Annotated in this window: 54 protein-coding genes; 26 read left to right on the top strand and 28 right to left on the bottom strand. The window is 39.6% G+C overall.

All coding sequences use genetic code 11. The features are described 5' to 3' along the window. Positions 1-939: 939 nt before the first annotated feature. The 4 genes from ACK2WI_RS06630 to ACK2WI_RS06615 all read left to right on the top strand — a co-directional run bounded on the left by ACK2WI_RS06630 (position 940) and on the right by ACK2WI_RS06615 (position 5,218). Positions 940-2,175: an ROK family protein gene (locus ACK2WI_RS06630; protein ID WP_093097948.1), complete on the top strand. Its 1,236-nt coding sequence runs from the start codon at positions 940-942 to the stop codon at positions 2,173-2,175. Positions 2,176-2,280: 105 nt separating this feature from the next. Then, complete coding sequence (locus ACK2WI_RS06625) at positions 2,281-3,045, top strand: 5'-nucleotidase C-terminal domain-containing protein (RefSeq protein WP_312698476.1); 765 nt, start codon at positions 2,281-2,283, stop codon at positions 3,043-3,045. Then, the gene (locus tag ACK2WI_RS06620; protein ID WP_313368461.1) at positions 3,020-3,985 is read left to right on the top strand and encodes a metallophosphatase; all 966 of its coding nucleotides are present in this window, start codon (positions 3,020-3,022) and stop codon (positions 3,983-3,985) included. The genes ACK2WI_RS06625 and ACK2WI_RS06620 overlap by 26 nt, the downstream gene beginning before the upstream one ends. Before the next feature lie 12 nt (positions 3,986-3,997). Then, positions 3,998-5,218 (top strand): MFS transporter, encoded by a 1,221-nt coding sequence (locus ACK2WI_RS06615; protein ID WP_312698478.1) that lies wholly within the window; start codon positions 3,998-4,000, stop codon positions 5,216-5,218. Here ACK2WI_RS06615 and recR read toward each other — a convergent pair. Both recR and ACK2WI_RS06605 read right to left on the bottom strand, forming a co-directional pair. Beyond that, a complete protein-coding gene (gene recR, locus ACK2WI_RS06610) occupies positions 5,215-5,829 on the bottom strand; it encodes a recombination mediator RecR (RefSeq protein WP_093097954.1) in 615 nt (204 codons plus the stop codon). The genes ACK2WI_RS06615 and recR overlap by 4 nt on opposite strands. Positions 5,830-5,927: 98 nt before the next feature. Then, on the bottom strand, positions 5,928-7,205 hold the full coding sequence (locus ACK2WI_RS06605) for a Gfo/Idh/MocA family protein (RefSeq protein WP_409150147.1): 1,278 nt from the start codon (positions 7,203-7,205) through the stop codon (positions 5,928-5,930). Positions 7,206-7,415: 210 nt separating this feature from the next. On the opposite strand from ACK2WI_RS06605, the gene ACK2WI_RS06600 reads away from it, so the two are divergent. Together ACK2WI_RS06600 and ACK2WI_RS06595 are read left to right on the top strand one after the other, a co-directional pair. Further along, a complete protein-coding gene (locus ACK2WI_RS06600) occupies positions 7,416-8,120 on the top strand; it encodes a TIGR00730 family Rossman fold protein (protein WP_093097958.1) in 705 nt (234 codons plus the stop codon). A 287-nt stretch (positions 8,121-8,407) separates the two neighbouring features. Further along, positions 8,408-8,623 carry a hypothetical protein gene (locus tag ACK2WI_RS06595; protein ID WP_409150146.1) on the top strand — a complete coding sequence of 72 codons (216 nt, stop codon included), beginning with the start codon at positions 8,408-8,410 and terminating at the stop codon, positions 8,621-8,623. An 89-nt stretch (positions 8,624-8,712) separates the two neighbouring features. Here the strand turns inward: ACK2WI_RS06595 and ACK2WI_RS06590 are convergent, their stop codons facing one another. From ACK2WI_RS06590 to ACK2WI_RS06580, 3 genes are all read right to left on the bottom strand, one after another. After that, positions 8,713-11,376 carry a TonB-dependent receptor domain-containing protein gene (locus ACK2WI_RS06590; protein ID WP_409150145.1) on the bottom strand — a complete coding sequence of 888 codons (2,664 nt, stop codon included), beginning with the start codon at positions 11,374-11,376 and terminating at the stop codon, positions 8,713-8,715. 462 nt (positions 11,377-11,838) lie between these two features. Further along, positions 11,839-14,217: an endonuclease MutS2 gene (locus ACK2WI_RS06585; protein WP_409150144.1), complete on the bottom strand. Its 2,379-nt coding sequence runs from the start codon at positions 14,215-14,217 to the stop codon at positions 11,839-11,841. 3 nt (positions 14,218-14,220) lie between these two features. Then, on the bottom strand, positions 14,221-14,946 hold the full coding sequence (locus tag ACK2WI_RS06580; protein WP_093097964.1) for a DUF4296 domain-containing protein: 726 nt from the start codon (positions 14,944-14,946) through the stop codon (positions 14,221-14,223). A 77-nt stretch (positions 14,947-15,023) separates the two neighbouring features. Between ACK2WI_RS06580 and ACK2WI_RS06575 the strand changes: the two genes are divergently transcribed. From ACK2WI_RS06575 to ACK2WI_RS06555, 5 genes are read left to right on the top strand one after another with little or no spacing between them, the layout of a single operon-like run. Continuing rightward, on the top strand, positions 15,024-15,713 hold the full coding sequence (locus tag ACK2WI_RS06575; RefSeq protein ID WP_409150143.1) for a YggS family pyridoxal phosphate-dependent enzyme: 690 nt from the start codon (positions 15,024-15,026) through the stop codon (positions 15,711-15,713). Beyond that, positions 15,713-16,162 carry a GNAT family N-acetyltransferase gene (locus ACK2WI_RS06570; protein WP_409150142.1) on the top strand — a complete coding sequence of 150 codons (450 nt, stop codon included), beginning with the start codon at positions 15,713-15,715 and terminating at the stop codon, positions 16,160-16,162. Before ACK2WI_RS06575 ends, ACK2WI_RS06570 begins: the two co-directional genes overlap by 1 nt. Then, a complete protein-coding gene (locus ACK2WI_RS06565; RefSeq protein ID WP_409150141.1) occupies positions 16,143-16,994 on the top strand; it encodes a DUF3298 domain-containing protein in 852 nt (283 codons plus the stop codon). Before ACK2WI_RS06570 ends, ACK2WI_RS06565 begins: the two co-directional genes overlap by 20 nt. Before the next feature lie 5 nt (positions 16,995-16,999). Further along, complete coding sequence (locus tag ACK2WI_RS06560; protein WP_409150140.1) at positions 17,000-18,268, top strand: aspartate kinase; 1,269 nt, start codon at positions 17,000-17,002, stop codon at positions 18,266-18,268. Further along, positions 18,261-19,445: a class I SAM-dependent methyltransferase gene (locus ACK2WI_RS06555; RefSeq protein ID WP_409150139.1), complete on the top strand. Its 1,185-nt coding sequence runs from the start codon at positions 18,261-18,263 to the stop codon at positions 19,443-19,445. Before ACK2WI_RS06560 ends, ACK2WI_RS06555 begins: the two co-directional genes overlap by 8 nt. Before the next feature lie 11 nt (positions 19,446-19,456). Here the strand turns inward: ACK2WI_RS06555 and ACK2WI_RS06550 are convergent, their stop codons facing one another. After that, complete coding sequence (locus ACK2WI_RS06550; RefSeq protein WP_409150138.1) at positions 19,457-19,744, bottom strand: hypothetical protein; 288 nt, start codon at positions 19,742-19,744, stop codon at positions 19,457-19,459. A 22-nt stretch (positions 19,745-19,766) separates the two neighbouring features. Then, entirely contained in the window at positions 19,767-20,294 is a 528-nt protein-coding gene (locus tag ACK2WI_RS06545; protein ID WP_093097975.1) for a DinB family protein, read from the bottom strand. Positions 20,295-20,460: 166 nt separating this feature from the next. On the opposite strand from ACK2WI_RS06545, the gene ACK2WI_RS06540 reads away from it, so the two are divergent. After that, positions 20,461-21,609: a calcium:proton antiporter gene (locus tag ACK2WI_RS06540; RefSeq protein WP_409150137.1), complete on the top strand. Its 1,149-nt coding sequence runs from the start codon at positions 20,461-20,463 to the stop codon at positions 21,607-21,609. A gap of 181 nt (positions 21,610-21,790) precedes the next feature. On the opposite strand, the gene ACK2WI_RS06535 is transcribed toward ACK2WI_RS06540, so the two are convergent. After that, entirely contained in the window at positions 21,791-22,057 is a 267-nt protein-coding gene (locus ACK2WI_RS06535) for a hypothetical protein (protein ID WP_093097978.1), read from the bottom strand. A gap of 125 nt (positions 22,058-22,182) precedes the next feature. Here ACK2WI_RS06535 and ACK2WI_RS06530 point away from each other — a divergent pair, with 125 nt between their 5' ends. After that, positions 22,183-22,890 carry an acyl-[acyl-carrier-protein] thioesterase gene (locus tag ACK2WI_RS06530; protein ID WP_093097979.1) on the top strand — a complete coding sequence of 236 codons (708 nt, stop codon included), beginning with the start codon at positions 22,183-22,185 and terminating at the stop codon, positions 22,888-22,890. Between the two features lie 61 nt (positions 22,891-22,951). Here ACK2WI_RS06530 and ACK2WI_RS06525 read toward each other — a convergent pair whose 3' ends face one another. From ACK2WI_RS06525 to ACK2WI_RS06485, 9 genes are all read right to left on the bottom strand, one after another. Continuing rightward, entirely contained in the window at positions 22,952-23,521 is a 570-nt protein-coding gene (locus ACK2WI_RS06525) for a gluconate 2-dehydrogenase subunit 3 family protein (RefSeq protein ID WP_093097981.1), read from the bottom strand. 10 nt (positions 23,522-23,531) lie between these two features. Further along, positions 23,532-24,956 (bottom strand): Gfo/Idh/MocA family protein, encoded by a 1,425-nt coding sequence (locus tag ACK2WI_RS06520; RefSeq protein WP_409150136.1) that lies wholly within the window; start codon positions 24,954-24,956, stop codon positions 23,532-23,534. A gap of 18 nt (positions 24,957-24,974) precedes the next feature. Then, positions 24,975-26,657 carry a GMC oxidoreductase gene (locus ACK2WI_RS06515; RefSeq protein WP_093098489.1) on the bottom strand — a complete coding sequence of 561 codons (1,683 nt, stop codon included), beginning with the start codon at positions 26,655-26,657 and terminating at the stop codon, positions 24,975-24,977. Between the two features lie 20 nt (positions 26,658-26,677). Further along, on the bottom strand, positions 26,678-27,928 hold the full coding sequence (locus tag ACK2WI_RS06510) for a nucleoside permease (RefSeq protein ID WP_093097984.1): 1,251 nt from the start codon (positions 27,926-27,928) through the stop codon (positions 26,678-26,680). Positions 27,929-28,027: 99 nt separating this feature from the next. Continuing rightward, entirely contained in the window at positions 28,028-28,954 is a 927-nt protein-coding gene (locus tag ACK2WI_RS06505; RefSeq protein WP_093097986.1) for a hydroxypyruvate isomerase family protein, read from the bottom strand. Between the two features lie 27 nt (positions 28,955-28,981). Beyond that, positions 28,982-29,962 (bottom strand): FAD:protein FMN transferase, encoded by a 981-nt coding sequence (locus ACK2WI_RS06500; protein WP_409150135.1) that lies wholly within the window; start codon positions 29,960-29,962, stop codon positions 28,982-28,984. 29 nt (positions 29,963-29,991) lie between these two features. Beyond that, positions 29,992-31,305, bottom strand: a complete 1,314-nt coding sequence (locus ACK2WI_RS06495; protein ID WP_312698363.1) for a Gfo/Idh/MocA family oxidoreductase — start codon at positions 31,303-31,305, stop codon at positions 29,992-29,994. A gap of 40 nt (positions 31,306-31,345) precedes the next feature. Then, complete coding sequence (locus ACK2WI_RS06490; protein ID WP_312698364.1) at positions 31,346-32,311, bottom strand: SUMF1/EgtB/PvdO family nonheme iron enzyme; 966 nt, start codon at positions 32,309-32,311, stop codon at positions 31,346-31,348. Positions 32,312-32,411: 100 nt separating this feature from the next. After that, positions 32,412-33,326 (bottom strand): AEC family transporter, encoded by a 915-nt coding sequence (locus tag ACK2WI_RS06485; protein ID WP_409150134.1) that lies wholly within the window; start codon positions 33,324-33,326, stop codon positions 32,412-32,414. 115 nt (positions 33,327-33,441) lie between these two features. Here ACK2WI_RS06485 and ACK2WI_RS06480 point away from each other — a divergent pair, with 115 nt between their 5' ends. The 5 genes from ACK2WI_RS06480 to ACK2WI_RS06460 all read left to right on the top strand — a co-directional run bounded on the left by ACK2WI_RS06480 (position 33,442) and on the right by ACK2WI_RS06460 (position 37,487). After that, complete coding sequence (locus ACK2WI_RS06480) at positions 33,442-34,581, top strand: acyloxyacyl hydrolase (RefSeq protein WP_409150133.1); 1,140 nt, start codon at positions 33,442-33,444, stop codon at positions 34,579-34,581. Between the two features lie 54 nt (positions 34,582-34,635). Continuing rightward, a complete protein-coding gene (locus ACK2WI_RS06475) occupies positions 34,636-35,334 on the top strand; it encodes an SMUG2 DNA glycosylase family protein (protein ID WP_409150132.1) in 699 nt (232 codons plus the stop codon). Then, on the top strand, positions 35,321-35,845 hold the full coding sequence (locus tag ACK2WI_RS06470; RefSeq protein WP_312698368.1) for a DUF488 domain-containing protein: 525 nt from the start codon (positions 35,321-35,323) through the stop codon (positions 35,843-35,845). Before ACK2WI_RS06475 ends, ACK2WI_RS06470 begins: the two co-directional genes overlap by 14 nt. 16 nt (positions 35,846-35,861) lie before the next feature. Beyond that, on the top strand, positions 35,862-36,074 hold the full coding sequence (locus tag ACK2WI_RS06465) for a DUF2945 domain-containing protein (RefSeq protein ID WP_093097998.1): 213 nt from the start codon (positions 35,862-35,864) through the stop codon (positions 36,072-36,074). Positions 36,075-36,215: 141 nt separating this feature from the next. Next, positions 36,216-37,487, top strand: a complete 1,272-nt coding sequence (locus ACK2WI_RS06460) for a chloride channel protein (RefSeq protein WP_093097999.1) — start codon at positions 36,216-36,218, stop codon at positions 37,485-37,487. A gap of 480 nt (positions 37,488-37,967) precedes the next feature. Here the strand turns inward: ACK2WI_RS06460 and ACK2WI_RS06455 are convergent, their stop codons facing one another. The 5 genes from ACK2WI_RS06455 to ACK2WI_RS06435 all read right to left on the bottom strand — a co-directional run bounded on the left by ACK2WI_RS06455 (position 37,968) and on the right by ACK2WI_RS06435 (position 41,657). Beyond that, positions 37,968-38,567, bottom strand: coding sequence for a hypothetical protein (locus ACK2WI_RS06455; RefSeq protein ID WP_312698287.1), 600 nt, complete (start codon positions 38,565-38,567; stop codon positions 37,968-37,970). Positions 38,568-38,573: 6 nt separating this feature from the next. Continuing rightward, positions 38,574-39,317 (bottom strand): hypothetical protein, encoded by a 744-nt coding sequence (locus tag ACK2WI_RS06450; RefSeq protein WP_312698286.1) that lies wholly within the window; start codon positions 39,315-39,317, stop codon positions 38,574-38,576. A 161-nt stretch (positions 39,318-39,478) separates the two neighbouring features. After that, positions 39,479-40,312, bottom strand: a complete 834-nt coding sequence (gene pyrF / locus ACK2WI_RS06445; RefSeq protein WP_409150131.1) for an orotidine-5'-phosphate decarboxylase — start codon at positions 40,310-40,312, stop codon at positions 39,479-39,481. A gap of 2 nt (positions 40,313-40,314) precedes the next feature. Continuing rightward, the gene (locus ACK2WI_RS06440; RefSeq protein ID WP_236736490.1) at positions 40,315-40,800 is read right to left on the bottom strand and encodes a TlpA disulfide reductase family protein; all 486 of its coding nucleotides are present in this window, start codon (positions 40,798-40,800) and stop codon (positions 40,315-40,317) included. Between the two features lie 113 nt (positions 40,801-40,913). Next, on the bottom strand, positions 40,914-41,657 hold the full coding sequence (locus ACK2WI_RS06435) for an RluA family pseudouridine synthase (protein WP_093098007.1): 744 nt from the start codon (positions 41,655-41,657) through the stop codon (positions 40,914-40,916). A gap of 120 nt (positions 41,658-41,777) precedes the next feature. On the opposite strand from ACK2WI_RS06435, the gene panB reads away from it, so the two are divergent. Both panB and ACK2WI_RS06425 read left to right on the top strand, forming a co-directional pair. Next, complete coding sequence (gene panB, locus ACK2WI_RS06430) at positions 41,778-42,593, top strand: 3-methyl-2-oxobutanoate hydroxymethyltransferase (RefSeq protein ID WP_313368864.1); 816 nt, start codon at positions 41,778-41,780, stop codon at positions 42,591-42,593. A gap of 2 nt (positions 42,594-42,595) precedes the next feature. Next, positions 42,596-43,198: a hypothetical protein gene (locus ACK2WI_RS06425; protein WP_139185469.1), complete on the top strand. Its 603-nt coding sequence runs from the start codon at positions 42,596-42,598 to the stop codon at positions 43,196-43,198. Here ACK2WI_RS06425 and ACK2WI_RS06420 read toward each other — a convergent pair. Beyond that, entirely contained in the window at positions 43,195-44,484 is a 1,290-nt protein-coding gene (locus ACK2WI_RS06420) for a Gfo/Idh/MocA family protein (RefSeq protein ID WP_409150130.1), read from the bottom strand. The two genes, ACK2WI_RS06425 and ACK2WI_RS06420, sit on opposite strands and share 4 nt — an antisense overlap. Before the next feature lie 136 nt (positions 44,485-44,620). On the opposite strand from ACK2WI_RS06420, the gene ACK2WI_RS06415 reads away from it, so the two are divergent. Beyond that, positions 44,621-47,503 (top strand): heavy metal translocating P-type ATPase, encoded by a 2,883-nt coding sequence (locus ACK2WI_RS06415; protein ID WP_409150129.1) that lies wholly within the window; start codon positions 44,621-44,623, stop codon positions 47,501-47,503. 377 nt (positions 47,504-47,880) lie between these two features. Here ACK2WI_RS06415 and ACK2WI_RS06410 read toward each other — a convergent pair whose 3' ends face one another. Further along, on the bottom strand, positions 47,881-49,029 hold the full coding sequence (locus ACK2WI_RS06410; protein WP_409150128.1) for an MFS transporter: 1,149 nt from the start codon (positions 49,027-49,029) through the stop codon (positions 47,881-47,883). A 482-nt stretch (positions 49,030-49,511) separates the two neighbouring features. Between ACK2WI_RS06410 and ACK2WI_RS06405 the strand changes: the two genes are divergently transcribed. Continuing rightward, the gene (locus ACK2WI_RS06405; protein ID WP_093098016.1) at positions 49,512-50,105 is read left to right on the top strand and encodes an outer membrane beta-barrel protein; all 594 of its coding nucleotides are present in this window, start codon (positions 49,512-49,514) and stop codon (positions 50,103-50,105) included. Between the two features lie 91 nt (positions 50,106-50,196). Here ACK2WI_RS06405 and ACK2WI_RS06400 read toward each other — a convergent pair whose 3' ends face one another. Next, on the bottom strand, positions 50,197-50,598 hold the full coding sequence (locus tag ACK2WI_RS06400) for an NUDIX hydrolase (protein WP_409150127.1): 402 nt from the start codon (positions 50,596-50,598) through the stop codon (positions 50,197-50,199). 138 nt (positions 50,599-50,736) lie between these two features. On the opposite strand from ACK2WI_RS06400, the gene ACK2WI_RS06395 reads away from it, so the two are divergent. Both ACK2WI_RS06395 and ACK2WI_RS06390 read left to right on the top strand, forming a co-directional pair. Then, positions 50,737-51,777: a L,D-transpeptidase gene (locus ACK2WI_RS06395; protein ID WP_093098019.1), complete on the top strand. Its 1,041-nt coding sequence runs from the start codon at positions 50,737-50,739 to the stop codon at positions 51,775-51,777. A 69-nt stretch (positions 51,778-51,846) separates the two neighbouring features. Continuing rightward, on the top strand, positions 51,847-52,632 hold the full coding sequence (locus tag ACK2WI_RS06390; protein WP_236736492.1) for a murein L,D-transpeptidase catalytic domain family protein: 786 nt from the start codon (positions 51,847-51,849) through the stop codon (positions 52,630-52,632). 477 nt (positions 52,633-53,109) lie between these two features. On the opposite strand, the gene ACK2WI_RS06385 is transcribed toward ACK2WI_RS06390, so the two are convergent. Both ACK2WI_RS06385 and ACK2WI_RS06380 read right to left on the bottom strand, forming a co-directional pair. Beyond that, complete coding sequence (locus ACK2WI_RS06385) at positions 53,110-55,020, bottom strand: class II glutamine amidotransferase (RefSeq protein WP_093098021.1); 1,911 nt, start codon at positions 55,018-55,020, stop codon at positions 53,110-53,112. Between the two features lie 251 nt (positions 55,021-55,271). Further along, positions 55,272-55,784, bottom strand: coding sequence for a lipocalin-like domain-containing protein (locus ACK2WI_RS06380; protein WP_093098022.1), 513 nt, complete (start codon positions 55,782-55,784; stop codon positions 55,272-55,274). Positions 55,785-55,947: 163 nt separating this feature from the next. Here ACK2WI_RS06380 and ACK2WI_RS06375 point away from each other — a divergent pair, with 163 nt between their 5' ends. Continuing rightward, entirely contained in the window at positions 55,948-56,328 is a 381-nt protein-coding gene (locus ACK2WI_RS06375; protein ID WP_409150126.1) for a YchJ family protein, read from the top strand. A gap of 74 nt (positions 56,329-56,402) precedes the next feature. Next, on the top strand, positions 56,403-56,735 hold the full coding sequence (locus tag ACK2WI_RS06370; RefSeq protein ID WP_093098024.1) for a YegP family protein: 333 nt from the start codon (positions 56,403-56,405) through the stop codon (positions 56,733-56,735). A 261-nt stretch (positions 56,736-56,996) separates the two neighbouring features. Here ACK2WI_RS06370 and ACK2WI_RS06365 read toward each other — a convergent pair whose 3' ends face one another. Continuing rightward, positions 56,997-57,167: a hypothetical protein gene (locus tag ACK2WI_RS06365; protein WP_409150125.1), complete on the bottom strand. Its 171-nt coding sequence runs from the start codon at positions 57,165-57,167 to the stop codon at positions 56,997-56,999. Between the last annotated feature and the right edge of the window lie 504 nt (positions 57,168-57,671).

Here is a 57,671-nt window from a genome sequence, read left to right as displayed (position 1 = left end):
GAAGTTTCTCGGAACAATACAAACAATGATTGAAATAACGAACAGGTCATCCATCTTCGATGGATGATGACAAGGACGTTGGGGACATTTACGTACAGATTCTTCACTGATCGTTCAGAATTGGAAATGTACAAAGGTCTCCTTCATTAAACAGCTTATCGAAATAACTATCGACTTTATCCTAAAGGATCATCGAGCGACATCTCGGCTTCGCTATATCCATCGAGACCCGGCACAGGAATTTCTTGAAAGGAATTCCTACGGAAGAATGGTGTTGGCTTAGGTAGGCAATCCCCAGCGGGGATGAATTATTTTAGCATGGATGGTAAACAATAAAGGAGTAATGCAAAAACGATGTTCGATTAATCGAACATCGTTTTTGCGCGACTTCCAGGCTAACGTACCATGCCAGCTAAAATAATGGAACCCCAAAAGGGGTTATATATTTAAAAAACAAAAGAGCTAATAGATTTTCATTGCCAACATGCTGTCATCACCTTCCGATAAATTTAGCCCAAATTTTTACTTCTCAAAGTGACTCTAAAAACCCTAACTTAATGACATAGCCCATAGTGGCGATATTATTTTAGAAATGGTTTTGCACAAAACAGGGCTAATGCAAAAACGATGTCCATGCGTTTTTTCCTCCTGCATACGCCTTATTATCTCTTCTTCTAATTTTAGTTAAACGAATGCTAGGTTAAAATTATTAACAATTGTTTTGTAAATTTTTACATTAAAACATAAATCTTATGAATAAAATTAACATATTAGGTCTTTGGTAAGCATTTTTTAATTTGAATATTAATTTTTTTATTTATTTTAGATTAAAATTTAAATATTTATTCATTAGTTTAATTTAATTGAGTTAATTCTTTTGATTGAACTTTGATTTAAGCCTCAAAAATTAACGATGAGATTTTATTAACTCAAACAAACATGAAATTTATTGAAAAGCTATTAGTGAGTCCTTCGGGCTTATCTAAAAAAACCGCCAAATCTGCAAAGAAAAAACTTAGGTTATTGAAAGCCGTTTATGAACTTGACAATGCTTCGGTAAATGATTTGATGAAGAGTTTGACCTTAAGTTTTCCGACCTTGAACACCTTGATGGTTGAGTTAGTGGAGAAAAAATACCTGAATCAGCACGAACGTGGTGAATCCCTAGGGGGAAGAAAACCTAATTTATACCAATTAAGCGATAGTCTGTTTCGTGTCTTAACCATTGAAATCAACCGTAGGTCAGTTCGTATTGCTTTAGTAGACAACAACTGCAATATCCTCAATACAGCGCAGCTATTTCAATTTGAGATCTCAACGGACCTCAGGGAACTCCCTGCCTTTTTGATCATTGTTAAAAAATATATAAAGGACCAAAAACTAGATATGGAGCAGGTATCTGGGATTTCCATCTCCATGCCCGGTTTAATTGATCGATATACTGGTGAGAACTTCACCTATTTCTATGAACCTGGTTTTAATCTTGAGAACCATTTAGAACATGAGTTCAATAAAAGGACAAAGGTCATCAATGACGCAAAAGTCGCTACGCTGGCAGAGAAGTTCTATGGTAAGCTGAAGCGAAAAAAAGACGCCTTGGTAATTCGATTGGATTGGGGAATATCATTGGGAATAGTCTCCAATGGTGAAATCTATTTAGGCAAAGATGGTTTTTCAGGCGAGATGGGCCATATCAGCTTTGCTAATGAAGGCGAGCTATGCTACTGTGGCAAACGAGGCTGTTTGGAGACATTAGTCTCTGGAACCGCCTTGGTAAATAAGGCGACTCGAGATATAGAAGAGGGCATCCCTACCCTAATCGTATCCAAATACGAGAACATGCCCTTAACTCCCGAACATATCATCCAAGCTGCAATGGATGGCGATCAATATGCCATTCAATTGATCTCGGAATTAGGCAGCAAATTAGGAAGGGCAATCTCCTTGTTCATGCAGGTATTCAACCCGGAAACCATTGTGCTTTCTGGTAGTTTTGCAAGGACCTCCATGCTGATGATCACACCCATACAACAACAGATACAAACCTATTCCATGAGCAAGATTGCAACAGGATGCAGTCTACAGGTTTCTACCCTGGGCGACAATGGCCTGTCTTATGCCTTGGCGAGACATTTTGTGAATTGCTATTTTGAGGAGCGCATTAACAAGAATTAAGGAAAAGTTAGCTGAAGATTAATCTTTAGCATCTGCCCATTCTTTTATATCCAAAACCTTTTGGATTCAGGGCAATCTTAATACCTTTGCGTATAATTTCAAAATATGAGTACACAGCTATCCAAGTACAGCATCCTATTCTGGGTTTCTGTACTTCTGGTCTTCAGCTCCTGTAAGACCACATTTTACCAAGCAGCTGTATCAAACAAACAAATGTTGGCAATCAACAATCAGATTGCAGAAGATACAGCGATTACAAATTACATTTTACCCTATAAGAGCCAACTTGAGGATAAGATGAACGAGGTATTGGGATATGCTCCAGAGGCACTGATAAAAAACCGCAACCTTCCAGAATCAGAATTGAGCAATTTCTTCTCCGATGCGCTATTGTCCATCGGCAAGAAAGTTGACCCCGAGGTGGTATTTTCGATGGCCACCAAAGATGGTATCCGCTCAGGAATCAAACAGGGCAATGTTACGGTAGGATCTATCTTTGAGGTCATGCCATTTGAAAATTACATTACCATTTTAGAGCTCAAAGGAACTGATGTCCAAGTTTTGGCAGATTTTATTGCAGAAACCAACGGACAGCCTTTAGGGAATGTGGAATTGATTATTAAAGATAAGAAAATCCAAAGTTTCAAGATCGCAGGTGAAGAAATCAACCCGAATAAAACATATAAGTTGGTTACCTATGACTTTATTGCCAATGGTGGTGATCTAGTCCGAGGTCTAAGCAATCCGATCAGTAAGAATGTCACAAGCGAAAGAGTTCGTGAAGGCTTGATCAGCTTTGTGCAGGAGTTAACAAAAGAAGGTAAAAAAGTAGAAGCAAAGTTAGATGGAAGAGTTAAAATCATTGAATAGAAGGAGCTTTATTAAAAGCGTGATGGCTTTAGGAGCAACTGCATCCTTGAGTTCCATTCCATTTGCAGGATATAGCAAATCCAAAGAAGTTAAGATCACCTTTTTGCATACCAATGATGTACATAGCCGAATTGAACCCTACCCTATGGATGGTTCAAGACTGCAAGGTCTAGGTGGTGTGGCTCGAAGAAGCACCCTGATCCAAAAGATCCGTTCTGAAGAAAAGAACGTCCTTTTGTTCGATGCTGGGGATATGTTCCAAGGCACACCCTATTTCAATGTTTTTGATGGCAAGGTGGAACTTGAACTGATGTCAAAGCTCGGTTATGATGCCGGAACTTTTGGAAACCATGAGTTTGACAATGGATTACCGGGATTACTTAAGCATTTTGACAAAGCAAACTTCCCTTTCGTCACTTCCAATTATGATTTTACAGGAACCATTATGGAAGGCAAAACCAAGGATTACCTTGTTTTTGAAAGAGAAGGTGTAAAAATCGGTGTTTTTGGAGTGGGTGTTGACCTGAAAGGCATGGTTGATCCACGCAGTTATGCCGGTGTAAAGATTTCTGACCCTATTGAAGTCGCTGCGAAGTATACTCATAAGTTAAAGAATGAGCTGAAATGCGATCTGATCATCTGTCTATCCCATATTGGCTACAATTATGATACGGATAAAGTTTCGGATTTACTATTGGCGAAGAATTCAAGGCATATAGACCTGATTATCGGCGGCCATACCCATACCTTCTTGGATAAACCTACGGAGGTAAAAAACTTGGACAATCAAATTACTTTGGTAAACCAAACTGGCTTTTCTGGGGTTAACCTAGGAAGGATAGATTTTATCCTGGACAAAAAGAAGGGAACTAAAAGAAGTATAGCGACCACCTATAGCATAGACAAAAGATTAGACAACCTAGCAAGCAGGATTGCTTAGAAAACATTCATATTGAGAGCATTAATTCGACTTTATATCAACTCTTATAAAGGCCTATCGCCTGCTGCATGGCTATTGGCTCTGGTTATGTTAATCAACCGTGCGGGATCCATGGTAATTCCATTCTTGGGGATCTATATGTCTTCGGAGTTGGGATTCAGCAAAACGCAGATTGGTTTGGTATTGGGTTGTTTTGGATTGGGCTCGGTCTGTGGTTCTTGGTTAGGAGGATGGCTAACTGATAAATTCGGGAACTTTAAGGTACAGACCTGGAGTTTGATCTCCGTAATACCGCTATTCCTGTTGTTACCGATGTTCAGAACCTTTGAAGGTCTGGCCATCATGATCTTTATCCTGACCTTGGTTGCTGATATTTTCCGACCTGCTAACTCGGTTTCGGTAGCTAGGTATGCTAAACCCGAAAACATTACCCGCGCCTATTCCTTAAACCGGATGGCGGTGAACCTAGGGTTTTCCATTGGCCCTGCATTGGGTGGTTTCTTAGCTAAGTTTTCTTACAACTGGATTTTTTATGGAAACGCCATTGCCGCTGCTTGTGCTGCCATCGTGTTTATATATTTCTTCAGGAACAGAAAGGCAAGGACTGAGGTTGGGCAAAGTATTGGTCAAAAAGAAATAGAGGAAGATAAACCTGTTCGGAACGCTTATAAGGACAGCTTATTTATTGTGTTCAATATCCTATGCTGTCTGTTTTCGATGGCATTCTTCCAATTATTAAGTACCCTACCCCTTTTCTATAAAGAAGCTCATAATCTGCATTCCGATGAAATCGGATTATTATTAGGCTTTAGTGGCTTTGTCATCGTGTTATTTGAGATGGTGCTGGTACATATCGTCGAACATCGTTTTTCGGTCCGGCAAATTATGCTCTGGGGAACGGCTATTTCTGGGATGTCCTATTTGATGTTGACAGCTGATTTCGGGATTTCCTGGTTATATTTGGCGATGTTTTTCTTGTCTACTGGTGAGATGTTAACATTACCATTTACGGCAACCGTGGCCATCAACAGAGCCAGTCGGAGCAATCAAGGTGCATATATGGGATTTAACTCGCTGGCCTTTGCGGCCGCCAATATCTTCTCCCCTTTCTTGGGGACCTATACGGCAGAACATTTTGGCTATTCTACGTTGTGGACTTCGGCAGGATTGATATTGATATTCTGTGGGATTGGATTTTATTGGATCATCAGCAAGATGAAAACCGAACATTAACCAACATTCCGTTCATAAGGGACCCTGGTCGCGATGGACCTTCCTAAAGTAATTTCATCCACATATTCCAGTTCACCACCAAAGGCAATACCTCTGGCAATGGTACTGATCTGCACATTGAATTCCTTTAACTTACGATACAGATAGAATATGGTGGTGTCGCCTTCCATGGTTGCACTCAAAGCAAGGATAACTTCTTGGACATGACCGGAACGTACACGCTCAATTAATCCTTCAATCTTCAGGTCAGCAGGCCCTATCCCCTCCATGGGTGAGATCAAGCCGCCAAGTACATGGTAAACGCCACTGTATTGGTTGGTGTTTTCAATAGCCATCACATCCCGGGTATCTTCAACAACACAGATCAGGCCCTTATCACGTTTTAGTGAAGCACAGATCTCACATTGTTCAGAATCGGAGATGTTAAAGCAGGTACGGCAATATTTAATATCTTGTTTCAGTCGGTCCAAGGATTCGGTAAAACGGCTCACCTCGGCATCCGATTGCTTCAGGAGATGCAACACCAATCGTAAGGCTGTTTTTTTACCGACGCCAGGAAGTTTTCCAAATTCTTCCACAGCCTGCTCCAATAGTTTTGACGAAAAGTTCATTTTTCAAAATTACGAAAATAAAGAGCAAAAAAACACGCCAGAATTCTTTCGAATATCTGGCGCGTCGGTTTATGAAACAAATCTATGTGTGCTCTAATTTAAAAATCTAAATAATCCCACTTCCCTCTGTAAGCTCTACCCTTTAGATTGTTGGCAAATGGACTATCGAATACCTCTTTATTCGGATTCCATTTGATCGGTTTTTGTATTTGATAAGCAATGTTTACCGCATTACATACGGTGGCTGTTCGATGTCCAATTTCTACATCACAGATCGGTTTTGAACGCTTTTTGATCGCGTCGACGAAATCCTGATAATGATTCTCAGAATAGTATACCTTACGATCTTTTTCAGCGATCTGTAATTTTGGGAGCTCAGCTTTATCGGACCTCAGGAATTCCCTGGAGACCTCAATCTTACCTTCGGTACCCAAAAACTGAATGGCATTGAAGCTGCCCCAAGATTTATGATGGACATTAATACCGTTTTTGTAGGTGAAATAAAGTCCTTCCTTAGCCATTGGAATATCTGGAGGGGTAAAAGATACTGGGCCAGTATGGTCCATTCCTAAAGCCCACTGCACAATATCAAACATATGGGCACCCCAATCGGTCACATATCCACCACCGAATCCATGATACAGACGCCACAGCGACCATTCAGGTGCACCTAGAGCGGGGCTTAAGATTGGATTAAAACCACGGTAAAGTGATGGTCCAATCCAAGAATCCCAATCAAGGTGGGCTGGAGCTGGCAATGAAGGTAAATCACATTCCTTAACAGGCTCGCCTACCGATACATTGACCTCTTTGATATCTCCGATATAGCCATTGCGGATCAAATCCGCTGCTTGTCTAAAATTATATTGCGAACGCTGCATACTTCCCGTCTGCAATACTCTCTTATATTTTCTGACTGCATTCACCATTGCACGCCCTTCATCGATGGTCAGTGCCAAAGGCTTTTCGCAATAGATATCTTTTCCTGCTTTAGCAGCATCTACCACATGCATGGCATGCCAATGGTCTGGAGACGCAATAATTACGGCATCTATATCTTTAATGGCCAGCAAATCTCTGTACTGTCCAAAACCTTGTACCTGATGAGCTGCCTTACTGGCATTCAACTTATTCGCTTCACCAATAAAATTATTGAGTTTACTGCTATCTACATCAGCAGCGGCGATGACCATGGTCTCCGGCAATTTCATGAACTGGTTCAAAAGACCGTACATCTGCTTGCCTACCCCGATAAATCCTAGATTGAGACGATCGCTAGGTGCCAAGAAGCCATTACCACCCAAGACATGTCTAGGTAATATGGTAATTGCAGCTGCGCCCAAAGCAGTTTTACTAATAAAGTCCCGTCTATTCATTATAGGTTTAAGATTTTTTCAGTCGTGAATAGGTTTACGTTTGATAAATGTATTAAATCAGTTTATTAATTCAAAATTTAATTGATTTTTTTGTGATTTTTTATGATAATAATAACAATTACCAAGCTTTAGAAAAATATGATATAAAATCTTATATTACATCGAAAAGGGCAAAAAAAGGCCTTTCGTGCACAAAAACTAAAAGACCAAATGGTTAAAGACGACAAAATCAGGAATTCGTTTGCCAACAAAACTTGGCAAGAAATAAAAGTAAAAGACTCATGGCAAATCTTTAAGATCATGTCGGAGTTTGTGGATGGGTTTGAAAAATTAGCGAAGATTGGACCATGTGTTTCGATCTTCGGATCGGCAAGAACACCGGATGAGCATAAATACTATCAAATGACCGTAGAGATCGCGAGGCTGTTGGCTGACCGCGGGTACGGTGTTATTTCAGGTGGAGGTCCAGGTATTATGGAAGCTGCCAATAAAGGTGCCTATACGGCCGGAGGAAAGTCTGTGGGACTGAACATTGAGCTTCCCCATGAGCAATTCCACAATAAATATATTGACCGCGATAAATTATTGGAGTTTAATTACTTCTTCGTCCGCAAGGTCATGTTCATGAAATACTCCCAAGGTTATATTGTATTGCCTGGAGGATTTGGAACCATGGATGAATTGTTTGAAGCTGTTACATTGATTCAGACTGGTAAGATTGCAAGATTCCCGATTGTATTGGTCGGTACCGAATACTGGAATGGTTTGTTTGACTGGATCAAGAATACCATGCTAGGTAATAAATATATCAGCGAGGAGGATCTGAATCTATATAGAATGGTGGATACTGCTGAAGAAGCTACAGAACATATCTTTAGGTTCTATGATAAGTATCTATTGAAACCGAATTTTTAGGGGTTGATTTAGGATTTGGCTATGGATTTGGCTTCGACTCCGCTCAGCCTGCATCTAATCATGATATGTTCGACGGTAGGGGCTTATTGCATAAGCCCGCTGAATTTGAACCAGGATGAAAGGGATAAGAGGATGGACCAAGATCGGGGAATGAACCAGGATGTGGCTTCGACTCCGCTAGCCGACATCTAAACCCGCTCAGCCGGCATCAAATCATGATATGTTCGACGGTAGGGGCTTATTGCATAAGCCCGTAGAATTTGAACCAGGATTAAAGGGATGAGAGGATGGACCAAGATCGGGGAATGAACCAGGATGTGGCTTCAACTCCGCTCAGCCGACATCTAAATCCGCTCAGCCGGCATCTAATCATGATATGTTCGACGGTAGGGGCTTATTGCATAAGCCCGCTGAATTTGAACCAGGATGAATGGGATAAGAGGATGGACCAAGATCGGGGAATGAACCAGGATGTGGCTTCGACTCCGCTAGCCGACATCTAAATCCGCTCAGTCTGGATCTAAAAAAGATATAAAAAGAAGTCCCTCGAAATATCGAGGGACTTCTTTTATTATTGGAATTAATCTTTTGCTTAGAAGTTGTAAGTCAAACCTGTGTTCCAAGTTGTACCTAAACCGTAGAAATAACCGAAAGCATCTTTTCTAGAGAAGTAGTTCTCGTTGAAAAGGTTTTTCACATTACCTCTGAATTTTACGTTCTTACCGTTTTTCAAGTTGAAAGTATAGCTTAAACCAGCATCAACTACGTTGTAAGCTTTTAATTCTTCAGGTTGGTAAACTTGGTTGTTCAATGATGATTTGATTACGTCATCTACATTCACGTTTCCATACAATCTTGCATAGTGGTTGTAATCAGCATCGATTGAGAATTGAGGAAGGATATAGTATTTCACACCTAAACCGAAAGTGGTTTGTGCAGCATTACCTACTTTAACACCTGTTAAATCCTGACCTTCTTTATCTTCGAAAACGATATCGAAAGAGTTGTTATCTCTTACACGGTAAGGAGAAGTACCATCATATTTCCAGTCACCGATTGATCCGTAACCTCTTAATTTAAGGTTAGAAAGAACATTTACGTCAAATTCTAATTCTAAACCTTTGTGAAGCTGACCAACACCAGTGAACAAATAAGTTACATCAGGGTAAGTTGTTCCACCTACTGTATAATCTCTAGCTGTATAATCAGTGAATCTGTTATCCCATTTGGTGTAGTAAGCGTTGAAGCTAACAGCAACGATCGGGTTTGAATATTTATATCCAGCTTCAACACCGAAGATTTTTTCATTATCCACTGAAGGATCTACAAAATTTACTGTATTAGAAACAAATACGTTATCTAAGAAAGGTTGACGAGAGTATTGTCCAATATTAGCGAAGATTGTGTGTGCATCTTCGAAAGTATATGATGCACCTCCTTTAATATTGTAACCGAATTTCTTGTCGAATTTAGATTTCTTTTCGCCTTCAGCATAGTTCCAACGGTCGATTTTTTGGTAAGATTGGTTAGAAAGGGAACCCTGAACGAAAGCAGTGAATCCATCTAAACTATATTCTACTTGACCAAAAACACCTTGGTAATTGATTTTCTCCGAGTTGTCATAACCTACTCTTTGATCTACATCAGCACTATTGAATAATGAAGACCATGGGTTAGTAGAGAAAGTTTCAGAAACTACATATCCTTTTTCACGAGTTTTATTTTCTGCGATACGACCTTCAGAACCTAAAAGGTTAATCAGTTGTTGGAAGTGATCACCTTTGTAGAAACGTAAATCAGCACCTAAGTTGAAAGAGAAGTTTTCGTTAGCTTCGAAGTTATAGTTAGAAACCAAACCGTACCAGAAGTGGTTGTTTACAGAAGCTCTTAAAGCAGAACCATTGTTTCCGTTAGAGATTTTGTTAGGCTGAGCAGCATTAATAGCAGCTAAAGCATCCCAGTTTGTAGTACCATTAGAGTTAAAACCATTAACGGTATAACCTGGACCATTACCTAAGATACCAGTACCACCACCTTTACCCATTGATGCGTAAAGAACGGTAGAAAGAGATGATCTATCATCGATTTTCAAGTCCCAGTTTAAGTTGGTAACTGGTTTGTGGTAGAAGTTTGTTCTTTGAGAAAGACCTTCACCATTATACCAACCGTAGTTAGAGTTACCTCTTTCACCTGTAATATCATATCCTGGAGTTCCAATAACTTTAGTTTTGTTTCCAGTAGGACCTACTTCTCTGTAGCTAGTTTCTAAAGGTTTAGAGAAGTTTTGATCGTGCCATTGAGGAGCACCAAAGATCAAAAAGTTGAAGGTGTTGTTATCGTTTGGTTTGTAACCCACAGAAACAAAATAGTTTTGTCCAGCACCTGCAGTTCCTAATGCATATTTTTTATCAGCTCTCCATCCATTCAACATAAATGACACGCCCCATTTTCCTTGCATACCAGTACTGTAAGAAATCATAGCTTTAGCTAATCCATCATTACCAGTTGACATACCTACGGAACCTCTTCTCACCATGTCAGTAGCTTTGGTTACAATGTTCACTGTACCACCTACTGAAGAGATAGCCAATTTAGAAGAACCAAGACCTCTTTGAATCTGGATCAAGTTCGCAACATCAGACATTGCTGACCAGTTAGACCAGTACATGTTACCATCTTCCATACCATTGATAGGCTGACCATTTAATAAGAATGCGGTGTTGGATTGGTCGAAACCACGAACGAACATTTTAGAATCACCGAAACCACTTGCTTGGTCAGCAACGTAGATTGAAGGTGTGTTCTTCATTAATTCAGGGAATTCAACGTTAGCACCACTTTTCTCTTGAATTTCTAAAGGTGAGATAGTTGATACAGCGATAGGAGTCTTTCTATCGGCGATATCAATAATACCTTTACCAATTACCACTACTTCACCAATTGCTTCACCATCTTCTTGAGCTTGTAAAACAATTGTTCCTAAGTCAGATTGTCCTTCTGCGAATTTGATTTCGCTTGTGTTGAATCCTAGAACGCGGAAAATTAAAACACCTGATGATTTTGGAGAGTTTAATGTAAAAGCTCCATTTGCATCAGTCGATGTACCAGCCGATGTGCCCTGTACTAATACAGATGCCCCCGCAACCGGGTTGGTGCCATCAGTTACAACACCTCTCAGGACTGTCTGTGCCCAAGCGACGTTGCAAAGCAACAACATTGAAAATAATGTTACTAATTGAGTAGAGATTTTTTTCATACTTCTATTTTATTAAAATAAGTAGTGCAAAAGTATAAAGACATATTGATTTTCAGACTGGATTAACATAAACTTAATATACTCACAACCACGTTTTTGCATTTATTTGACTTATTCGAGTAAGCAAAAATTTAAAACTTAATTAGTTTTTTAAACAACTGTTCATTTTGGTTGAAATTTTGGCAATGAAACCGATTGGAATTTGATATTTTAACAAATTTTAACATTCTTGAAATTGTTGAAAAGTTTTTTCCTATTTCTAATGATTTAGCAGTTATAGCAACAACTATTTTTATAAACGGACAAAAATCAGGAGTTTAACATTGCGGATAAGAAGGAAAATAAAGGGTCTAATTTTCTGTGATTCGATAACCATATAGACCTTCAAAAGGTTTTGTTAATCTTTTGGAACAAAAAAAAGGGAACCAAAATCTTAGTTCCCTTTCAAATGCTATAATTTTCTTAGTCCAAATAGGCGTAGGTAATTCCATCTCCGCCTCGATCAGCATGTTCATCTTCAAAACGGCTGACTTGGTTATATTTCCTTAGATAATCACGGATAAACCTGCGCAAGATACCATCTCCTTTTCCATGCACTATCTTCAAGGAAGGATAGCCGATCATGACTGCGCGGTCCAAGACTTGTTCAATCTTGCCTAAAGCATCTTCGGTTCGCATTCCACGGACATCAACCTCAGGGCTAAAGTCTGCCACGCTTTCTGAAGCAACAGATCTAAACCGCTTGGCGGCTTTAGCTTTTTCCTTGCCTCTCAGTCTTTCCACTTTATTCTTTTTTACTACCGTGCGCAAATCTCCAAGCGCTAAGATCAGGTTATTCTTCGCTATCTCAATCACTTGCGCCTCATTACCTGTATCAATGATCCTCACCCAATCCCCTACTTCAACCGCTTCCGCAGATTCATTGACAAGCTCTGGCTTTTTGCTTTCCTTGACCTGTTTTTCTTTCAGGTTATCAGAAGCATGTTGCAAGCCAGCCCTCAGCTTTTTGGTTTCTTCCTTATCAGCTTGTTTGGTTTTGATCTCTGCAATGGTATTTTCAACCAGTTTATTGGCATTCTTGATGATCTGCCTAGCTTCCTCTTTGGCATCTTTAAGCAGTTGTCGCTTGTTTTCTTCCAAATAGCTTTTTAGCTCATTCAATTCTGCTTGTTGACCAACGATTTCTTTTTCACGAAGATTGATGGCCACCTTGGTATCATAGACCTCCTTCTTCTCGCGTTCTAGGTCGACCAATAGAGTATCGACTTTCTTTTGCTGAACACCGATTTTCTGTTTAGCTAGATGAAGGACTTCTTTAGGCAAGCCGATATTCTGTGCGATTTCAAAAGCGTAAGAACTTCCTGGTTTACCAGTTTGCAATATATATAGAGGTTTCATTGCCTCATTATCAAAAAGCATGGAAGCATTTTCTATACCTTCAGAATTGCTTGCAAAGACCTTCAGATTCGAATAGTGGGTCGTGATGACACCGCGGATCTGCTTTTTGTTCAACACTTCCAGAACGGCTTCTGCGATAGGACCTCCAAATAGAGGATCTGTACCTGTCCCAAATTCATCGATCAGGACCATTGTCCTCGCATTGGAGAATTGGGTAAAGTGCTTCATCTTTGAAAGATGTGCGGAATATGTACTTAAATCACTGTCTATGGATTGATCGTCTCCGATATCTGCGAAGAACTGCTTGAACACCCCTAGCTTGGAATTGGTGTCACAAGGAATCAGTAATCCGGATTGGAACATCAATTGCAAGAGACCAACGGTCTTCATACAGACTGATTTACCACCAGCATTAGGTCCTGAGACCAATAAAACTCGATCAGTTTCATCGATCCTAAGGTTCAGGGGCACAACAGAATGGTGACCTTCTTGCTTTGATGCCAAATAAAGGAGTGGGTGTTTGGCATTCACCAAAAACACTTCTGCCTCCTTGGATAGTTCAGGCATCTGCGCATCAATATCCAATGCAAACAGAGCTTTTGCCCTTACAAAATCCAATTTGGTCAACAAGCCATGGTAGGCGAACAACAGCGGAACATGTGGTCTCAGTTCAGTGGTTAAGCTGGTCAAGATCCTAACGATTTCCCTTCTTCTTTCAAATTCAAGATCTCTAACCTTATTATTGAGGTGGAAAACCTCTTCAGGTTCTATGTAAGCAGTTTGTCCAGTAGCTGATTCATCATGGATCAGACCTTTCAGTTTTCGTTTATTTTCTGCGAGTATAGGGATACAAAGTCTACCATCTCGAATGGTCAGATTACCATCGGCGGTCCAACCATTCTGCTGGGCCTGTTTATAGACCGTATCCAGACGCTTTCTGGCTTCCTGTTCAGCTTTGCTGATCTGGGAGGTGATTTCCAGTAATAATTTGGAGGCATTATCCTTGATCTTTCCCCTATCATCAATGATCTGTTCGATCTGACGAAGGATATTTTTTTCGATCGGCAGATGCTCGAAAAGCAATTCTAGGTTTGGGTATTGCTGAGCGCGATCATTGAAATAACGTATGACGGCATAAACCGTCCGGAGAGAAAGCAAAACACGGTGGAACTCATCTTCCAATAGGAAAGAGCCTTCTACTTTTGCTTTTTCTATAATAGCTTTTATCGGGTAAAAGTGGTCTACAGGTAGGGGTGCATCATGGACAAGAAGCTCTTTGAACTCGTTTGCCTGTCGCAAGAAACGATCGATTAAATCCAGTTTCACTTGAGGTTGGATCTTATCTACCAATTCTTTCCCTGCTTCACTAAGGCATTTTGCCTTAATGAGTCCCTTTATTTCCGTAAATCCTAACTTTTCTACTGCGTTCTGTGGATATATCATTTTCTATTGTACAATAGGTCTTTCTCGCGGCCTAGTGACCGGTTTGAGTCTTTCGTTTCGAGGTCTAAAAGGAATTGTATCTACATTTTCCTGGGGTTTCAATTCCGTTGGTTTTTGCTCTTCAGGTGTAGTTTCAGGCGTTGTATTTTCCGGCACAGGCAATGTAGATATATCTGGTACTTCAGTCCCCAAAGGAGCTTTCTTTTCAAAAATGTTTCTTTCCCAAAAGCGCATCAATCCTACAGGTTCGTAAAACCTTCTGGTTCTATCGGCGATACTAAGTTCTGCAGAATCAGCTTTGGCATTGAGGATCATATTATTGAGCGTCTGTAATTTGACCTGCATGCGGGTCACTCTGCTCATGCTATCTTGCATAATAAGATTCTTCAGGGAATCTTGGCTGTAATAACTGCGTTCTCTTTTCTCCAAGGTTTTAACGACCTGATCGTAGGTCTTCATGGTTAATGCCGGATTCCCGAAATAATAATTCACGTTCTTGTTGAAAGCTGTAGAATCTATTCCAAATTTGGCAAAAAGCTGCTCATAAAGTGGGTCAATGACCTTTTTGGCACTATCCACAGGGATATTTGAAATATATCCGTCCAGGATATGTACCTCGGTCATGAGCTCAACCATGTCCTCTTGAGGCAAAATACCTTCAGGAACCTGCTTTTTGCAGGCAATAACGATAAAAAACAAAGGAAGTAAACTCAGTATTAAGCGATGCATTTTGTAAATTTGTACAAATTTACGGAAAAGCTTGCAATAAGCTTTCCAAATTTCATCAATGCGAACCCTTTTTCATCATGAGTATAGCAAAGAATATTACAGAATTACAAAAAGAATTGTCCCCTATCGGTGTTACATTAGTTGCGATTTCGAAAACGAAACCTAATGAAGATATTATGGAGGCCTATGAGGCTGGTCAGCGGATTTTTGGTGAGAACCAAGTCCAAGACTTGGTTGCCAAGTATGAAAGTTTGCCTAAGGATATTGAATGGCACTTGGTTGGCCATCTACAGACCAATAAAGTAAAATACATTGCTCCTTTTGTAAGTTTGATCCATTCTGTTGATTCTTTGAAGGTTTTAGCTGAGATCAATAAACATGCTCTCAAGAATGTCCGCATCATTGATTGCTTACTGCAGATCTATATTGCTGATGAGGATACCAAGTTTGGCTTGGACCATGCAGAGGCCATTGAATTATTGCGTTCTGAGGAATTTGGAGGCTTCAAAAACATCCGTATCCGTGGATTGATGGGGATCGCCAGCAACACTGAAAACGAAAAAATCGTCAAAGAAGAATTCTATGAGCTTAAAATGCTTTTTGATGGAATCAAGACCACTTATTTCCGCAAGGAAGAAAGTTTTGATATCTTGTCCATGGGTATGAGTTCTGACTATAAGGTTGCTATCGAGCAAGGTAGCAATATGGTGAGGTTAGGAAGTACCATATTTGGAAAGAGAATTATCAAACACTATAAAGCACAATAATGAGTTTAACCATTCGCAATGCAGTAAAAGCAGATTGCCCCCGATTATTGGAACTGATCAAGGAATTGGCCTTGTTTGAAAATGCACCTGAGGAAGTGACAGTCAGCATGCAGGAATTTGAGGATTCAGGATTTGGCGAAAATCCGGTCTGGTGGGCATTTGTGGGTGAATATGAAGGTAAAATCATAGGGATGTCCTTATATTATATAAGGTATTCGACCTGGAAAGGCAGAAGATTGTACCTGGAGGACATCATCATTACGGAAAGCATGCGTGGAAAAGGATTTGGTAAGGATCTTTTAGATCATACCATTGCTTATGCCAAAGAACTGGGATATTCTGGAATGATGTGGCAGGTATTGGATTGGAATACCCCAGCAATAGATTTTTATAAAAAGTATAACACGAAATTCGATGAAGAGTGGATCAATGTTAACATCAATTTTTAAACCAAGCCTATACCCTATTCTAGCGTCTGTCATGTTATTGGCATCAGCGAGTTCTTGCCAGAGCAATAAAGCCGATGGATCAAAAGCACATAAACATGTAGTCACTGGTTCTAAAGACACTCTAGTGTACCATGATTCGACCATTAAGGAGTTCAGTCCTTATTTTGCTGCCGATGGCGACAAAATAGATACGACCTATATTGGTTTGACCTATCCAATCTTTAAGGATAGTACCATGAACCGATATGTGAAGGAAAACATCCTTTTGGGCAAAGAACAAACATTGGATCAATATGTAAACAATTTCTTGGAAGGCTATGCCAATTTTGTTGAGGAGAATGAGGTAAGACATCCACTAGCATGGCAAAAGGAAACTTTTATTGGCGTGATGATGAATAACCCTTACCTGATCATGATGGACAATAATACTTATGAATTTTCAGGAGGTGCACATGGGAATAGTTATACCTTATGGAATGTTTATGATGTGCAGACGAAAGAAAAATTAGAGCTGAATACGTTTATTTCTGAGAATAAGATGAAAGAATTTACTAAAATTGCAGAAAGATTCTTTCGAAAAGAGGAAGGGCTATCGGATACCAGCAGCTATAAAGAGGATTATTTCTTCGAAAATGACACTTTTAGCTTAGCTGCAAATTATGGTGTTTCAAAAGAAGGTATAATATTTTTTTATAATTCTTACGAAATCAAGCCATATTCCGGAGGCACTACTTTTCTCACCATTCCTTATGAAGAAATTCAGGATTGTATGACCCAAACCGGAAAGAATTATATAAAAAACATCAAAGAGTATTACAATTCAATTCAGTAGCGTAAATGCAGGTATTTAAATTTGGCGGAGCCTCCGTTAAAAATGCAGAGAATATAAAAAATGTTGTTTCCATTGTTGAACGTTATAGGGATTCTTCTCTGTTGATCGTAGTTTCGGCAATTGGTAAAACGACAGATAAATTAGTGAAAGTTACGGAAAGTTACATCAAACGTGATGGTGCTTGTTTTGAACACCTTGAAAGTTTGAAAAAAGAACATTTTGACATCCTGCATGAATTATTTCCTGATCATAACCATCCGGTTTATGATGATATCGCCAATACTTTCGTAGAAATTGAGTGGATCCTGGAAGAGGAACCGCAGGATGATTACGACTACCTTTATGACCAGATCGTTTCGGTAGGTGAATTGCTTTCTACCAAAATAGTGGCTGCTTATTCTTCTTATCAAGGTCTAGCAACACAATGGGTGGATGCAAGGGATTTTATCATGACCGATAATACTTACCGTGAAGGGAAAGTAGATTGGGAAAAGACGGAAGAAAAGATCCGCAAAGATCTTCCTAGCATATTAGATGAATATATTGTTGTTACGCAAGGTTTTATCGGATCCACTTCTGAAAACTTTACGACAACATTGGGTCGCGAGGGTTCAGATTATTCAGCAGCCATCTTTGCTGCAAGCTTAAATGCGGAAAACATAACGATATGGAAAGATGTTCCTGGAGTTTTGAATGCTGATCCGAAATGGTTCGACCAAACAGAATTGATCCCGGAACTTTCTTATACTGATGCGATTGAATTAACTTATTATGGAGCAACGGTTATTCACCCAAAAACCATCAAACCGCTTCAAAATAAAAAGATCACCTTAAATGTACGTTCCTTTGTAAACCCAGAAGAACCTGGCACTCAGATAAAAACAACGAACCAGACCCTACCTGTCCCTTCTTTTATCTTTAAGGTCAACCAGGTCTTTATCAACATCCAACCGCGAGATTTCTCCTTTATCGTAGAGGATAACTTGAGCCATATCTTTGACACCTTCCATCAGAATAGGATCAAGATCAATATGATGCATAACTCTGCAATCAGTTTCTCGGTTAGCGTGGATGATACCGGTGAGAATGTGTTGAATCTTTTGGAGCAGTTGAAAAAGAGATATAAGGTATCTGTGGCAACAGGTTTAGAATTAATCACCATTCGATACTACAATCAACAAACAATAGATCGAGTTTTGGTAAATAAGGAAATTTTTCGCGAACTTAAAGATAGTTACACTTGCCAAATGCTTGTGAAAAACAAAGATGAATAAACACATTTTAGAGAAGGATGTACAACAATTCATTAAGGCTAACAGGGAAAAATCACCCACAGAAATAGCCTTGAAGAAAAGTCCTTTTCCTCATGTGAGCTCAGCAGAATTGGCTTCCCAAATCGATGGTTGGCAACGTAGTGTCAAGAAATTACCTACCTGGGCATTCAGCGAAGGCATTTATTATCCTGATAAGATTAACCTAGAGCAATGTTCATCCGAACATACCGCTCTGATCAAGCAAACTTTGATTGCCAAAGGAAGCCGTGTCATTGATTTGACAGGGGGATTCTCGGTGGATAGCTGTTATTTAGCACAAGAGGCCGAAGAAGTCATTCATTGCGAACTAAATGAGAAGCTATCTGAGATCGTGGCCTATAATGCCAAGATCCTCCGGGTCAATAACTTGATTTGCAAGGCCACTGATGGGATCGAATTACTCAGACAGAGTGAAGACCATTCCTTTGATTATATCTATGTAGACCCTTCTAGAAGAGTAAACCAAGGAAAGGTATTCCTGTTGGAAGATTGTGAACCGAATATTGTCGCTAACCAGGATCTTTTCTTTAGCAAGGGGAAATATGTCATCAGTAAACTTTCTCCCCTGCTCGATATCAGTACAGCATTGACAAGCCTGAAGCATGTGAAATATGTATATGTCATCAGCTTGGATAATGATTGTAAGGAGTTGTTATTTATTCAAGAGCGAAGTTTTGAGGGTGAGACCAAGATTCGAGCCATCCGTTTATTTGCCGATCAGCTCCAAACCTTTGAATTCACCTACGATATTGAACGGGCAACAATGAATCGCTATACAGAACCCCAGCATTTCCTTTACGATTCCGATGTTGCCATCAGTAAAGCAGGAGCCTTCAAGAGTGTTGGGAAGTATTTTGGTCTTGGAAAACTCCATCAGCATTCCCATTTATATACTTCTGAGGTTTTTCAGCCTGAATTTCCCGGAAGAGTCTTTGAAATAAAGCAGGTTTTACCCTACTCAAGCCTAAAAAAGAACAATCCTTTTCTTCAGGCTAATATTGCCACAAGGAATTTCCCAGAGAAAGTCGAAGTGATCCGCAAAAAACATAAAATCAAAGATGGTGGTAAAACCTATCTTTTCTTTACAACGGATAGTAGCAATCAATTGATTGTTATAGAATGTACCAGAATTCGCTAACTCCAGGTTTCCTATTGCAAACAATCTAACCATGTTATTGAAGGAGAAGCCTTCAAATTCTTGTCCCGCTCTTCCTGAAACTTTAAGAAAACCGGGTTGGATAATAACTCCTTTTGGATCTCCTCATCTTGATATTCGGAAAGATGGATAAATCTTTTGCTTTCTCGATCTTGATATACAGTATATCTGAACCTAGTTTTATCTAATTCCTCAAATGCTTTCAAAAAATCCTGAATCCTATTTTTATTCTCCCCTTCATAATCCGGGAATACTTCATATTCTACTTTTACTGCAAACATATTTTTAGATTTTATCTGTCCATTAGACCCATTCTCCGGGTTTGTTCTGATCGATCCACCAAGGAAAGCCCTTTATTCCCTTCGATTTCAACCGCTCAATCACCTGAGCAGTATGATGCTGAATATGCCTGATGGTATTTAAATGCAGTTCTAATCGGCTATAAGGATACCATTCAAAACCAGAATCAGCCTCCAATGGCAATTGCTTTAAGGAAGATTCTAAGTTCTGTTCCACTTCTTGGATAAATTCCAATAGCTCCTGCTTTGAATTCAGGCCTATTATTTCGACTTCTGCATTTTCCCAATCCTTATCACCCCCTAAACTTTCAGCGCCTTCGATGGCCCCTTCAAATGGTTCAAAAGTTTCATAACTCGCAGAAAGGTACAATTTGGCACTCCATATCGTGTGATAAATCAATTGCCAATTAGGATTGTTATACTCTTTAGAATCCCATTCCGACTCTGGCACCTTTTCCGTGACATCACGTAGCATGCCTAGGGCTGCTCGGTATTGGGATAATAGAATTTTAATAATACTTGAATTTTCCATGATATAAACATTGATTTTCTCAAAAGTATAACATTCAATGACATTGGTTTGTCAACAGAAACTTAATATTTTTTTAACTTTTGTAAAAAATAATAGGATTATTATTGTAGAGATTTGCAGAGGTAAAAAAAATCAAATCTTATTGAACTAAAAAGGAGATGAAAAAATGAACAATATTTTAACAAAAAACACAATCATCAGACTGATCTTAATCTGGTTAATGGTATTCATATTTATGTTTTTAGGTAAAAGTATTGAAGGCCTATACAGCAATAACGGACTGGCAATAGGTATTTTCTTACTGGTACTGGCTACCATTATCGGTGCCGCTTTTGGAGTGGTAAAAGAAGCTGATGAATTGGCTCATAAACTAGGTGAACCCTACGGAACCTTGATCCTTACCCTATCCATTGTATCCATAGAAGTCATTTTGATTGTAGCCATGATGTTTGGTCCTGAAGATAATCCAACCATCGGAAAGGACTCAATTTTTTCTGTAATGATGATCATCATGAACTTGGTATTAGGGCTATGTATCCTTCTAGGAGGCTTGAGACATGGTGAGCAGGAATATAATGCGCAAGGGACGATTACCTATTTATCCATGATCATTATGCTGGGAGGAATCTCTATGATGATCCCCAATTTTATTGAAGGGAAAGGGAATGGGGAATTCACAAGCATTCAGGCAGCCAGTATATCTGGATTGATCATTTTATTATATGGGTTCTTTCTTGCCTATCAGATGAAAGGATATAGGCACTTATATATCCAGCCTAAGCCTGGTCAGATGGAAATCCTATTTGCTCAAAGGAACGAAATCCAACAATCTGAGGAACATGGACAGGAAAAAGTGAGCAAAAAGGAAGTTCTATTACGCACAATTATATTGTTGGGAATGATCCTTCCGATTGTTCTCCTATCCCATAACCTTGCGACTTTGGTAGATTATGGCATCAAGGAAATGAACTTGCCTCCTTTGTTAGGTGGGGTCTTGATTGCAATCATAGTTTTCACTCCGGAATCCATGACGGCTGTTAAAGCAGCCATGAACAATGAATTCCAAAGGGCTATCAATCTATGTCATGGAGCATTTGTTTCCACAGTAGGCCTTACAGTACCCTCGGTCTTGATTATTGGACTGATCGCAAGCAAAACAGTCTTATTTGGGATGACTACGACAGAAACGATTCTGTTTGTGATTACATTGATCCTGAGCATGCTTTCCTTTTCAGGCAGAAGGACTGCTCCAATTGTAGGAATTATGCATTTGGTCTTGTTTGCAGTCTTTGTGATCCTCATTTTCAATCCATAGCATCAAAATATTTAAAATAATTTATTAAGTAACATCAAGAGTTGAACAGAGTGCGTTGATTTTTCCTAACAACGCATCTCTTTCAATCTAAATGCAAAAAGAGCTGTCTTATAGACAGCTCTTTTTTGTTGTTTCAATTCTAAATAATTAAATAACCGAGATTCTAAATCGGGTTATTTTGCTAATATTCTATTTCTATTAATGCTTTCAATGGAATAAGAATTCCATGTTTTATCTGGATATACCTATCTGTTAAGGACCACACGGTTGTTTCGATGCGTTTCGGACCGTCTTCGGTATTGAAAACGATTGTAGTCTTGGATTTGAATTCATTACCCAAACGCACGGCACCTTGTAGTTTGTTAGAAAATTGGGTTGTTTTGTCAGTTTCGGCGGGGATAATTCTAAATTTATCTACGTCTTCTTTTTCAATTAATGTTCCAGTCATTCGTCAATCTAATTAAGAGGTTTAAAAGGTTAACGTTAATTTATAAATTAATATATATTTCAGCAAGATTTTAGGGCAGAATATTAAATTAGTTACATTTGCATTAGATTTCAGAACACACATAAATGGGCATATTTGAAAAGGAATGGACATTGAATTTCACTCAATGTTATCCTAACGGGCAGTTGAAATATAGTGAATTAAACAACATTTTACAGATTACGGCGAGTGAACATGCTGAGAACTTAGGCTTTGGGTATAAAGCGATGTTCGATGTCAGGCAGTCATGGGTCTTGAGTAGGATGCTGATCGAAATAGATAGATTACCAAAGTACACACAGACAGTCAAGATCCGGACATGGATCCAGGATTTCACCGGGAGCCGTTCTATCCGTAATTTTGAACTATGGCTTGGAGATGAGGTATTGATTAGTGCCAGTAGCTTATGGGTAGTCTTTAACATCAGAACCCGCAGAGCTGATAATTTTGCGCTCAGCACTGACCATATGGAGTTTTTCAGGGATAAAATCCCTACAAAAAATGCTGTCGAAAAAATTGATGGCAATGTGGACTTCCAACTATTGAGTGACTATAAGGTTAAATTATCGGATTTGGACATTGTTAACCACGCCAATAACGTGAAATACATGGAATGGTGCTTTGATGCCATGGATCCAAAGACCATCTTAAAAGGCTCATTTAGCCGCTTGGAAATGAATTTCCTAAAGGAATTAAACTATGCTGATGACATTGAAATCAAGGAACATGAGGATAAGGTATTCAGTATTCAAAAGGATGGCAGGATACATTTCTTGATGCGATTGACCAAATAGATAGAACATAAAAAAATCCCCAGAATGTACTTCTGGGGATTTTTTTATGCTTAAGCTGAGACTATATTGCCCATGCTTTTTCTCCTTTTTTGTATGGATAATTACCATCAAATTTCCCAGGGATCTTCACATAGCGCAATGCTTGCTTCATTCCAACTTCGGAAGTAAAGAACCCAGTCAAAGTCAATTGTTTCAACATTGTGAAGAAGTGATTTGCATCGCCTTCTTTCTTATTGCTTTGATAGTCTTTTGCTTCTTTATCGTAATTATTTACAAATTGTAGTTTCTCTTCAGCTGACAGCTCTGCGAATCCTTTTTTGAATTCTTTTTGAGCACGCTCATCTACACCGTTCAGACCATCCATAAAGGCTTTTTGGTCTTTCTCTTCGTAGCAATCACGGATCATCACTGGGATAAACTGACCAACACCAGCTTCTTTAGCGCCAGGAGTTGAGGTTTTAGGAAGAATAGCTTCGGCTAATTCACCCAAAAAATCAGGTGTATCACCTTCGAATAAGGATGCAACTTCTTTCGAAGCAGGTCTAGTACAACCTTGTAAGAACAAGTTCGCACCGATTACAGAACCCCCAACGATGAATGCAACGTTTTTTAATGCCTCTCTTCTATTCATTGTTCTTTAATTAAAGTGTGTATTTAACATCCCAACCTTGGCGATAGTTACGTTTTACAAACTGGTTCACTATGTCAAAGTTAGTTACTTTCATATTTTCGTTATCCCATAATAGCTTCAAGCTACGTCCTGGATATCTGCCATCAACACGTAAATCAGCACCGCGGATAGCTAAGTTAGCCATTAGTAATGCTTCTGTCAATGGTCCTGAGATTTCGAATGGAGCACTCACTTCTTTCTTTCCGTAACCTGCGATACAAGCTTCTACCCATTGTGCATAGTGACCACCAGCAGCACCCGGTACACGCTCATATTTCAATGCTACATTCTCTTTTCTTGAAGTAGGAAGTAAACGCGCGTTCTCACCATAGGTATCAGCAAGGATTTTTCCTTTGTCACCGATCAATAGGATACCATTACCGCCATCACCAAAGATTTCGTTAGGTCCTAATTCTTCTGGACGTGCAGGTTGAATACCACCATCCATCCAGTGCAAGGTAACTGGTCCAGTTGTTCTTGCTGCTTTAGGGAAAGTCATGGTTGCATGTGAAGACGGAGGACAGCTTTCTGGGAAGTATCCACGTTTGAATTCATCAACATATACTGAACCTACTGATGCTTGAACATCTTGTACATAAGTTAGTCCTAGCACGCTAAATGGAACTTCTAATAAGTGACATCCCATATCTCCTAGTGCACCAGTACCATAATCCCACCAACCTCTCCAGTTGAATGGAACCAATTTATCTACGAAATCCTTTTGAGGAGCAGTTCCTAACCAAAGATCCCAGTTCAATTCAGCCGGTACATTAGCCTTTTGCGTTGGCCATGAAATACCTTGAGGCCATACTGGACGGTCAGTCCAACAGTAAACTGTATGAACATTTCCGATCAAACCTGCTTCATACCACTCACGGGCTTGTCTAGGACCATCATTTGATGCACCTTGGTTACCCATTTGTGTTACGACTTTATATTTTTTAGCAGCTTCAGTCAGAACCCTAGCTTCCCAAACATCGTGAGCCAAAGGTTTCTGTACATACACGTGTTTACCTAACTGCATTGCTGCCAATGCTTGGATAGCGTGGTTATGGTCAGGAGTTGAAACAGAAACAGCATCAATGTTCTTGTGCTCTTTGTCCAACATCTCACGATAATCTTTATAATATTTAGCTTTTGGAAAGCGCTTTCTTGAGTTAGCAGCTCTGCGGTCATCCACATCACAAAGGAAAGCAATGTCAGCTTTTCCTGAGTCATGGAATGATTTAATATCGCTCTCACCTTTACCACCAACACCGATACCCGCAACCACCAACTTATCACTTGGAGCAGTAAATCCAGTACCACCTAATACGTGTCTAGGCACGATGCTGATACCAGCTGCTGCTATCGCAGAATTCTTAATAAAATCTCTTCTTGAATTATTCTTACTCATGTTATTGGGTTTAGATTGTTATAAATTTCCTTTTTTCAGCTCACTCACAGCAAAATCTACAGCTCTTGCAGTCAAGGCCATATACGTCAATGAAGGATTCACACAACCAGCAGAAGTCATTGCAGCACCGTCAGTAACGAATACGTTCAATGCATCCCAAACTTGGTTGTTTCCATTCAATACCGAAGTTTTAGGATCTCTACCCATTCTAGCTGTTCCCATTTCGTGGATACCCATACCGAAATTATAACCACCATCATAAGTGTTTACATCTTTAACTCCGATCTTCTCCAACATTTCCTTCATCTCTTCGGTCATGTCTTTACGCATTTTTTGCTCATTGTCTTTGATTTCCATGTCCATCGACAATACAGGTAAGCCCCATTTATCTTTGACACTCTTATCCAATGAGATTTTATTTTCGTGGTAAGGAAGAATTTCACCGAAGGCTGTAAAACCAACACTCCAGTTTCCTGGCTCGCATAATGCATCTTTCCATGCACCACCTACCTGCATCTCTGCAATCTCACCAGACCAACGACCACGGCTACCAGAACCTTGATATCCAAATCCACGCACATAATCACGTTTCTTGGTATCACTAGGAATATTTACAAATCGAGGAACATAAAGCCCGGTTGGACGTCTTCCGAAGAAGTACTTATCCTCATAACCTTCTACTCTACCACCAGCACCTAAACGGAAATGGTGATCCATAGCATTGTGACCTAATTCACCACTGCTACTTCCTAATCCACCTTCCCAAACATCAGTAGCTGAGTTCATCAAGACCCAAGTCGAGTTGAATGCAGAAGCACATACAAAGATTACTTTTGCAAAGAATTCGTACGTTTTATTTGTTTCAGCATCAACAATTTCAACACCTTTTGCTTTTTTAGTGTCTTTATCATAGATGATCTTCGTAACGATAGAGAATGGTCTCAACGTCAAATTACCCGTCTTCATTGCCGGAGGCAATGTTGAAGACTGCGTACTGAAGTAACCTCCAAAGTTACAACCCAACCAACATTGGTTTTGGTACTGACAGTTGATACGGCCAGTATGCGGTTGAGTGATATTGGCAGTACGTCCCATAATGAAGTGACGATTTCCACCATATTCTTTTTTCAATCGCTCAGCAAGATCTTTTTCAACGATGTTAAAATCCATCGCTGGCATGAAATCACCATCAGGAAGTACATCCAGACCATCACGGTTACCGGAAATACCTGCCCATTTCTCAGCATAGCTATACCAAGGAGCGATATCTTTATAACGGATCGGCCAATCTACTCCATGGCCATCTTTCAAGTTTGCTTCAAAGTCCAAATCACCTAAACGGTAACTTTGACGGCCCCACATCAACGAACGACCTCCAACATGATATCCCCTAAACCAGTCAAAGCGTTTTACTTCCGTGTAAGGACTTTCTTTCTCATTAACCCAGAAATCCAAGTTTTTCTCGTTCAATGGGTAATCACGTTTTAAAACCGGGTAATCCTTCTCCATCTGCACTGTTCTACCACCACGGTGAGGGTATTCCCATGTGTCTTTGTTGGCATGATAATCTTTCACGTGCTCCACATTGCGGCCACGCTCTAGCATGATTGTTTTCAGGCCTTTCTCAGTAAGTTCTTTGGCTGCCCAGCCCCCACTGATTCCAGATCCGATAACAATAGCATCATATACATTATTTTCCACCATTATCTTTTAAATTTTAATTAGTTTTCTACTTGTGTTTGAATAGTTTCTTTCTTGAAGAATAGCATGAAAATGATCATTACTACAAATGCAATTCCTGCAGGAACTATCCATAATTTATTCCAGAACAAAGCTAAATCCGAAGCTTTGATATTAACATACATGTCACTCACATATCCTGCTACCCAGAATCCGATTAATTGACCTACTCCATAGGTTGCCAATGTAATCAATCCTTGAGCGGCACTCTTATTGTCTTTACCAGCTTTTGAATCTGTATAGATCTGTCCTGAAACAAAGAAAAAGTCATAACAGATACCGTGCAATGCAATACCGATCAACAGCATGAAGGTCATCTCGCCTGCATTTCCGTAAGCAAATAATACATAACGGATCACCCATGCCAACATCCCTAATAAAATGGTGTTCTTAAAACCAAATCTTGTAAAGAATACAGGTAATAACAACAGACATAGCGCTTCTGAAATCTGCCCTATCGTCATTTTACCAGTTGCATTGGCTAATCCAATCTCTGTTAAGAAAGGATTGGCATACTGATAATAAAACGCTAATGGAATACAGATCAAGATCGAACAGATAAAGAAAACCAAGAAGTTACGGTCTTTCAATAACTTAATGGCATCCAATCCTAAGATCTTAGAAATGCTTTCTTTCTCACCTGTGTTTCCAGCCTTTACAGGAGGAGTTTTAGGTAAGGTAAAGGAAAACACACCCAATACTAAAGAAGCGATTGCTGACATCATAAAGGTGTTTTTCAATAAGCCTTCTTGCAAGCCTTCTGGGCTATCCCATTTAAACAAGTAACTGATAGACAATCCAGCGATAATCCATCCAATAGTACCCCAAATACGAATAAATGAGAATTCCTTTTCAGGATTCTTCATCTGTCTAAATGATACGGAATTCACTAATGAAAGTGTTGGCATATACAGGATCATATAGCCTAGGACATAAGGAAAGAAAGACCCAATAGAATCACTCTGATAAAGTTGGTACATTAAGAATGCCCCAACCAAATGAAGAATACCAAGGATTCTTTCTGCATTGAAATATCGGTCTGCAATCATACCGATGATAAATGGAGCAATAATAGCTCCCCATGACTGCGTAGAGAACACATTTGCGATCTCCAAGCCTGACGCTTTTAAATTGTTTCCTAAAAATGTACCGAGCGTAACGAACCATGCCCCCCAAATAAAAAATTCGAGGAACATCATGAAAGAGAGTTTAAATTTAATTGATGAAGACATTCTAAAAGGTTTACTAAAATCTTGAATTTAAAGATAGAGATAATATGCTAATTACAAAATTTAATCACGAATTTGTTTCAATACTAAATCCCTTTAGCATTAGAAGGAATCCACCTCTCTATAGGCTTTAACCAAGGTTTCTTCACCTTCTTTACCCGACTTGGACATCCCGTGCTCCATTCCAACCACGCCTTTATACCCCTTCTCATACAACCATTTAAATAGGTTCTTATAATTGATCTCTCCAGTTGTTGGCTCCCTTCTTCCGGGGTTGTCTCCCACCTGGATATATCCGATTTCACTCCAACATAAATCCATCATTGGAATTAAGTTTCCTTCATTTTTTTGCTGGTGATATACATCATAAAGAATCTTACAAGACGGGCTGTTTACAGCCTTACAGATTTCATAAGTTTGATCTGTAAATCGTAAGAATAGATCAGGTGTATCACTCAATGGTTCCAATACCATGGTAATACCATGTGGTTCGAATATCTCAGCTCCTTTTCTCAAACCTTCAACCACATTGGCTGTTTGTACTCCAATAGGAAGATTTCTAACATAGTCCCCAGGTACAACAGTCACATGCTTGGCATGACAACGTTTCGCGATTTCAACAGACTCTCTACAACCCTTTAAGAACACATCCACAAACTCCTGTTTTCCAGCAGCTAATGAATTAGCACCATTCCCACCTTTTGGAACTACAAATACTCCCATCGTCATGCCCAGTTTTGCCAGCAGATCGCCGATTTTCTTCTGTTCATCAACGGAGCGACCTGGCATGCCATTGTCTTCAATTCCTCTGAAGCCTAAGTCATACATGTACTGAATTTCATCAAGAAAGTTCTTTCCTGCTGTTGCACTGAACATTCCTTGATGTGGACCATAGTTTAATTTGAATGGTTGATTGGCTGATTTCGATTCCATAGGTTTTTGAGATTGATCATTGGCAGAAAGTCCATTAGAAAATAATGAAGCTCCAACCAAAAGGGAACTGTTTTTTAAAAAATCCGAACGTTTCATTTAGGTATAAGTTTAAATTTTAAGTATTTAATCGGTTAGCAAATACTTTTTGAATCCAGCAGATTGGGCCTCTTTCACTTTCCCTTCCTCCAAATACATTAAATAAATATCAATTATATTTTTGGAATTCGCAAATGAAATTGCGTCCTCTGGTTTCATCGCAATGAACACATTATCATATGCATCCGCCTCCATTGCCGTATTCGCAACCACTGTTACTGATATAATCTGTGATTGAATTGGAAACCCAGTTTTTGGGTCCATATGATGTGAAAACTTGTAATCTTTTACTTTACGAAACTTCTCGTAACTTCCTGAAGTGGTGACAGCTTTGTCTTTTATTTCTAAAATATGGTCCGCACCTCCCGTTGCTTGCTCCGGCCTTTGAACCAATACCTTGAAAGTGCTCTGATCTGGCTTCAAGCCATGGGCTCTGATTTCCCCACCAACTTCTACAATAAAACTTTCTATTTTCCTTTTTAACAAAAAGTCGTGTAATACATCGACAGTGTAGCCTTGCGCTATACCGTTCAGATCAATCTCAACTTCAGCCACCTTCTTTTTCAATGTCTTTCCTGATAAACGGAGCTTATCCATCCCAACATGTTCCATTGTTTCCCTGATCGTTGCCGAATCTGGAATATTGACCACTTCCTGCGGTCCAAATCCCCAAAGAGAAACCAAAGGCATCACAGTGACATCAAATAAACCCTTTGAGTCTTTATATACCCTGAAAGATTCCTTCATCACTTTCAACATATGGGGATCCAATTTCATCCTTCCCGTTTTGGGCTCATTGAACCTTGAAATATGGGAATCCTTTTTATAAAGCGACATGGACTGATCGATGACAGAAAATATACTGTCGATGGAAGTCTTTGAAATTGATGCAGTAGAAGCGTAATAGCTAATGGTATAGGTGGTGCCTTGCGCACGCCCAAAAAGTTCGTGTTTCTGTAAAGCAGAAATTGGTTGCTGTCCGTAAGCACAGCAACCAATTAATATCATAATGATAAAATTACAGAATTTTATCACTATTAAATGTATTTCTCTACATCGTGTCCTGGAACAGCAACTGGATAGAATCCATCTGCATTAGGCAATACCTTTGGTTTTGCATCCCAAGTGTATTGATCAGGCATCAAGCTGATGTTAGACTTTATTGCCTCATCCCATTTGATTACCTTTCCAGTATAACAAGCAATCCTTCCGATAATACCTGTCAATGAACTGTATGCACCATATTCTGCATCATTGAATTTGTATTCTCCTTTAGCAATCGCCTCAAACAATTCTTTGTGCTCTTGTTGGTACGGATTTGGATTACCTTTTGGATCATGACGATAAATTTCTTTACCATCAGGTCCGTATAAAACCGCTTGGTTTCCAGCAGATAAATAAACTCTACCTTTAGTAGCTTGGAAGGTTTCGTCTACCCTATTGGAGATTCCCTCAAAGTGACGACACTGGCTATAAACCACTGATCCATCATCATAAGTCAACTCAAGGGCGAAGTTATCATAGATCTCTCCATATTCCTTTCCAGTTCTATGGGCTCTACTTCCTGTACCTTGGATAGAAACCGGATATTTTTGCTTTACCCAGTTTGCAATATCAATGTTATGCACGTGCTGCTCTACGATATGGTCACCACATAACCAGTTAAAATAGTACCAGTTACGCATTTGGTATTCCATCTCAGTTTGATTTGGTTTACGAGGTCTCACCCAAACACCACCACTGTTCCAATACACTTGACCTGAAACCACATCACCGATAGCACCATCGTGGATACGCTTGATTGCTTCTCTATAGTTAGTTTGGTAGCGTCTTTGCAAACCTACCACAACGTTTAATTTCTTTTGCTTTGCAATTTCTGCCACTTCCAAGACCTTACGCACTCCTGGAATATCAGCAGCCACTGCTTTCTCCATGAAAACGTGTTTCCCTTGCTTCACAGCTTCTTCAAAATGGATCGGTCTGAATCCCGGCGGAGTGGTCAACAAAACCACATCAGCATCTTTAATTGCAGCTTTGTAAGCATCAAAACCTACATATTTACGGCTATCTGGCACATCTATTTTATCCCCAAATTTCTCCTTAAGGGTATCATAAGTAGAATCTAGGTTATCTTTAAATGCGTCGGCCATTGCCACTAATTTGATATTTTGTCCCGAAGCAAAAGCATCAAAGGTTGCTCCAGTTCCACGACCACCACATCCAATTAATGCAATTTTTATAACGTCAGAACCTGCAGCGAATACGCTGCTTACTGAACTACCAGTTAAGGCAGCAGCACCCACAAGGGCAGAAGAAGATTTTATAAAATCCCTACGTTTTAAACTTTCCATGAAATTAGATTTAAATTGAGTATTATACGGTTTAAGTTAATTAAAAATCCTTAAGCGGCGCTTTATCATAATACGCCATAATCTCCTCATGACTAGGTTGTTTAACCGGACGTACTAAACGCATCCCTACGAAAGGAGCTTCCGGAAACCACCAGTTTGATTTTGGAATCTGTGGGTCTAATTGCTTCCAAATCGGGTCTGACGCACCCCTAGCAGCAGAACGCAAATCTGCAACTTCACTCTCAAATGAACCGCCTCGAACTACATGAGGATATAATTTGGTCGGAACATTAACTGGATTCTCTGATACCTTACCTTCCAAGGTCTTATAAAAATCAGCATCATACTGATCATAAGTCCACTCAGAAACATTCCCTAAAATATCATATAAACCCCAAGGGTTCGCTTTTTTTGTTCCAACTTTAGCAGTTTTACCGCCTGCGTTATCTTTGAAAACAGCATATTCAGCTATCTGTGCTGCATCATCAGCAAAGAAGTATTCAGTCTCAGAACCTGCTCTTGCAGCATATTCCCATTCCGCTTCTGTTGGTAATCTATAAAATACACCGGTCCTTACATACAACCATTTACAAAACTGAATAGCATTGTAATGGGTCATGGCTAAAGCAGGCTGACCATCCTTGCCAAAGCCAAATGTCATGTCCAAGTACGGCTTCGTTGGCCTGGTCACTGCATCAACTTCAGTTGGCACTTTGCCATCTGTAGACTTGGTGATCTCGTAATCCTTATATAAAAATGGTTCGAAAATATTCCAGGTAACTTCATAAGTTCCCATCCAAAATGGATCTAATTTAACTTTATGAACTGGTTTTTCATCCGAATTGGACGATTTCGCACTTCCCATGTTAAACTCACCTCCTGGAATGGCTTCCATTGTGAATTCTAAACTTGTCCCTTCTATCTTTTGTGTATAACGCTCGTGTTTTTCCTGCGCATTAGACATTTGTATCCCTGCTAATAAAGCAAAGAATAAAACTCTCTTCATAAATAGTTACTGTATGTTAAAACCTAAAATCAATTAGAATTTTTTTGAATTTATTTCAATAAAGATAAGCAATTCTAGAAATATTTCAATAACATTTAGGTTACATTAGGAATGTAATAAGGACTTGATACCACAAATATGTGCTCAAAAGACCTAAGGGAATACTCATCCCGATCACACTATTCCCGACCTTCGAATTCAGTTTAAATTGACTTAATATTATGCTGGTAGCCACTAAACTAGGCATTGCCATCTCAAAAATAGAAACCTGTACAATCTCCCCCTTCAAGCCCATCATCAGGGCGACAAGAACGACAATGGCAGGTGCCAAAATTAGTTTATACACTAAAGCATAAGTAATATTTGGAATTTCACTCTTCACTATCCCAAAATGCAACTGTAACCCAATAGAAAATAAAGCAATTGGTGAAACCGTTGAACCCAAGATCTTAAAGAATTCATCCAAACCGCTTAAATCGACTAATCTCCCTATTGTCAATGCCAATAAAGCACCAATTAGCGGTGGAAAAGTAAATACCCTCTTTAGGATAAATCTAATATCGACATTGTTTTTCTTCTTTAAACTCCCTTTCATGGCCACCACTACCCCTACCGTTGACAAGAGAAAGAAGGTCATTTGATCACTTACAATCCCAATTGGCAAGGCTTTCGTTCCGAAATATGCAGTTATCAAAGGAAATCCGACAAATGAGGTGTTACTCAATCCTGCAATTAACATCAAGGTATGGGAAGTCCGTTTGGAAATATTGGTTACTTTTTCCAAGATATAAAAGAAAATCAAGGAACCAGTTAAAACCAAGACCGGTCCTAACATCGTGAACAACAAATCATTGTCCCAGCTCAACTTTGGAAGATAATTAAACGAAATGGCAGGGAGACCAAAATACAAAACCCATGCATTCAAGGCTTTATACCCGTCTTTCGCAACCCAATTAAATCTTCTACTTATTATCCCAGCGGCTAGGCAAAAAATAATGAGGATAAAGTTTGACACGTTAGCTAATTTTTTTCAGCATATCATTTGAAACAAAAATGACACTGAACTCGTTTTAAGGCACAAAGTTATTACTATTTTTGTCGACTTATGTATAATCCATAATTATTATTCTGTGATTAGATCCGCTACCTTATTCTTACTTACGCTTTTACCCTTTTTGGCGATCAGCCAAATCTCTCAAATCAAAGAGGAAATTAAAAAGAGTCCTTTGATCCTTGAACTTGAAACCGAAAACGGTGGTATACTAGCCCAAAAAGGATTGAAATCATCTACCTATGAAGGCGCTTATTACAATGGATTAAACTTTAAGATCGGTTGGAAACAACGGGCAAAAAAGGATCAATATTATCAAATCTACAATTACCCTATATATGGTATCGGACTCTATTCCAGCACCTTTAACACTGATATATTAGGTAGCCCTTTCGCTATTTATGGATTTGTCCAAACCCCAATTGCACCAAAGGAAGATAGCCGATGGAGCTATGATTACCGCATTGGCCTTGGTCTTTCCGGAAACTTCAAACCTTATAATGAAAATGAAAACCCCTTGAATTTAGTCATTGGCTCCAAGAACAATGTCTTTATTGATTTAGGGATCAGAACCCAATACAAGATCAACCCGCATTGGAAAGCTGGAGTTGGTTTGGCATTCCATCATTTCTCCAATGGAGCGCTTCGATTACCCAACAAAGGAGTGAACCTGGTTCCTTTGACGGTCTCAGTGAACTACCAGATTAATCCCGATATCAAGATCAATAGGGATTCTGTCCTTAAACCCTTTTCCAAAAAAATCCTTTACCATATTAATTATGGCGTAGGATTTAAACAATTAAAGGACGAATCGGATGAACGCTTCTTTAAGTCCACATTAAGTGCCTATGCCAGTAGACATGTTTCCTATAAATGGAGATTAGGAGGAGGATTTGACCTATTCTATTCCTCATCAGGTAATGATGCTGAAATTGCAGGCGACAAATCTGGAAAGTTAAGCTCTAAATTATCCGGTGGTCCATCATTCTATATCGCGCATATTCTCAACGAGAGGTTGGTCCTCAATGGCAATGTGGGATATTATCTGCATAACCAACGCTTCAATGGCGAAATCAGGCGCGTATTCTTGAGAGCGGGAGCACGTTATTATGTGTATAAAAACATCAATGCAGGTGTTTCCATCAAAGCGCACATGGGTAAAGCTGACTTCATTGAATGGACCGTAGGCTATACCTTCAACAGAGATAAAGGAAATTAAAGCTAGCTTTTTCGTACCTTTATTGAAGCAATAGGAACCAAATCCATTTGTCAAATGAATTTTGCAGACAAAGTAATTGACTTCAACCAAAGGCTTCAATATACAGGCAAATTACCCGAAGGATTTTTTGTGATGAACCCTTTTATGGACAATCCAGAAACCCTGGAGGTCATGCGGAAATTCTACAACCAATACTACGCAGACAAAAATCCTCGAAAATTCCTGATCGGAATCAATCCCAGCAGACATGGTGCCGGTGTAACCGGAGTTCCTTTTACCGACACCAAAAGGCTAGAATCTGCATGTGGGATCAAAATGACTTCTGCGCGCACGCATGAAATATCTTCGGTCTTTATGTACGATATGATTGAAGAATTTGGCGGAGCAGCCGAGTTTTACAGAGAATTCTATATCAACTCCCCTTTCCCATTGGCAATCATCAGAGAGGTCAAACCAGGACAATTCCTGAATGCCAATTACTATGATGACCCGAAACTCTTCCTGGCGGTTAAAGATTTCATGATCGAATCCCTAAAAAACCATATCGAATTAGGTCTTGACCAAGATGAGGTCTTCATCCTAGGGAAAAAGAATGCCCAGTTCATCCAAAAACTCAATCAGGAAGCCAATCTATTCAAAAAATTGACTGTCCTCGAACACCCTCGCTTTATCCAGCAATACAAATCCAAAGAAAAACAACTCTATATAGATAAATACTTAGTTGCATTCAATCAAAATCATGGAACGTTCTAAGATTATATACAGCATCGGGCATTCGACCCATCCCATCCAAGAATTCTTGGATATGCTGAACTCCTTTGATATTGAACTCCTGGTTGACATCAGAAGACTACCAGGTTCTCGGAAATTCCCGCAATTCAACCAGGATTCGCTAAAAGAATCCCTAGAAAACAATGGAATCAAATATCTACATCTGACCTCGTTGGCAGGTCGTAGGCCTACTCATAAGGACAGCCATAATAATGCCTGGAGAAACCTTTCCTTTCGAGGCTATGCCGATTATATGGAAACGGAGGACTTTAAACAGGGTATCAATGAATTAGAAGCTTTGGCAACCGAACAAAAAACTGTCTTTATGTGTTCAGAGGCTGTTTGGTGGAGATGCCATCGCTCCTTAGTGTCAGATTACCTCAAGGTGCGGGGATGGCAGGTGTGGCATATTATGTCCATTGCAAAAGCCCAAGAACATCCGTATACCTCTGCTGCTCGAATCTTAGATGGCAAATTAAATTATTCAGAATAAATAAAATCAAGTTATCATGGATACAAAGTTCAAAATTGGTGACCTCGTCAGTTGGAATTCTGAAGCAGGTCGGGTTTCTGGAACCATTATCAAAATCCATACTAGCGATTTCGACTATAAAGGCTATACCCATCGAGCAAGCCCTCAAGATCCGCAATATGAAATCAAGAGCAGTAAGACCGACCATATCGCTGCCCATAAAGGAAAAGCCTTAACACTGGAAAAATAATTTAATTACTGTAACAATACTTGTTACATAAACTCATTTTTTCTTCAAATAACTTAAATTTGTCGCTTTCCTCCACTTGACCCCTCGATCTAGGTACTTTTAAGCATATTCCCGGAGTCAAGTTTAAATTCACTATCTAAAATGAATAGAAAAAAAGTCATTCATCAAAACTATTTCAAGCTCTTTGCCATTTCTCTGATCGTTGGTTTATTGAGTTCGATACTAGCGATATCACTGCGCTTCATTACGGAAAAGACCGAGCATCATGTATTCAATTTTGTCTCTGAAACCAATCCCTACCTATTTATCATCCTTCCTTCCATTGGTATTACCATTATCTATTTTCTGAGAAAATATGTTTTCCAAGGAAGAAAGAATAAAGGAATGACTGAAATCTATAAAACTTTAGACCTTCGGAAAGATCATTTACCGCTTTTCAAAATCCCTTCCCACTTTATCAACGGATTCCTGACGGTTATTTTTGGTGGTTCTACTGGAATCGAAGTTTCAACCGTGGTATCCACAGCTACCATTGGGAATGAAGTATACAAGAAAAATTTCTCTGCAAAACTCTATAAAAGAGAACTCATCTGTGCGGCTTCTGCGGCAGGTGTGGCGATTTTGTTTTCTAGCCCCATAGCGGGTTTGCTATTTGGTATAGAAGCTATCAGCAGAAAATACAAACCAACCATTTTGATCAGCTGTCTGGCCTCAACCCTGGTTGCAGCATTATTTATCTATGGTTTAGGAAATGAAAGAATCATTCCTACCCAGATCGTGGAATGGAAATGGCAGGCAACTCCATTCTTTTTACTCTTAAGCCTTCTTGGAGCCTTGATCGCCGTTGGATTCACCTTATTGATGATCAGGATCAAGACCTTCTTTGGAAATATCAATAACAACTTTATTCGGGTTAATTTAGGCGCAATTACGGTCGGACTGATAATCTTTTTCTTTCCGGTCCTATTTGGAGATAGCTACCATGGTTTAAATGAAGTCCTTCATGCAGAGACAAATTCCATGGGTTACCTGTTTCTGCTTGTATTATTGAAACCATTGGCTTCCTCCCTTACCTTAGGTGCTGGAGGAGATGGCGGTGTTTTTGCCCCAAGCATTATCATGGGAGCATTCCTAGGTCTTTTAGTGGCTATTTTTTGCCAAACCTTCCTTCACATGGAAGTTAGCCCAATCAATTTCGCGTTGATTGGTGCAGGTTCAGCCCTATCGGCCGCAATTTATGCACCCTTTACATCCATTTTCTTGATTTGCAACATCGTCCCTAACGGATACAGCCTAATCATCCCATTGATCGTTTGTTGTTTGGTATCTAAATATTTGGCTTACAAACTCCTACCATACAATGTATACACCTACGATATGTACAAAGAGAATTTAAAGAATTCCTTGGCGTAGTTAAGCTATCCATACAATTGAAAGTTAAGTGTTGCTGTCATCGTAGGCACGAAACATCTCGGAACATTACACACATTATGTTTTAATAAAGTAAAAGGAATGCATTGGCGTACAGTTCCTTGCCCTTCGGTCAAGGATGACAGGACATTTGGAGGAATACCGTACAGATTCTTCACTCAACGTTCAGAATTGGATATGTCTCAGAGAGGGATTCAGAGCACAGCGAAGAATCTATTTTTTTATCTTATTTAGAGATGGTTGTCCTCCCGCTCTCGTAAGATGAGAAAACTATTTTTTTTTATACCAGTAAAGAAGATTTACAGAAAAAGATTTCACCCCCGCTAGGGGTTATCCCTTGGACGTTTCATCCTTCTACAAACATCCCACCCCTGGTGGGAATTGCCTATATCTCAAATCTCATATCTCACATCTCATATCCAAGTAAGCAAAGAGGGGCAATTTTCATTTGCCCCTCTTTGCTTACTTAAACAACTTAAATATCTTACTCCCAAAATTCTTATCGACAGTGATATAGGAAGGATAATAAATATTCTGTCCTGCGATTCGAATAGAAGGTTTGATTTTTAGGACCATAAAGCCTTCAGATTTCTTGTTCAAAAGTTCATCGAAGAATTTTTCAAAACCATTTTCTTTCGCTTTATTAAAGATATTGGCTTTGAAGGTCATCGGAACGATGGTGCTCTGGCCTTGGGTCAAATTCACATTCTGATCTACTGTCCCTTCAAATAGAGGCGAATTTTGAATCTCGATAACATATTTGAACGAATTAAAGGCAGCTTTCTGCGCTTCCGGATTCGTTACTTTCAAGTTCACTTTTCCTTCTAATGGAAGTTCTTTGCTGAACAATGCAACTGCAAGTCCCGCAATTGAGGACATATTGTAGTTTCCATCAGCTCCCTTAAAGGATTCCAAATTTTTACCATTGAACTTCACTTGATCCACCGACTCAACATCATATTCACAGTCTGCCAAAGCCTTAATCTGTGCTTTTTTATTCACTTGACATCCCGACAGCATCAAGATTGCCAAAACGGATATTATTCCAATTAATTTTCTCATATTCTTTTACTTTCTTCCAAAATTATAAATCAACCCAAGGGTAAAAACAGCATTTCCAGGTTTGAGGTACTGATTATCCATCAATCCAATATTCCAACCATTGGTATATTGGATTTGAAAACCTTTATTCAATTCCAACCTCGTGAAGAAAACAGGTTCTATATATACATTCTCTTCCAGCTGTGCATCAACGCCATTCAATTCAAATCGATCCATCTTAATTCGGCTCAATCGAATCGCTGTTCCATAGTTTAGAGTCCTCTTCTTACCAAAAAGATTAATCTTGTTTTTTCTTGTCGATGAAAAATTCGCCTGAACAAAGATTTTATTGAAGTCCAGGTCCCGAGTTTCTACCGGATTGGTACCCGTTGTGCTGGCTCTTTTATCGATATCGGTGGTCGCTCCGACGCCATATCCTCCATAGAACTCCAATACACTCCGCTTAGCTTTTCCAACCACGGTGTAATAGCCCAAGCCTCCTTCATACAGGTATTGCTTGAAATCGTTGTTGTCTGAATGGTAATTGATATAGGAACCATTTCCAATAACGGCAAGATGGTCTGTAAATGCAACACCAAGGTTCCCACTTAGGTTTCCTTTTGCATTTACATGGGCAGCAACATAGCCCTCACCTTTGTTGTTGAACATAGGTGTCGCTGGAACATTCGGCAAATAAACTGAACTACAACTGCTCAAACAGGTGACCCCTGCAAGCAAACCCAATAATAGGGATGATTTTACTTTATTCATAAAACTCATTATCCCTGCATCTCCACAAATTATTATGCCAAAGATTCAGAATTTAAAAAAACTTTCATGTTTTCGTCGAAATAACAACGAACATGAAAGTTTTTATCGCCTTCCCAAGGAAAGCTGAAATTGTTAAATATTATTTTATTATTCAGATAAGCTTAGATAACCCCATGGATTTCAAGCTGCTCTTGCATTTCTTTTTGCAATATCACTGCTTCTTCACGTGCTTTCTCTGCAAAGTCCCTTCCCTTTGAAGAATAGATGATCCCACGGGTGCTATTGACCAAAAGACCACAGTCTTTGTTCATTCCGTATTGGCATACGTCCGCCAATGAACCACCTTGGGCACCAACCCCAGGAACCAACAAGAAATGATCTGGCGCATGCTCCCTAATCTTAGTGAAAGCTTCACCTCGGGTAGCACCTACTACATACATCAAATTCTCAGAGCTCCCCCAAGTATTTACCTTATCGATTACTTCTTCAAATAATTGCTTTCCTTCAGCATTCTGGAAATTCTGAAAGTCCAAACTCCCTTGGTTGGAAGTCAAAGCCAGTACAATCGCCCATTTACCCTCGAAATCAAGGAAAGGAGTTACAGAATCCTCCCCCATATAAGGTGCAATTGTAATGGAATCAAAATTCAATCCGGATGACTTTGGATTAAAAAAGGCTTGGGCATACATCTTTGAGGTATTACCGATATCGCCTCTTTTTGCATCGGCAATACTGAAGCAATCTTTTGGAAGGATTTCACAAGTCTTACGCAAAGATTCCCAACCTTTCACACCGTAACTCTCATAGAAAGCAATATTTGGTTTATAGGCAACACAAAGATCTGCAGTGGCTTCTACAATCGCTTTATTGAAGGAAAAAATAGGATCTTCATCATCCAAAAGATGCTCCGGAATTTTTGTGATATCCGTATCCAATCCAACACATAGAAAGCTTTTCTTTCTTTTAATATTATCTATTAGCTCTTGCTTGGTCATTATTATTGATTTATTAATGAGACGATGAAGTCCTCAAATTCTTTTGTGGAATAGTCGGCCATACCTTTATGGTCAAAAGCAAGCGCTCCTTGCTTATTCAAAACTACTGTAGATGGAATGGATCCACTTAACCAAGTACTTGGAATCTCACTCTCAGGATAATAAATAGGCATATTTAGCTTTTCCTTTTCCATAAAAGCCTTTGCCCCTTCCGCATTGTGCTCAATCTCTACCAACATAAATACCACCTTATCATTATCCTTATACTTGTCATATAATTTTTGAATAGACGGCATTTCTGCACGGCATGGACCACACCAAGTCGCCCAGAAATTGATAAATACGACTTTCCCTTGTAATTCATGGGTTTGGATCCTCTTTCCAGATTCATCGGAAAGGGTAGCTGTTTCCGTCATCACCATAGGAGTAGCAGAAGGCTCTCCAGCGGTTTGTTTTGGAACTGAAGGATTGAAGAGACCAATTTTCATTAGCCCCCTTTGTATAGCTGTTCTGGTCGTTGGTGTTAATACCAAAATTGCCAAAATAATAATAAGAACCCAGGATAAAATATTTTTTGTGTTGTTTTTCTTTTCGGCCATGATTATGAATCAAATTTTTCAAGTTGTTTCACCAAAGTAGCGAAATCTTTCGGATATTCTGCCTCAAAAGCATACTCTTTACCATCCAATGTGAACTTTACTGCTTTAGAATGAAGAGCAAAACGTTTCATGATCGGCAATTCCTCCTGATCCTTAGAAAGTGTAAATCCTCTCTTCTTGATTTGAGAAAGAAAAACTGGTTTTCCACGGTACATCGCATCACCTACAATGGCAGCATGCTGGGTAGCTAGATGGATACGGATCTGGTGCATTCTACCGGTAATAGGTTTACATTCCACCAAGGTATAATGCTTAAAATACTTGATACTATTGAAAATAGTCTCTGCCGGTTTTCCATTATAGCGATCAATGGTCACATTCTTGTTGCCTTGGTTCAAAATCGGTAAGTCTACCACCAAATTCTCGAAAACATGTGTCCCTCCAATCACGGCATGATAAGTTTTATCCACCCTACGTTTTTCGAATTCTATCGACATCAGCCTATAGGTTTCCGGATTTTTTGCGATCAAAAGAACGCCGGATGTATCTTTATCCAAACGGTGACAGACCTGTGCATCGGGAAAATAGTTTTTCGCTAAGCGAAGGATATTGACCTCGTCCCCACCACGTGCATCTAATGATGCCACAAAGGGCGGTTTATTGATAACAATGAGGTTGTCATCCTCGTGTATGATCAGTTCGTTGAATTTCGGGTATTTAAATAGATTTTTCTCTTGTTGAGCCATAACCGCAAAAATAAGAATTATTGCTAATTTTCTATAATTCAGCGTAGTTTAAGCAATAGGTTAACATTCAGGTTGATACTCCTACAAAAATGCCTACTTTTGCAATAAAAGCAATCTAACATGTCAGTAAATAAAGTTATCAAGCGAATTACAACATCTATTATTCGCGATATGAAAAACAGAGGTGAGAAAATCAGTATGCTTACTTCTTATGATTATTCAACCGCAAGAATCCTAGATGATGCCGGTGTTGATATCCTTTTGGTTGGCGATTCAGCAGCCAATGTTTTCGCGGGCTTTGAAACCACCTTGCCTATTACGCTTGACAATATGATCTACCATGCCTCCGCTGTAGCTCGAGCAGCTAAGCGTTCCATGGTCATCGCCGATCTTCCTTTTGGTGAATACCAAGGTTCTACCGAGGATGCTTATAAAGCAGCAGTGAGGATGATGAAAGAATCTGGAGTACATGCCATCAAATTGGAAGGTGGAACGGAAATCATTGACAACATCAAGAAGATTGTCCAATCTGGAATCCCAGTATGTGGACACTTAGGCCTGACCCCGCAATCCATCTATAAGTTTGGTGATTTTGGTGTCCGTGCAAAAGAAGATGCTGAAGCAGCAAAATTAAAAGAAGATGCCTTAGCACTTCAAGAAGCAGGATGTTTTGCGGTAGTTTTGGAAAAAATTCCAGCAGCATTAGCAGGTGAAGTTTCTAAGATGTTAGATATCCCGACCATTGGAATTGGAGCCGGAAACCTTTGCGATGGACAGGTATTGGTCGTGAATGATATGTTAGGTATTACCCAAGAGTTTAAACCTAAATTCTTGAGACAATACTTGAACCTGAATGAAGAAATCAATAATGCAGTTAAGCAATATGTTGCTGACGTAAAATCTTCAACATACCCTAACGAATCTGAACAATACTAATCATGAACAAAATCCTACTTATTGTTATCCTTGTCGGCATATTGATTTACTTCTTATCACGGAGAGTGATGATGAAGGGCAAATCTACTGCAGTTCAAAAAAGCAATAAGCAAGGTTATTTTCTAGTGGAAAGTGGAGCTCCCATTATCCAACGGACAATCAAGAATACCTTGTTCAGTGTAGGGATTGGGGTCGTATTATTCATTATTACGATTGTATTGGCCATGAAGGTGAAGATTATCCTCTTCATGCTGCCGATCAGTCTTTATCTTATGAGCCAATTATTTCTCTTGAATAACCAATTGAAATATGCCAAGGATCAGCGCATTTGGTTCAATCCAAATACCAATGATGTCTTGATCGAGTGGCTGAGTGGAAATAAGGTTTCTTTTAATCTGTTGCGAGATGTCCAACAGGTGCGAGCGGTTAAATCTGTTCAAAAGAACAATCAGATATTATTTGGTTATTATGAACTCAGCGTTCATAATAACCAAGTTTTTGTACCCTTTATATTGGAAGATAATCAGATGAATACACGTTTCTTCAAAACCATGAAAGAAAACTATGCCATCAGCCCTAAATCTTCCCTTTACCCCATTATTTAAGCTTGGGGCAACTTATAGCCATTATGGTAGCCTGCTGCCAGTAATTTGTTAGCTTCTGCTTCTTTAAATCGTTGTTTATCTTTTTCCCAATAGATTTTTTCACCTGTTCTATAAGCAATGTTACCCATTTGGGAGAATTTTGCGATATGGCTACCCACCTCCAATGGCGCATTTAGGATATTGCCATTTTTAGTCCGAATTGCCTCGACAAAATTCTGCATATGCAGATCCAGTCCATTATCAACTTTCTTCTGATAAGGCACAGCCTCCATCCTATCCATCTCAGGAATCACTTCCCATCCATTTCTATCCAATACCAGGGTACCATTGTTGCCGATAAAGGCAATTCCATGTTCACGGCTGTATGGCCCTCCAGAAATACTGGTTGCATGCTCCCACTGTATATTGAAACCATCAAATTCATAAACCGTAGTCAAGGTATCGGGGGTGTCTCCTGCATCATCCGGATATGCAAACTTCCCGCCGGCAGCCATTATTGAATTCGGATCTGAAACTTTCATCCCCAATAAAGCATAATCCAATAGATGCACTCCCCAGTCTGTCATCAAACCACCTGCATAATCCCAATACCACCTAAAATTATAGTGAAAACGATTGGGGTTGAAGGGTCTTGTTTTCGCTGGACCCAACCAAGCTTTATAGTCTACACCTGCTGGTACCGGTCCATCAGGCTCTACCGGAACGCGTTTTTTCCAACCCAAATAAGCCCAAGCTTTTACTAAACGCACCTTTCCTAATTTCCCTGAATGCACAAATTCAATGGCATCTTTAAAATGCTTCTGCGATCTTTGCCATTGGCCCACTTGAACGATGCTATTATACTTGTCTTTTGCAGCTAACATAGCATTGCATTCCACAATGGAATTTCCAATTGGTTTTTCAACATAGACTGCCTTACCAGCTTTACAAGCATCCACTAACATCAGGCAGTGCCAATGATCTGGAGTGCCGATAATAACAGCATCCACTTCAGGATCCTTCAACAATTCTTTATAGTCTTTATAGACTTTAGGTTTTTGACCCAAGCCTTGCAGCTGTTTTTGCCTTTCTTGAATCACCGCATCATCAACATCACATATCGCAGTACAACTTACATTGGAAACTTTGAGGATGGAACTCAAATCTGACCAACCCATCCCCTTGATGCCGATAGCTCCAACGCGTAGGGTAGATTGTTTATTTGTCCTACCATACAATGATGTTAAGTGCAAGGCAGGAAATAACATAGCTGACTTATATATAAAATCTCTTCTTGAAATGCTCATTCGTTTTAGGTTTCTATTAATGTACGGATCTTATTGCAAATTGTACATAATTTTATAACTATTAATGGAAATTATGTAACAATTCTAAACCCAATTCTCTGGAAATTTGTATTAAATAATAATGGTTAATAGCACTATGAAGAATCACACCTATAAAGTAACTGGAATGACCTGCAATGGATGTAGGACAAATGTCGAGAAGAAATTAAATGAGATTCCCGGTGTCAATGCTCAGGTAAGTCTGGAAAAAGCAGAGGCTCATTTGCAAACAGATGAACCGGTCCATATTTCCAACCTTCAGGAAAAACTCAATGAATTGGGCGGTCATTACCAGATCCATAATAATGAATCTGAAAATGTAGGTCCTACTGATAAAACTTTTACCGTAACGGGGATGACCTGTAATGGTTGCAGAACGAATGTGGAAAAGAAACTGAATGAGATACCTACTGTAAAAGCTTCTGTTAATTTAGAAAAAGGCGAAGCACAGATATTATCAGACAGCCCTATTCCTACAGAAGAATTACAGAATAAATTGGATGAGTTAGGCGGACATTATCAGATCCATGAGAAGGGTGCTCATGAGCATAAACATCATCATGCACATGAACCCGAGCTATCAGAAAGCGGCCAATATATCTGTCCGATGTTCTGTGAAGGAAAGGACAAGATTTATCATGAACCAGGAAGATGCCCGGTTTGTAATATGCACCTTCGTCCAATAGAAAAAGTTGATTTCAATGCTCCTTCTCACCAGCATCAGGCGCAACCTACGGTCAATGCCAGTAATGCAGGGAAATACTATTGTCCAATGATGTGCGAAGGAGACAAAGTCTATGATAAATTTGGTTCTTGTCCTGTTTGTGGAATGAATTTGGAAAAAATTCCTGATACCACATTGAAAGTGGAATATACTTGTCCCATGCACCCTGAAATCGTCCAAGATCATCCTGGCGATTGCCCCATCTGTGGAATGGAGCTTGTCCCGAATCAGGTGACAGAAGAAGACGACCAACATTATCGTGATCTATTGAAGAAATTCTGGATTTCTGTAGCTTGTACAGTGCCCGTTTTTATTCTATCTATGGGTGATATGCTACCCGGACAACCCATCAGTCAGGTTATTCCCTATAAGGTCAATGCTTGGCTGCAATTGATTTTGACATTACCTGTCGTTTTCTATACCTGCTGGATGTTCTTCCAACGTGCTTGGACCTCTTTCAAGACTTGGAACTTAAATATGTTCAGCTTGATTGGTTTAGGAGCAGCAGCGGCATTTATTTTTAGTTTATTGGCTTTCTTTTTCCCGCAAATCTTCCCAGAAGAATTAAAGGGCCACCATGGCGAGGTTCATCTTTATTTTGAATCTGTTGTGGTTATCCTCACATTGGTTCTTCTAGGACAGGTGATGGAAGCGAAAGCCCATTCCAAAACAAATACCGCTATCAAGGAACTGATCAAACTTAGTCCCGCTGAGGCCATCCTTGTTGAAAATGGCAAAGAAAGAAAAATTTCTATCCATGATGTTAAAGTTGGTAATATCCTAAGGGTAAGAGCAGGAGACAAAGTACCTGTTGATGGGGTTGTTACAGAAGGTAACACCTCGATTGACGAAGCCATGATCACTGGAGAACCAATACCTGTTGAAAAATCAAAGGATGATCAGGTTATCGGAGGAACAATAAACGGAAACCATGAAATCTTGATCAAAGCTGAGAAGGTAGGTTCAGAGACCTTGCTGGCTCAAATCATCCAACTGGTGAATAATGCCAGCCGTAGCCAACCACCTATTCAAAAACTGACCGATAAGGTTTCTAAGATATTTGTACCAGCTGTTATTGCCATCGCGATCCTGACCTTTATTCTTTGGAATATTTCAGCAGTTCCAAACAGTACTGCCATGGCATTCTCAAACATGCTGGCAGTATTGATCGTTGCCTGTCCATGTGCATTGGGTCTTGCAACGCCCATGTCAGTTATGGTCGGTATTGGAAAAGGAGCAAAAAATGGAATCCTGATCAAGAATTCGGAAGCACTGGAAAAGCTTGAAAAAGCGAATGTATTGGTCGTGGACAAAACCGGTACCATTACAGAAGGAAAACCTTCCGTTTCAGAGGTGACTTCTGAAAACGATAAGTTCTCAGTGAATGACATTTTACAGATCGCCGCATCGGTCAACAAAAACAGCACCCATCCTTTAGCGCAGGCGATGACAGATAAAGCCAAAGAAAATGGTTTGCAGCTTTTAGATGTTGCCCAATTTGAAAACATCTCCGGTAAAGGAGTCAAAGGACATATCTTCCACATGACTGCCCTTCTTGGCACGCCAAGATTAATGGAAGAACAGAAAATCGAAGTCAGCAAAGACCAACTCCAAAAGATTGAGGTATTACAGAAAAAAGGAAATTCTGTTTCAGTACTTGCCATAGACGGTAAAGTCGCAGGTTTGGTTGCCGCATTTGATGCCTTGAAAAAGAGCAGTATTGATGTAATCAAAAGATTCAAGGAAGAAGGTGTTGAGGTCTATATGTTCACCGGTGACAACCAGAACACAGCCGATATCGTTGCTAAGGAAGCAGGTATCGAACATGCCAAAGGAAGTTTATTACCAGAGGACAAATTAAACGGCATCAAAGAATTACAACAGGCAGGCAAAAAAGTTATTATGGTTGGCGACGGTATCAATGATGCCCCAGCATTGACACAAGCCGATGTTGGTATCGCGATGGGCACCGGAACAGATGTTGCCATCCAAAGTTCAGAGATCACCTTAATCAAAGGAGACCTAATCGGAGTGCACAAAGCCTTTAAGCTAAGTAAATCTATGCTGAGGAACATCAAGCAAAACCTATTGTTTGCCTTTTTATACAATGTCATCGGCATTCCGATAGCAGCAGGTATTTTATATCCATCTTTTGGGATTTTAATGTCACCAATGATCGCCGCAGCAGCCATGAGTTTAAGTTCAGTATCCGTAATTGTCAATTCATTACGATTAAATGCAGTAAAATTGGATTAAGGAGAAAGAGGATTTGTTTGTCAGATTGTAAACCGAATAACCCCTATCGGGGTTCCTTTATTTTAGCTGACATGGCACGTTAGCCTGGAAGTCGCGCAAAAACGCTGTTCGATTAATCGAACAGCGTTTTTGCATTAGTCCTATTTTGTTCAATACCATTGCTAAAATAATTCTGCCCTTCCAGGGCAGAATGTCGCTAAAAATGACTTTCTTTTTCGGGGTCATCCTGACGCATAGCTCAAGAAGTAAATGATCTTGGTCCATCCTCCTATCCCATAAATCCTGGTTCAAAACCAGTTCTTGGTTCATCCTCCCATCCCATTAATCCTGGTTCATACCCAATTCTTGGTCCATCCTCCTATCCCATTAATCCTGGTTCAATCCCTTCCCCTCATTTCATTCACTTTCTTCGCCAGCAACAGATGCGATCCCAATCCCATCATTGCAAAACTAACCCCAACCACACATACCCCTGTCCAGCCTGCAATTCCCCATGCCTGGGCTGCCAGCCAGGAACCAAAAGACCCTCCAATAAAATAGGTCACCATATAAACCGTATTCAATCTGCTTGTAGCAGGCGTCTTGATGGCAAAATAATCGGATTGGTTCATAATATGGGAGGATTGCAAACCCAGATCAATCAAGATAATCCCGATTACCAGTCCTAGATAGGTATTTCCCATAAAATAGATAAAGAACCAACTCAAAAAAAGAATAACCAATGAAACGGTAATTATTTTATGGCGAGACCATACTTTATTTAATTTTCCAACAAATGCGGCACCTAAAGCTCCTGCTGCACCAATCAAACCAAAGGTACCTGCAACGGATGGCCCAACCTCAAATGGGGGCTCGTTTAAATGAAAGGCTAAGGTTGTAAATACGGCACATAGAGAAGCAAAACTTACTGCACCCCTGAAGGAGGCCAGTTGTAATATAGGTTGCGATTTTGCCAAATCCCAAACCGACTTCATTAAGGAAGCGTAATTCCCTTTGAAGTTAGGTTTCATTTCTGGTAACATGCGATAGATAAATACCCAAGAAACCAACATGAGACCTGCTGCCCCAAAATAAATACTTCGCCAGCCCCATATATCCCCGACTATCCCTCCTATAAACCGGGACAACAAGATCCCCATCAACAATCCTGACATAACCATACCGATATTCTGGGATCTATTTTCTGAATCGGATAGATCGGCAACCATGGGCACAAAGAGCTGTGGAATTACCGAGGTACATCCGATCAGGAAACTAGCCATGGAGATCATCCATAACTCTCTGGATAATGCCATCCACAGCAAGGCGAGGAACACCAATATCAAATCAAACAGTATCAGCTTTTTCCTAAAAAGTTTATCACCCAATGGGATGATCATCAACAAACCAAAAGCATATCCCAACTGGGTAAGCACTGTAATCTTACTAATGGCTGATTCAGAAACTTCAAATTCCGAAGCCATCTCTGCCAATAAGGGTTGATTATAATAATTATTCGCCACCACTACCCCTGATACAACCGTCATGAGCCATAACATCGATTTTGAAAGCTTGGGATGTCCGCTTATTTCCATAGATTTTATTAATATCGTAAATCTAAAGATTCTATACTTGGTTTGGATTTAAAACTTATAATTTGTGAATCTTCTTATATTGCTGTAACGCCTCAAGCGCTCAGCAGAATCCATAAAAGGATCTTCGCTTACACCTAATCCTTCCTACCTGACAAGCAAAATGATATTTTGACAGCATGGATTTCCCGAAATCCATGACAAATTGGCTATTATTTTAACTTTTTTCAGCTAAAGAAATAAGCTATGTTTTGATGATTGTTTGTTAATTGTCATTAAAAAAAGAGTGTAATAATTTAAACTCACTGTATTTCAATGCATTATTGGATTCTTGGAAAAAATAGTTGCTTAAACACCTATGCCATTTAACAAGTTGGTACAGAGATTGACTATTTGACCATATATGACAATAAAGTCAAACAATTAATATTGAAATCATGAAAAAATTATTACTTACATTATCTGCTGTAGCAGTATTAGGATTAGCAGCAAATGCACAAACTGAAAAAGGTAAATTTATGTTAGGTGGCCAAGTTAGCTACCAAGGTCAATCTATTAAAGATTCAGATGCAAAATCAAATGAGTTCAGCATTATCCCTAATGTGGGTTACTTTGTAGCAGATAATATTGCAGTAGGTACTGGTATTGGTTACTCTTGGGCTGAAAACAAAGATGCTGCCAATACTAAAAACACCAACTCTTCTTTTGTTCTTGCGCCTTTCGGTAGAATGTACAGTAACAATGAAGGTCCTGTTAAATTCTTCGGTCAGTTAACTGTTCCTATGGCATGGGGTACTCAAGAAGTAAATGGTGATAAAACTGCTACAACTGCAAACTACGGTGTTGAATTAGCTCCAGGTGTGGCTTACTTCCCTACTTCAAACTTAGGTATTGAGTTTAAAGTAAGAGGTTTGTTCTACAACAACGGTTCTACTACTAATGAAGCTACTGATGCAAAAACTACAGTTAATTCTTACGGATTGAACGTAAATTCATTAGCTCCAACTGTTGGTGTTACTTTTCACTTTTAATCGATAATAATTATCATAAATAAAGGGATTGCCTAAATGGGCAATCCCTTTATTTTTTACCTGCTTTTCTCCAAATGTGCTAGTTTTCCATTCAGATGGGCAAGGCAAATTGTTTCAATAGATTGGCCAATTTTACTTCTTCAATTTCGGTTTTCTTCACCCAACGGATTTCCCGCAGTTCGGCATGTGGTTCGATCTGTTCGAATTGATCCACAAATTCACATTGAAAAACATAGCCCCGGACCGTTTTTCCCGCTTCATTGACGGCTTGGGCTTCATGCACACCTAGGAGCTTACAATGCTGTTCCTTCAGGAGGATATGCAATTCTTCGTTCAGTTCTCGGATCAAACTATCCACAGGTCGCTCTTCTCCTTCAATCTTACCCCCCGGAAGCTGATAATAGCTGGAACCATTCTTTTGAACGGCCAATAACTCGTCCTGTTTATTAATGACGACTCCAACGGCGATGGTGATGTAGTTATTTGGCTTCATTTGATGAATTTGAGAATTAATTTCCAAATTTCCGAAATAATGGAATGATTTTTAGTATTCAATAGGTTGATATTGAAGTTAATTCTATTTTTGCATCAAAACTAGATTACAATCCACTAAAAAACACCAAACTAGCGAATGAAAAATTACTTTTTCTGGTCCTTACTTTTTGCTTTATTAATCGTCGCATCCTGTAAGAACTCGTCAAAAACCACTAGTGCTGCTGAGAAAAGAAAGCAAGATTCCATAGAAAGAGTTAAAAAAGCTCAAGAAGAAGCCGAAAGAGCAGAAAGGGAAAGACCTCGAACTGCAGCTGACATCAAACTGGAAAAAGATCTACAATACGACAAACACTCTTTAGAGGAAACCTATCCATACAAGGATACTACCCGCCAATTCCAGATCGAAAAGATCAAGGAGAAATTGGCCTTCATCGAAAATTTCCAAAGGGCTCCCCATCAATATGGTGTCCTTCAAAACTATAAGAACCGCAATGGCGAAGCTGCTGTGGTGGAAAACTTCGTCCGCAATGCCTATAAACGTGTATCGGATACCTTAGGTACTGAAAAATATCAATCTGCTCCGTTATACCAAGCTGAAGACAGTAAAAAGCCGTCCATTTATGGTCGCGATGGATCTTTGGTAAGCTTAGAAAGCCCAGACACCCTAAAGATGGTCAAAGTCAATGGGATCTCCTTCGAAGGAACCTGGTTTGTGCCTAAAAGATATGTTAAATCTATTGGCGATTCGTTAAAAATCACCCATGTCAACATCGTCGATGTTACAAACCAAAATATTATGACGGTGGAGAGAACGGGTGAAAATGAATGGAAAATCCGCAGTATGAACCCCGCAACATCGGGTCAGCACAATCCTCCACACCAGATGGAAACACCGGTTGGAATCTTTATGGTGCAGGAACAAAAACCAAAAATGTTCTATTATGGGGATGGAACGACGACCATTGAAGGATTTGCGCCATATGCGTCCCGATTCACCAATGGAGGCTATATTCACGGTGTTCCGGTGAATAATCCAAAAGGTAAGATAGTGGAGTATTCATGGTCATTGGGTACGACACCAAGGTCACATATGTGTGTCAGAAATGCGTCATCTCATGCCAAGTTTGTTTACGACACGTCAAAACCCTTTAAATCACTGGTGGTTGTGATTGACTAAAACCTTATTTAACACTTTGATTGTCATATTTTTCCTAGCTTTGTAAAAAGAGACTAGGAAAATGTGCTTATGAATAAACTATTGCTTATTTCATTATGGGCTATTGCGACCTCCACAATAACAGGAGACCTAAACATCACTCCGCAAGTAAATGCTCCTAAAGAAATCACACAGACAAAAGTAGAAGTAGTAAAAGATCCAGTTAAAGAATTATATGATGAAATGAAACTGCAAGGGATCATTAAATGGGACGCCTTCGAACAAGCTATGCAAGGCTACCAGCAATTGAACCCCAAGAACAGGAACATCATGACCATCATTGATTTCACCTTGCCTTCAACCGATAAAAGAATGTATGTTCTGGACATGAAAGCCAAAAAGCTTTTATACCACAATATCGTATCCCATGGCAGAAACAGCGGTGAAAAATTTGCAACATCTTTTTCTAACAAACACGGATCTTTCCAAAGTTCACTAGGGTTCTACTATGCTGAAGAAACCTATTACGGTGGAAATGGATTCTCTCTACGCTTGGACGGACTTGAAAAAGGAATCAATGATCAAGCAAGACCTAGAGCCATCGTGGTTCATGGTGCAGATTATTGCAGTACAGATATCATTAAATCAACGGGAAGATTAGGAAGAAGCTACGGCTGCCCTGCCCTACCTCGCGAATTGACCAAACCAATCATCAATACGATCAAAGGTGGAAGTCTGATGTACATATACGCTGGAAACAAAGATTATCTAGCGTCTACTAAATTTGTAAAGAAACATCCTTTGGAACCAACTTCTACATTGATTGCTACGCAACATGATGAAGAAACTGGAAAGTCTAAAACTGTTTTGAACTAAGAATTTAGTATAAAGTATTTAGTATTTAGACGGAGGTTCCGATAAAAAATAAAGATCATGGATCTGGTTATTGCAACTGGGTCCATGATCTTTTTTTTGTCTAGGTATCTAGACTTATAGAAGTACTGAGAAAATTCTCTACATTCGAATAGAAAATATTCATTCTTTTTTTGCAAAGAAAAAATTCTTCCAGCAACAATGAATTTCAATTATTATTTGGATTCAAATAAAGAAATCAGAAGGTCATTATTCCTGGATAGAATTATAGCTAAAATACCCACCTTATTCGAGGCATATTCGAGACATATTCGAGAATCATTCGGGAATTTACTGGATTGAATAGGGAATTGATCCCAGACACATTTTCAAATTTCCGAATGTGTCTCGAATATGGTCAAAGTGAGACCCGACTAATATCTACGAAAAAGGCCATGATAAAATCATGACCTTAAAATCTTAATATTTCTATAATCCAGACTAGCTGCTGAAGTATGCTCTAACATTCTTACCTTCCATCCAGTTCATAAAGGCACGGTTTACAACCTTGTTACCTCCAGGTGTTGGGTAGTTACCCGAGAAGTACCAGTCGCCTTTGTGGTTTGGACAAGCGATATGTAAATTATCCAGAGTTTGGAATACAACTTCCAACTCCGCGTTCAGGTTATGAGGTTTTACGATCCTGGAAATCTCTTGGGAGATCTGTTCATCGGTAAACGGCTCATAGATTGCTTTTACGTAGTTTTCAACCTGATCCTTCGGCATCGTTGTGGAAGCCAAACATTTCTGGTAGACCTCATCGATGATGTGGGCCAACCCATTCTTGCGCAATAAAGCGATAGCGGCCTCAAATGCCACGAACTCGGACATCCTGGACATATCGATACCATAACAGTCCGGATAACGAATCTGAGGGGCTGAGGATACGATTACGATTTTCTTAGGGTGTAGACGATCGAGGATAGTCAGGATACTTTGTTTTAAAGTCGTTCCCCTCACGATGGAGTCATCGATGGCAACGATGGTATCTTCATGGTCATTTACGATACCGTAAGTTGTATCATAGACATGTTGTACCATATCTTGGCGATCTGCATCTTGGGTGATGAAGGTACGAAGCTTAGCATCTTTCACGTTCAATTTCTCGAAACGTGGTTTCAGATCCAATACTTCATTCAACTCCTCATCAGAGATTTTATCAGTACGGTTCAAAAGCGCCTCTTTTTGGCAATTTCTCACGTGCTGGTTGATTCCTTCCATCATACCATAGTAAGATACTTCGGCAGTATTCGGGATGAAAGAGAATACAGTATTCTTGATGTCGTTGTCGATGCTCTTCAATACCTGAGGGATCAACAATTTACCTAGTGATTTACGTTCTTGGTAGATATCTGCGTCTGAACCTCTAGAGAAATAGATTCTTTCGAAAGAACAGGACATTTGTTCTACCGGCTGTCTGAACATTTCTTCGGAAACCGTACCGTCCTTCTTAGCGATCAAGGCATGGCCTGGTTTGATCTCTTTTACTGCAGTCAATGGGATATTGAAAGCCGTTTGGATTACCGGTCTTTCCGATGCTACCACCAATACTTCATCATCTTGGTAGTAGAATGCCGGACGGATACCTGCTGGGTCACGCATTACGAATGCATCCCCATGACCGAAAATACCGGCGATGGTATAACCACCATCCCAAGTTTTCGCGGAGCGGGTCAATATTTTGGCAACATCCAGGTTTTTCCCGATCTGCGCAGAGATCTCAATATTGGAATAACCATCCTGTTTGAATTTGTCGAAAAGTTTTTGGTTTTCTTCATCTAGGAAGTGACCGATTTTTTCCAGTACCGTAACTGTATCCGCTTGTTCCTTAGGGTGCTGTCCTAGGTCGTACAATTGTTGCAAAAGCTCATCAACATTGGTCATGTTGAAGTTCCCTGCTACTACGAGGTTTCTGGACATCCAGTTGTTCTGTCTAAGGAATGGATGACAGCTTTCAATACTGTTTTTACCATGTGTGCCGTAACGCAAATGGCCTAATAACACTTCGCCCGTGAAGCTAACATTGTCTTTCAACCATTGGGTATCCTTGGATTCCTCTGGGTAAGCCTTGTTAACCGCAGCGAACTTCTTCTGAACGTATTCGAAGATTTCGGCAACTGCCGAAGACCCCATAGCTCTGTATCGGGAGATATAGCGGTTACCAGGCTTGACATCGAATTTAATCGTCGCAATCCCCGCACCATCTTGGCCTCTATTGTGCTGCTTTTCCATAAGCAGGTACAATTTGTTGATGCCGTAATAGGGCGTACCGTATTTTTCTTGATAATAAGATAGGGGTTTTAGTAGTCGGATTAGTGCGATACCGCACTCGTGTTTTATAGCGTCACTCATATCTTGAATTGATGGCACAAAGGTACGGAATTTTGAAAAAATATCAGATACATCTTAATGTAAAAAATATTTAGCTATAAGAAAGACATTAGACAATAGACATAAGACACAAGACCTGAAATATGGGAAATCAATGCCAAAATAAAGTGGAGGTACTTCTATTCAATAATCTAATGGAAAAAGAATTTTGTATGGTTGGGAGTATTAGATATGCCCAACCATACAAGATCTTCAGCACTGTGGCTCTGCCATTAAGGATTAACGACTTTTGCTGTCGTGTATTCGATAAACTTTTCACGTCTAGAAACAAACTCTGCCTTTTCTATCCGCTGCCAAGTCATATAGCTATTGACCATGATGCCGTCCGAAAGGATCGGTTCTACGGACTTCAGGTACAGGATATCACCTTCAAAATCAATCTTGCGCTCCTGATACTGACCTTCCCAATTCGGGAACGATGAGGTCGTAATGGAATACTGTACGATTGCATTATTGTTGTCGATCTTATAGGAACCAGCAAAAGCTATAAAGCCTTTGACCTGCTCTTGGATTTCTTTTTCATTTGCCAAATAGCGATCCTCAGATGCATATTGACTGCGTTCTGAACTTGAAATCTGAACTGACATAAATCCATCAGCTCCATACATTAATAATCCCTTTGGAGATTGGCCCATCGGGAATATTGAATCTGCACCTTTAATCGGTACTTCTATATAAGATAGTAGTTGCCATGTGCCTACTAATTCATTCTTCAATGTTGTCATTTAGGGGTTATTGTTTGCCATTATAACGGCGATTCTTCATTTATAGTTTGTAACATTCTTTATATAGATATTTCCGTGACAAATGAAACATCTGTATATTCGGTAAACAAGTTTTAGACCAACATTGGCACCCAAAAAACAAGAAATGCTTAATCCCTTGACTATGAACAAGAATTGTTATTGCGGTTCTGGAAAGAATTACGAAGATTGTTGCGAAAAAGTACATCATGACCTAAAAACTGCTGGATCCGCCGAGCAGCTGATGCGTGCAAGATATACGGCTTTCTGTCTATCCTTGGTCGATTTCCTGTACCATTCCTTCCATCCCAACAGCAGGCGCTTCCAGAAAAAAACCGAGATCGAACAATGGAGCAAAGAGAACAAATGGGAAGGTTTGGAAATCATAAAAGCGACCGAAAACACGGTAGAATTCAAGGCATTTTTCACAGATCCATTTGCTGAAAAACAGGTCCACCATGAGAAATCCAGGTTCCAAAAACTCCAAGGAACTTGGTATTATTTAGATGGCAAGATAATTGCCTGAGCAATATTCTGAATATGGAGGGTTTGGATTTTATTGAAAATTAGTAAATTAGTAAATAACTAAATATTTAAACTATGGGAAAGTTTGTAATTTCAACTAGGAAGAATGGGGAGTTCCAGTTCAACCTAAAAGCTGCAAATGGACAGGTCATTCTGAGCAGTGAAGGTTATACCACAAAAGCAGCTTGTGAAAATGGCGTGCAGTCCGTTAAGAAAAATTCACAAGACAGTTCAAAATTTGATAAGTTAACAGCCAAGAACGGTAAGTTTTACTTCAACCTAAAAGCTGGTAATGGTCAGATCATCGGAACAAGCGAAATGTACGAAAGTGAAGCTGGCCGTAGCAATGGCATCAAATCAATTCAAGAAAACGCTCCTGACGCAAGTATTGACGATACAACAGTTTAATATTCGAAAATATTATTTTGGAGAGCCACAAAGATTGTGGCTTTTTTTTGTGCCATGAGTAGATTTTTTTGGGTAAGCGTGGTGGTTTCCAGAAGGGTATTGGAGCTAAATAGGTAGACTCCATATTTGGAAAGCCTCCAGCGGAGTGGAATATTTCCCTATAAAACTTGTTCGTTACTTTTGGAGCCCAAAAGTAACCAAACCGACGAAGGAGCTCACGGATACCAAAAACAACTCGAGTCCGTAACGGCTTTGGCTCATTTAAGGATTACCGATCTCATTGTTACTTTTGAAGCGCAAAAGTAACCAAAACGCTTTGGCCCATTTAAGGTGGCTTTTCGCACAGTCATCCGCACATGAAAAGAATGCCTTGTTGTCGGGAATATCTTTCAAAAGATCATCCCTTTTGATGGGATGATCTTTTGAAAGCATTCCAAGGCCAATCCTATCGCACAGGGCATCGGCATTCTTTCCATTTTTCCGCCAAGGAAATGAGCCGGGGGCTAAAGGGCTTCCCGCGGAAGGATAGATGTTTGCTTAGGTAGGCAACCCCCAGAGAGGGTGACATCTTTATAGAAAATTGAATCGCTTAAAGGATAACCCCTAGCGGGGGTGTAATATTTTTCCAAAAATCTTCTTTAACGCTATAAAAAATAGTTCCCTCATCTTACGATTTCGGGATGACAAGGATCTTAAAAAAAATAGATTCTTCGCTGCGCTCTGAATCCCTCTCTGGGACACTTCCAATTCTGAACGATGAGTGAAGAATCTGTACGAAAATGTCCCAAAACATGCTTGTCATCGTAAGTTTGAGAAAGTATAATTGGAGATCAATCGACAGAATATTATTTTGTTGGTCTATTTGATGATCCAGCCGAGAGAGGGAACAAGACTTTAACTTGTCATTGGTCATAAAGACCCCGGAGGATGTTAGTC

The sequence above is a fragment of the Sphingobacterium sp. BS-2 genome, assembly GCF_046161205.1.
In the GTDB taxonomy this organism is placed as follows: Bacteria; Bacteroidota; Bacteroidia; order Sphingobacteriales; family Sphingobacteriaceae; genus Sphingobacterium; species Sphingobacterium mizutaii.
The sequence above is the reverse complement of the archived record's forward strand: the minus strand, read 5'-3'. Positions and strand labels throughout refer to the sequence as shown.

Coding starts and splice junctions, on each gene's coding strand:
- ACK2WI_RS06410 (WP_409150128.1), bottom strand. CDS start 49,029: ATGACGGTTGTATCAGGGGTAGTGGTGGCGAATAATTATTATAATCAA.
- ACK2WI_RS06575 (WP_409150143.1), top strand. CDS start 15,024: ATGAGTATAGCAAAGAATATTACAGAATTACAAAAAGAATTGTCCCCT.
- ACK2WI_RS06570 (WP_409150142.1), top strand. CDS start 15,713: ATGAGTTTAACCATTCGCAATGCAGTAAAAGCAGATTGCCCCCGATTA.
- ACK2WI_RS06620 (WP_313368461.1), top strand. CDS start 3,020: ATGGAAGAGTTAAAATCATTGAATAGAAGGAGCTTTATTAAAAGCGTG.
- ACK2WI_RS06600 (WP_093097958.1), top strand. CDS start 7,416: ATGGTTAAAGACGACAAAATCAGGAATTCGTTTGCCAACAAAACTTGG.
- ACK2WI_RS06585 (WP_409150144.1), bottom strand. CDS start 14,217: ATGATATATCCACAGAACGCAGTAGAAAAGTTAGGATTTACGGAAATA.
- ACK2WI_RS06520 (WP_409150136.1), bottom strand. CDS start 24,956: ATGAGTAAGAATAATTCAAGAAGAGATTTTATTAAGAATTCTGCGATA.
- ACK2WI_RS06405 (WP_093098016.1), top strand. CDS start 49,512: ATGAAAAAATTATTACTTACATTATCTGCTGTAGCAGTATTAGGATTA.
- pyrF (WP_409150131.1), bottom strand. CDS start 40,312: ATGACCAAGCAAGAGCTAATAGATAATATTAAAAGAAAGAAAAGCTTT.
- ACK2WI_RS06560 (WP_409150140.1), top strand. CDS start 17,000: ATGCAGGTATTTAAATTTGGCGGAGCCTCCGTTAAAAATGCAGAGAAT.
- ACK2WI_RS06530 (WP_093097979.1), top strand. CDS start 22,183: ATGGGCATATTTGAAAAGGAATGGACATTGAATTTCACTCAATGTTAT.
- ACK2WI_RS06425 (WP_139185469.1), top strand. CDS start 42,596: ATGAACAAAATCCTACTTATTGTTATCCTTGTCGGCATATTGATTTAC.
- ACK2WI_RS06535 (WP_093097978.1), bottom strand. CDS start 22,057: ATGACTGGAACATTAATTGAAAAAGAAGACGTAGATAAATTTAGAATT.
- ACK2WI_RS06415 (WP_409150129.1), top strand. CDS start 44,621: ATGAAGAATCACACCTATAAAGTAACTGGAATGACCTGCAATGGATGT.
- ACK2WI_RS06375 (WP_409150126.1), top strand. CDS start 55,948: ATGAACAAGAATTGTTATTGCGGTTCTGGAAAGAATTACGAAGATTGT.
- ACK2WI_RS06440 (WP_236736490.1), bottom strand. CDS start 40,800: ATGAAAATTGGTCTCTTCAATCCTTCAGTTCCAAAACAAACCGCTGGA.
- ACK2WI_RS06630 (WP_093097948.1), top strand. CDS start 940: ATGAAATTTATTGAAAAGCTATTAGTGAGTCCTTCGGGCTTATCTAAA.
- ACK2WI_RS06460 (WP_093097999.1), top strand. CDS start 36,216: ATGAATAGAAAAAAAGTCATTCATCAAAACTATTTCAAGCTCTTTGCC.
- ACK2WI_RS06380 (WP_093098022.1), bottom strand. CDS start 55,784: ATGACAACATTGAAGAATGAATTAGTAGGCACATGGCAACTACTATCT.
- ACK2WI_RS06495 (WP_312698363.1), bottom strand. CDS start 31,305: ATGGAAAGTTTAAAACGTAGGGATTTTATAAAATCTTCTTCTGCCCTT.
- ACK2WI_RS06390 (WP_236736492.1), top strand. CDS start 51,847: ATGAATAAACTATTGCTTATTTCATTATGGGCTATTGCGACCTCCACA.
- ACK2WI_RS06400 (WP_409150127.1), bottom strand. CDS start 50,598: ATGAAGCCAAATAACTACATCACCATCGCCGTTGGAGTCGTCATTAAT.
- ACK2WI_RS06555 (WP_409150139.1), top strand. CDS start 18,261: ATGAATAAACACATTTTAGAGAAGGATGTACAACAATTCATTAAGGCT.
- ACK2WI_RS06590 (WP_409150145.1), bottom strand. CDS start 11,376: ATGAAAAAAATCTCTACTCAATTAGTAACATTATTTTCAATGTTGTTG.
- ACK2WI_RS06505 (WP_093097986.1), bottom strand. CDS start 28,954: ATGAAACGTTCGGATTTTTTAAAAAACAGTTCCCTTTTGGTTGGAGCT.
- panB (WP_313368864.1), top strand. CDS start 41,778: ATGTCAGTAAATAAAGTTATCAAGCGAATTACAACATCTATTATTCGC.
- ACK2WI_RS06370 (WP_093098024.1), top strand. CDS start 56,403: ATGGGAAAGTTTGTAATTTCAACTAGGAAGAATGGGGAGTTCCAGTTC.
- ACK2WI_RS06455 (WP_312698287.1), bottom strand. CDS start 38,567: ATGAGAAAATTAATTGGAATAATATCCGTTTTGGCAATCTTGATGCTG.
- ACK2WI_RS06510 (WP_093097984.1), bottom strand. CDS start 27,928: ATGTCTTCATCAATTAAATTTAAACTCTCTTTCATGATGTTCCTCGAA.
- ACK2WI_RS06435 (WP_093098007.1), bottom strand. CDS start 41,657: ATGGCTCAACAAGAGAAAAATCTATTTAAATACCCGAAATTCAACGAA.
- ACK2WI_RS06465 (WP_093097998.1), top strand. CDS start 35,862: ATGGATACAAAGTTCAAAATTGGTGACCTCGTCAGTTGGAATTCTGAA.
- ACK2WI_RS06625 (WP_312698476.1), top strand. CDS start 2,281: ATGAGTACACAGCTATCCAAGTACAGCATCCTATTCTGGGTTTCTGTA.
- ACK2WI_RS06595 (WP_409150146.1), top strand. CDS start 8,408: ATGGACCAAGATCGGGGAATGAACCAGGATGTGGCTTCAACTCCGCTC.
- ACK2WI_RS06545 (WP_093097975.1), bottom strand. CDS start 20,294: ATGGAAAATTCAAGTATTATTAAAATTCTATTATCCCAATACCGAGCA.
- ACK2WI_RS06385 (WP_093098021.1), bottom strand. CDS start 55,020: ATGAGTGACGCTATAAAACACGAGTGCGGTATCGCACTAATCCGACTA.
- ACK2WI_RS06490 (WP_312698364.1), bottom strand. CDS start 32,311: ATGAAGAGAGTTTTATTCTTTGCTTTATTAGCAGGGATACAAATGTCT.
- ACK2WI_RS06540 (WP_409150137.1), top strand. CDS start 20,461: ATGAACAATATTTTAACAAAAAACACAATCATCAGACTGATCTTAATC.
- ACK2WI_RS06365 (WP_409150125.1), bottom strand. CDS start 57,167: ATGCTTTCAAAAGATCATCCCATCAAAAGGGATGATCTTTTGAAAGAT.
- ACK2WI_RS06475 (WP_409150132.1), top strand. CDS start 34,636: ATGAATTTTGCAGACAAAGTAATTGACTTCAACCAAAGGCTTCAATAT.
- ACK2WI_RS06565 (WP_409150141.1), top strand. CDS start 16,143: ATGTTAACATCAATTTTTAAACCAAGCCTATACCCTATTCTAGCGTCT.
- ACK2WI_RS06525 (WP_093097981.1), bottom strand. CDS start 23,521: ATGAATAGAAGAGAGGCATTAAAAAACGTTGCATTCATCGTTGGGGGT.
- ACK2WI_RS06395 (WP_093098019.1), top strand. CDS start 50,737: ATGAAAAATTACTTTTTCTGGTCCTTACTTTTTGCTTTATTAATCGTC.
- ACK2WI_RS06470 (WP_312698368.1), top strand. CDS start 35,321: ATGGAACGTTCTAAGATTATATACAGCATCGGGCATTCGACCCATCCC.
- ACK2WI_RS06450 (WP_312698286.1), bottom strand. CDS start 39,317: ATGAATAAAGTAAAATCATCCCTATTATTGGGTTTGCTTGCAGGGGTC.
- ACK2WI_RS06550 (WP_409150138.1), bottom strand. CDS start 19,744: ATGTTTGCAGTAAAAGTAGAATATGAAGTATTCCCGGATTATGAAGGG.
- ACK2WI_RS06580 (WP_093097964.1), bottom strand. CDS start 14,946: ATGCATCGCTTAATACTGAGTTTACTTCCTTTGTTTTTTATCGTTATT.
- ACK2WI_RS06500 (WP_409150135.1), bottom strand. CDS start 29,962: ATGATATTAATTGGTTGCTGTGCTTACGGACAGCAACCAATTTCTGCT.
- ACK2WI_RS06605 (WP_409150147.1), bottom strand. CDS start 7,205: ATGAATAGACGGGACTTTATTAGTAAAACTGCTTTGGGCGCAGCTGCA.
- ACK2WI_RS06420 (WP_409150130.1), bottom strand. CDS start 44,484: ATGAGCATTTCAAGAAGAGATTTTATATATAAGTCAGCTATGTTATTT.
- recR (WP_093097954.1), bottom strand. CDS start 5,829: ATGAACTTTTCGTCAAAACTATTGGAGCAGGCTGTGGAAGAATTTGGA.